Below are 57,671 nucleotides of genomic sequence, written 5' to 3'. Positions count from 1 at the left end.
AACTCACGCTTGGGCGAACGGTAGTAGATTCGTGGAATAGTAGCGGGCGATCGCCAAACACTAAAGTCACTCAAACTGCTGATTCTGAAAGATTCTATCAACTGTTAACTGAGCGTTTAGCAAAACTATAAATCCACTTTCACCGTTCCGTAAATTTGCCCCTATACTTTTCAAAGTCACGTTAAAAACATCACATACTACTTTTAATAACTTGAAACTTAAAGAAATTTTTGATTTTAGAAGTATTTACTCAGCTTAATTCTGTATCGTGAGATACTAAATTTGTGTTAATGCTACTGCACGATACATCAGTACTCAGCACTAAATTTCGAATTCAAGCATTGTATAGATCTTAGAAATATTTCGGATGAAATTCAATGTTTCACCTAAAAATATTTCTATCGAACGATGCCAAATTCAGCAATAGCAACCGAGCAAATAATCATGATGAAAAGACTCAAGTTTTTGTTTACTGTTTTACTAACTGCAGTTTTGACAATTGCAATTGTCACTGGCTGTAACTCTCAGAATGAAGCACCTAGTGATCCCGCTGCCTCAGGTGAGTCAGGCGGTGGTGGTGAAACGCTTGTTATGGCAACTTCAGCAGACTATCCACCTTACGAATTCATTGATACAACCAGCGGACAGCAAGAAATTCAAGGTTTTGATGTAGATATTGCCAACTACATCACGAGTGAATTGGGCTATGAACTGGAAATCACTAATATTGATTTCAACGGACTGATTCCAGCGTTGCAGGCTGACCGGGCTGACTTCGTTATGGCAGGCATGACCCCTACTGAAGAACGCAAGCAAAACGTCGATTTCTCCCAAATTTATTACGAAGCTAAAAATACAATTGTGGCTCCCGAAGGCAGCAATCTAATTGATCCGGCAAGTCTGTCTGGTTTACAGGTTGGCGTTCAACTTGGCACCATTCAAGAAAAAGCCGCAAAAGAAATTGAAGGGGCAAATGTAGTTCCTTTGAACCGGATTAATGAAATCATTCAAGAACTCAAAGCGGGACGAATTGACGCGGCAATTGTTGAAGATACAGTTGCCAAAGGCTATGTCGAGAACAACCCTGATTTAGAATTCAACACTATTCCCAATACTGAACAGGCAGGTTCAGCCATTGCGTTTCCTAAGGGTTCAGAGTTAGTCAGTGAGTTCGACCGAGTGATTGCTGAGATGAAGGAAAACGGAGAGCTAGAAAATCTGGTTGAGAAATGGTTTGGTCAACCGATTCCAGAGCAGCCAGAAGCCGGAACTGAAGCACCCGCCGAGGGAGCTGAATCCCCAGAGGCAACTGAGTCCCCAGAAGCAGCTCCCGCAGAGCCAGAAGCTTCTCCTCCTAGCTGATCTGCTGCTTTATATCAGGAGAAGGGGCGATCGCAGAAATTTGATTCTATGCAGATCTGAAGGAATCTTTCTATACCAACTCAACCTTCTCCTGCCCTGTATTCTACTGGGTAGATCAATTTTGGAATCCCAACGCGTGTAGAAGACAGTGTAGAGACGAGTTATTCAAGCAATGGTTCTTGCTGTATTGATGGCGATCGCCATTCAGCTTAAAACAAAGGGGCTTGTAGCGATTAAGAATTCAGTTGGGAAATTTTAATAGAGGGCGAACGATCGTTCGCCCCCGTAGATTGGTCAAACAATAGCTGAATTCTTTTCTTAAACTCCATAAACCCTTGTTTACAGATACTTTCATTCCTTTGCAAAGAGTTGCATTGTAATATTTTCAAAGGCAAGCATTCGGGCATGAATTTAGATTTCTTAGATTTCACACAGATCTTGCCCTCTATTCCTTACATTTTGCAAGGAATCAGGGTAACGCTTATGTTTACCCTATTGTCAGCCCTGTTTGGGTTTACTCTAGGCACACTTTTATCCCTGTTCAAAATTTCAAGCATCAAACCGCTTAATTGGTTTGCAGTAGCCTACACGTCTATTTTTAGAGGTACTCCATTAATCTTGCAGCTATCGCTGATTTATTTTGCAACCCCACAAATCACAGGGTACGCAATTAAACCACTTGAAGCAGGGGTAATTACCTTTGCGCTGAACTCTGCTGCCTACAGTTCAGAAACAATTAGGGGCGGCATTATGGCAGTTGATAAAGGGCAGAGAGAGGCTTCTCTGTCTTTGGGAGTTCCCTATCGTCAAATGATGTGGGATATCATTTTGCCACAGGCCTTTAAGAACATTTTGCCTGCCCTGGTCAATGAGAGCATTGCCCTGCTAAAAGACTCTGCTCTAGTTTCTACCATTGGCGCACTAGACTTAATGCGACGCGGCGTGATCGTGGCAGCCGAAAAATTTATTTACTTTGAACCTTTGCTTTTTGTTGGACTGATTTACTACGTCATGGTGATGGGTTTGACCTGGGTAGCACAGAAACTAGAAGTAAGGATGAGGCGCAGTGATTAGAGTTGAATTTCTTTGCAAATCTTTTGGTGAATTGAATGTCTTAAAAGACATTTCAACTGAAGTTAAAAAAGGCGAGGTTGTTGCCATTATTGGTCCTTCTGGATCAGGCAAATCAACCCTGCTGCGCTGCATGAATTTGCTGGAGGTACCGACTCGCGGCAGGGTTTATGTAGATGGCAAGGATATTACGCTGCCAAAAACCGACATCCTCAGAGTGCGGCAAAACGTAGGCATGGTATTTCAGCACTTTCATCTATTTCCTCACAAGACGGTGTTGCAAAATATTACCTATGCGCCCATGACTGTGAAAAAGATGTCAAAGGAAAATGCTCATAAGGTTGCGATGGATCTGCTGTCAAAGGTAGGACTGTCGGAAAAGGCGAACGTCTATCCGTCGAAGCTGTCTGGCGGTCAAAAGCAGCGGGTAGCGATCGCCCGTGCCTTGGCAATGGAGCCAGAAGTGATGCTGTTTGATGAACCAACCTCCGCGCTTGACCCAGAGATGGTAAAAGAGGTGCTTGAAGTTATCAAATCTCTGGCTAACACGGGCATTACAATGGCGATTGTCACCCATGAAATGGGCTTTGCTCGTGAAGTTGCTAACCGGATCTTATTCCTGGATGAAGGGCGACTGGTGGAAGACTCCCCACCGAGTGAGTTTTTCACCAATCCTAAGAGCGATCGCGCCTGTCAATTCTTAGAAAAGATGCTGTAGCCAGACTCACTTCAACAGCCAGACTCACTTCAACGGTTTGTGAATGGCAGCGTAGCTTTGTTGCGCTGCCATTTACGCTTTAAATAGTGACTCATGAAGCAGTGACTCATAAAGCATTAACTCATGCAGGAGGTCGCATGTCAGTTGTTGTATTTGGCAGCGTCAATATGGACCTGGTGACCCGTGTGCCTCGGCTACCCGTTCCAGGAGAAACGCTAAAGGGCTACCAGTTTGATACTATTCCCGGTGGCAAAGGCGCAAATCAGGCGGTTGCGGTTGCCCGACTGGGGGTGTCTACCCAGATAGTGGGACGAGTGGGAGGCGATCGCTTTGGGCAAGACCTGATCGCCAGCTTGGAAACGGCGGGTGTGGAGTGCGATCGCCTGCTGCGTGACCAATCCACCACTTCTGGCGTTGCGGTCATTGCAGTCGATGATGCAGGAGAAAACCACATCATCATTATTCCAGGAGCAAATGGACGGGTCGATCAAGCTGATGTAGAACGGTTGCAGCCCATTTTGTCAGCCGCAAAAGTCTTGCTACTTCAGTTAGAAATTCCCCTAGATGCGGTAACTGCTGCTGCCAAAGCCGCGAAAGCCGCAGGTGTGACGGTGATTTTAGATCCGGCTCCTGCACAGGACAATTTGCCCACAGAACTTTATCCTTTGGTGGACGTGATCACGCCTAACCAGGTAGAAGCCAGTCAACTGGTTGGTTTTGCAGTAGAGGATACGGAAACCGCCACCAAAGCAGCCTCAGTTTTGCGACAGCGGGGAGTGCAGACAGCCATCATCAAACTCGGCAAACAGGGCGCACTCTGCCAAACCGCAGCGGAAACTTTCTCAATTCCGGCTTTTCCAGTAGAAGTGGTGGATACAGTTGCTGCCGGAGATGCCTTTAACGGTGGCTTAGCTGCCGCTCTCGCGCAAGATTTCTCCATCCAAAAGGCTGTAACTTGGGGAGCCGCAGTCGCTGCCCTTTCTGTCATCAAAGCTGGGGCACAAACTTCACTCCCTAGTTTGCAGGAGCTTGAGAATTTTTGGGCTTCGACGAATCTCTAAGTCAGCTTAAAAAGCATTCTGCAGAAAAAGTTGATTGAGCAGAACTTCTTGATCGGGAAATGCCAGTGGAGCCAGCATTGTGTTTGCAGAGAGCGTTATTTTTTGCTGATAACCTGCTTGAGTGGGTTCCCGAAAGATATACACTTACCGAGCATTCACGTCCAAAATCCAATAGTCTAAGATTCTGGCTTTGGCGTAAACGAGTACTTTTTGCTGACGGTCATTGAGCAGAGTAGTTTTATACTGAGAATGAGTAGCTAGTTCAAGTAAAAGCTCTTGGGCAAGCTGAATTAGCTTTTTTCTTGTTCTAATACAACCATGGTGTCATTTGACCAAGTAGGGGTGTAAGTATACCCTTGAATATCAGTTTGCTTAATCTCGACCGCTTCATCCTTCGGCTGGACGAAAACAACTGCACAAGGAACAAACTGACTGTAGGGAAGCAGATTAGATTTTTCAGCAGAAATATTTTGAACCTTGACATGCTCTAGGCGAGTCGATCGAGTATTTGTGCTGTTAAAGAGAACCCAAAAAGGATATTCCCAGTAGCGATTTCCCACAGAATCATTGGTTCCTAGCCAAAGCCCAACGTTCTGGCATTGTTGGGCTTTGACAAAATTTACTGCTTCCTCATAGGGAACTTGTAGCTGTTCTCTATTGATAAAGTATTGTTCAATCCTATCCATGTTGAAGATGTTTTGTTCTGCGGCAATAGGACGATACTTATTCTCTAGTGCCCAAGGGGTAGAAGCTATTAGCATAATGACGATTAAAACTGAAACCAAGTAGCGATTTAGTGCTTGAGATAAGACAACTCCTACAAAGGCAGAAAAAAGCACAAATATGGAAAGATGATGGCGACTCTGATAAGGCTGCAATTTTAGTAACAAGCAAATCAAAGCGAACCCGCCTGTAGTTGCTAATAAATACAGTGTTAATGATTTTTGCGATCGCAAACGGCTATACGTTAAAAACAGGGCAATGGATACAAGAATGAAAACTAAATGAAGCGGGTTGCTAGCCGTGTTTTCATCAAATGAGATTCCGGGAACTTGATACCAGCCAGGAGGATGGGTAGTACGTGGGTCATTAATATCTATTCCTAGAATTGAGTGCAAGATACGAATCGCTTTTTCTACTAACCCATTCAGAGGGACAATCAACTTTTCAAGGTTGAGAGATCTAACGATATCAGCATGAAGAGAAGCATTTCTAACTAAGTTAGAAATAAAAGCAGGTAAGCTGATCACTTCAATCTTATATTCCTTAGCAAAATCAGCAGGTGTTCCTAAAAAAGAACCAAACAAATCTAGATTTCGCAGATAATGGTTGAAGTTTAGAGTAAGAAAAAGAGTGCTGATTACTAGCAAGGGTTTCCAACTTTTCCATCCTGTTTGTCGTGCTTTGATTAAGAAAAAAGAAGCGATAAATGGAAAAGCTAAGAGATAGGCTGAGCCTTTTGTCAAAATTGCCAAACCAAGACTTGCTCCAATCGCAATGCTATTTGAAAAATTAAGTTTTTGTTGGACAGATTGAATCACGAAGTAAGCCAGACAAACAATCCAGAAGCAAACGACATAATCATTTTGGGTACTTGAAGCCTGTAAAATTCCCATTGGAATCGTGACTGCAAATACTGAGGCGATAACCTGCCCTTGAAGATTTGCTCTCAACTGTTTGGCAATTAGCGATACCCCGATCGCACTACCAACCATGCAAAACCACTGCACCAAATTGGCAAAGCGATCGCTCCTGCTCAATATTTGTAGATGTAGAATGGCAAACTCAGCAAAAGGTGGGTGAAAGAGTTGCGGCAGGTTATAAGTGGGGTAATGAGCAACGTTGTGGTTTTGTTCCCAGTGGGCAACACGACTCATGTGATAAGTCATAGAGTCCCAGGTGTTTGGAGGGGCTACTATTGCGATTAGACCTATTGTTGTGATGATGAAAATAGTTCCCGTCAGCCAAACCCAACAGATTGCAGGCATCTTAAAATTCCGAATTAAATCAGAAGTTGAAGCTAAGCCACTACTCACCTGATGCTGTTTTAACTCTAAAACATATAGCCCTATTAAAGCGATATTAATCGCACTCCAAGATAATGCTAAACCGCTGAAGGATAAAAGGCTGAACCAACTCAGACTTTCAGTAATTGCGGTTAAAGTATATCCCCATGCGATCGCTCCTAACAGAATTGACCTACGCCAATCAAGCACCTTTCTATTAAAAAGCAGAACTAGTAAAACCAAGCTCAAGATTGGAAGTAAGATAAAAGTGTGCATGACTATGAGGGATAGTTTCACCATCCGTTCTAAGGTTTTAATGACTTGTCCTATCTACTTGTCCGATCTAATGGATTGAAACTGAGTCCAAAAGACTATTTAGGCTCGTTTACATCTACGTGTTCTGAAGAATTCTCTGTTCTGTGTAGTGACTGACGAGTATCCTGACGAGAACGGCGGTACCATGTCGCGCCAGCCACTAACATCCCAATTAAAGTTAACGAAGTCACGAGGGGTAGAATGTCGCCCCCTCTCAAAGCCTTTAAGCCGGAACTTCCCAACATAACAAAGGGCAAAACTCCGGGAACGGTTCCTAGCGTTGTACCCAACAAGTAGTCCTTGAACTTGACAGAGGTTAACCCTGCGGCAAAGTTAACTAAACCATAAGGAATGATAGGCAGCAGCCGGATCGAGAACATGTAAAATAACCCGCTATGCTGAATCTCACTGTCAATGGCTTGCCATTTGCCGGACATCCGATTCTCTATAAACTCACGACCAATGGTGCGGGTAAAGCCAAAGGCGACAATTGCGGCGACGATGGCTCCAACGCTCGTCCAGAACGTTCCGACCCAGGGCCCAAAAATCGCTCCGCCTGTCAGATTGAGCGCTGTTGAAGGCAAGATCAATAAAGTTGCGACGACATACACCAACACATAAATAACGGGTGCCCAGATCCCTGCTTGCTGTAGCCATGTCTGAATCTGTTCTGGGTCAACCCCACCCAGCAAATGCATTGCTAAAGCAGTTGCTACCAGACAAATTAACGTAAGTAAAACAAGACTGCCTTTAACGTTTGACATGACATCACATTTAACTTCACTAGAGTGTTTGCCGCTTGATTCTTGTTTTGATGGAGATCGAACTACTTTGTGGGAGGCGCATCAATGCCATAGGAGTTGCGAACCAAATAGAGCGGCCGTCCTTTTACTTCCTCATACACCCGTCCGAGATATTCGCCAATGATGCCTAAAGTTAAAAGTTGTACTCCACCGATAAACAGAATTGCGACCATGAGTGATGCGTATCCGGGAACATCAATGCCTGATATTAAAGTGCGAATAATCAGAAACATCGCATAAAGGAATGTTGTGATCGCTAGTGAGAAACCCACATAGCTCCAAACCTTTAGAGGTAGCACACTAAAAGAGGTAATACCATCTACTGCAAGATTCCAAAGCCGCCAGTAATTCCATTTAGTTCTACCTTTATAACGTTCGGCTCGATCGTAGAGAATAAAAGTTTGCCGAAATCCAACCCAGGCAAAAAGACCTTTCATAAACCGGGTTCTTTCTGTCATTTGCTTGAGCACTTCCACAACCCGTCGGTCGAGTAAACGAAAATCTCCTGTGTTCCGAGGAATTTCGACTGTACTCATGCGTCCTATCACTCGATAAAAGACGTTAGCGGTAAAGCGTTTGAGCCAGCTTTCTCCCTGCCGCGATTTACGTGTGGCATAAACAACGTCATATCCTTGTTGCCATTGGGCAATCATATCGGCGATTAGCTCTGGCGGGTCTTGAAGGTCTGCATCAATGGGAATGACTGCTGCACCAATTGCATGGTCGATCGCCGCTGTCAAAGCAATTTCTTTGCCAAAATTTCGAGAGAGACTCACGACTTTTATACTCGGATTTCGGTGGTGATGAGCGACGAGCTGTCTGAGCGTATTGTCCTTGCTGCCATCATCCACACACACGATCTCATAAGCTAGTCCAAGACCCTCCAGGACAGATTCTAGTCTTTCAAAGAAATAGTTGATATTGGGTTCTTCATTATGCAAAGGGACGACTACAGAAATTTGAACCGTATCAGGCGTTGAATCTGAGGACGAAACAGTCTGTGGGAGCGAAGTTAGTAAAGGAAGCGAATCAGGGGGGGACTTGATTTCACTAGCTGCGTTATACATTTTCACATTAGGGTGAAAGAACAGTAAGAAAACTCTGTTATTGAAACTTCTACATTCGCTGAGTCAAAAACCTCTGTTGCCTTATTTTGAGGTAAACAGAATATCGTAGCAATTAATACAATTCCACTGATTGGTAGGATGCTGTGCGCCCAGATTTAGATTCTTCTGGATAGAAGCCTTAGTATACGGGATTTCTACATAGAACCAACGTCTTAGCGTATGCATGTAACGCTATAAACGCTTTAAGATTCTCGTTACTCTATGCGTAGATACTATGAGTGCTAGAAGTATAATTCAATGTTCCGACTTTAAGTTCTTCTAATCTTTATAGTTTCTTGAAATCAGTAAACTTTGAATAAAATAGTTCCTGTATGAAATTTGCGAACACTAAATGCATAGATCCGAATTAAAAGTATTAAGTAGTTAAAGTTTTGAGGGCGTAGTATTTTAATCACTAGATTTAAGAGTTTGAGTTACTTTTGCAACGCAGTGAGTGTTTGATCAATCCAGTCACAGTTGAAAATGATGGTGTAGATGCGATTATGAACTTCGAGCCTGTTGGCGTGTTTGACAACAAGTCCTGATAGCAAAAGCTCTGTCTGGTCGGGGTTGTCAGCTGCAGTGACTTCTTCTTGCTGCCAAACTTTACGATAGAGCGTTAGCAGTTCAATGGCGCGGAGAGGGTCTTTGAGCAAGCGATCGCGAATCGTCCTTAAATGTTCTGGTTCGTCATTAAATTCCCAGTTTTCAATAATGTGAGTTCGCACCAATTCCTCAATCCAAATAGCTTCCTGGTTTGTCGGAATTTCAGACTGAGAATTGCGAATCAAACGACAGATTTTTTGAGTTAGGAAAGGCTGTCCATTAGTCCAGCCAATCACTTCTCGTAATACGGCTTGTGGGTTTTTTACTTTTTCTGCTAAACCTTGGAGTAAGGGCTGTGCTTCGTGAAGCTGAAAGTCTTTGAGCGGAATGGCCTGCCCAATATTAAATGGAGTACGAATTTTGTCGTGAGTCAGCTGTGAAGGGGTGGCAACGCCAAATAAGGCAAAGGTGAGACGCGCATAATCAGCATGATCAGCGCGTTTGTTGTAGCAGGCACGAAGCAATACAAAAAAGTCGTCAATCTCAAAGTCGAGATTGATTACGCTGTCAATCTCATCAATGAAAATAACAATTTTTTCGGGAAGGTGAGTCAGTAAGACATCGTAAAGGAAGTCTCCTAAACGCTGTACAGGTGATAGAAAGCTGCGATCGCGCCACCAAGTTCGAATATCAACCCGATCCAGCAAATTAAAGTTGCTGGCAAGAGAATAGATAAATCCTGCATACCACTGCTCATCTGAAAGCCGTCGATTGCCAATTTCAGAAATGTCGATCGCTGCACAGACAAAGCCCTCAGCTTGAAGTCGTCGCATAATCTGTACCCGTAAGCTCGATTTACCCATTTGGCGAGCATTGAATACATAGCAAAACTCACCGCGTTTGAGTCCGGCATAGAGGTAGCGATCGGCTTGTCGAACCACGTAAGTCGGGGCATCCAACGGCAGGCTCCCGCCTACCTGATAATCATAGGTAACTGCGTCTTCTGCACTTCTAAGCAGCGCATTTTCGATCATCAATTCTGCCTGCGTTGCCTTGAGGATTTGCAGCGTTTCGGATAACTCTTGCGTGCGCTCAACGACCTTTTCTTCCAAAATTTCCTTTTGTCGCTTTTGGTCAGTGATATCTTCGATAATGCCTTCGTAATAGAGCAGATGACCATCTTCATTTCGCACTGCCCGGGCATTTTCCTCAACCCAAATGATGCTGCCATCTTTGCGATAGCTTTGATACACCATATTCTTTACTTCGCCGGTGTCTGACATATATTGGCGAAACGCCTCTCGCCCCACCGGATCGACATACATTTGCTGTTCAATGTTAGTCACGCTAGCGATCATTTCATGTGGAGAAGCGTAGCCATACATCCTTGCCATTGCTGGGTTCACGCGAATAAAGATACCGTGTGGCGTGGATTGGTAAATCCCTTCCAGGGCATTCTCAAAAATGCCTCGATAGTTTTCTTCTGCAATTTGGAGTGCTGCTTCTGCGCGCTTTTGCTCCGTGATGTTGCGAATGATCATCAGCACCTCATCCTTGCCCGTGACAACCATTCGCACTTCCTCATATTGCAAATGCCCGTCAATCGAAAGCTGCTGTTCGTAGACCTGCATTGCCCCAGTTTGCAGCGTTCTTTGGATGTAGTGCATCCGTCGCTGAGCTTCTACAGGCGGCAATGATTCATAAACCGTGGTTCCTATCTGAAAATGATCACTGCTATGGATAGCCAGCCGATTTCTACCCTGAATATCTCGATAGGTGCCATCGCGACTGACCCGAATCAGCAAATCTGGCATGGCTGCAATCAAAGCTCGATTATTTGCCTCACTCTGCTGCAGCGCCTGTTCTGATTGCTTGCGCTGCGTCATGTCTCGGACAATGACTAACACTTCGTCTGGGTTGAGCGGAATCAGTCGCGCCTCTTCGTAGTGATGGTTTCCCTCCAGTTCCAGGTCATATTCATAAACTTGTAGTTCACTGGTGTTGAGTGCTTGTTGGACGTAGTGCATTCGCTCTTGAGCACTGTGGTGGGGCATCAGGTCGTAGATGTTTACGCCAACGTGAAAACTGTCTTCCTTCAGCATCCGGGTCGTTCTGCCGGGGATAGCCCCCAAGTAGGTGCCATCACTGCGAATCCGCATGAGTAAGTCAGGAATAGCGCTAACAATTGCCTGGTTGGTGAGTTGCGCCTGACGCAATTCCTCCTGGGCGCGCTGGCGTTCGGTGATGTCAATGCCGACGACAACGATCGCCGCTCCCTGCTGGTATTTTTGAGCCGCAAACAGGTAATAACGCTCCTCACCATTCACCTGAACCGGAATTTCTTCGGAGGCAGAGTTGGTGGAATTGTTGAGGAAGTTTTGGACAAAGGTAATGTATTTGGGGCTATTGCCAACGGTCCCAATCGGGTTGCCCACAATTGCTTCGGGCGTGAGGTGGAGGCTTTGAGCCAGGTAAGAATTGATGCCTAAATAAATGCCGTCCGAAGCAATCCAGGAAATCGCTCCGGGAACCGCATCCAGCACCGCCTCTAACTGTTCGTTTGCATTGGCTAACTCATCTTTGGTTTTCTGTAGGTCTGCGTTGCGCGTTTCCAGGGCAATAAAGGAGTCCTGAAGTTGACTTGCCATCTGGTTAAAGGATTGGGCTAACTCACCTAACTCATCTGTACGATTGGTTTCAACGGGTTTGTTCCACTCACCTTTGGCAATATCTTTGGCGGCAGCGTTGAGGCGCAAGATAGGTTTGGTTACCCAACGGGCTGTGACAATGCCAACACCAATCGCGGTGATGAGGGAAAGGACATAGAGAATAAACGTGGCGCGAGTGTTTTCGCGAATTTCACCCGTGAAGTCAGCTTCAGGGACTACTACTACAATCAGCCAATCGATGCCGCGCCCATCTTGAAAGGGCAAGACCTGCACCAACTGTTGCTGTCCGTCGAGTTTGTAGTTAAGCTGTTCTGCCTGCTGAATGGCGCTGAAGTTTTGGAAATGTTCTTGTAAGTAAGTAGCAGTGCCGCGAATCAACGGATCGGTACTCTCCCAGGCAAGGCGATATTTTACGTCGTCTCCCTGTTCCTCAATCAGTTTTTCTTCAGTAGAGGTGGCAACGAGAGTGCCTGAACGCTCCATGATAAAAGTTTCCCCCGATCGCCCCACTTTCAAGGTTTTCAGGAAAGCACTCATTTCAGCCGGTAGGATAAAGTCAGTCGCACAGACCCCAATCAGTTGGTTATTGCGATCGTAAACCGGAGAGCTGGCAGTGATAGTGGGCAGTTGGGTATCAAAGTCTAAGTAGATTTCGCTCCAGGAGGCATCCCCACGGGCTTTGGCGGCTCCATACCAGGGACGAACGCGGGCATCAAATCGGTTGCTTCCGACCCCCTGTAAAGTAGTGCGATCGCCCACGCTATTCAAGTTGTAATAATGTCCTAGATGACCCGTCTTCTGGTTATAGGTGATCAGTCGCAGAGAGCGATCGTTCTCGTTGCGACCGACCCCCAGTAGCGAGCCATCCTGTTCACTAGCACAATAAATTAGGTTGGTATTAGGGTAAATTTTGGCTTGTTCCCACAGTTGATTAAATCCTTCAGCTTCGAGAATGTTGATATCCCCTTCTACCAGAGCGCTGGCATTCACCCGATTCAGTGAGTGAGGAATATCGACATAAGATTGAAGCTGTTGTTCAATGCGGGCTGTGATTTCATAGCGAAGTTGAGAAGACAGGTCTTGTACGGTTTCCTGTCCATTGCGGAAGGAGAAATATCCAACGAGTCCGATCGCTCCGGCAAGCTGTAGCACAAAGGGAACGATCAGAATCGCCCGCAATGATGAAGGACGTAATCTCGTCATGAAGGAATTCTCTCTGCGAGGCGATCGCGGAAATATTGAGCATAGAGCGCACAGCTTGGAACAGCCTGATTTCCCTGGAGATGCACTAAACCTAAACTTTGTAGCCGAAATGCTTGAACCAAGCTCAATTCAACGGGCTTTGTCGCCGCAACCACTTGAGCAAAAGCAGTGGCTAACTCTGGGTGCTGTTGCAAATACCAAAGCTGCCGTTGCAGGTGGTCGCTGTAAATTCCAGTGGCGATCGTGGAAGGCTGCAACACCTGCTCTAAAGTGACATCCTGATGCCAGATATGATAGAGCGCCACCTGAATTAAGTAAGGATAACCTCCCACCAAATTCATCAAATGGTCAGTCTGTTCTTCTGCCCAGTTCAGCCCATGTCGCTCTGCTAAATCCTGGACTTGCTTGCTTGTAAAAGCTTTCAGCTCAATCGGTAAACCTACATTAAATGGAGATGAGTTTACATTTAGCGGAATGTAGACTTCTGTCGAGTGAGCAACCACCAGTCGCAACTGCTTCCAAATATCGCGATTTTTGGCTTCTTCGTGCCAGGTTCGCAACAGCCCAAAAAACTCATCTGCCAGATCAGGATACTCAAACAGGCGATCGACATCGTCTAATGCCAGAACCAACGGCTGTGCGATTTGGGGTAATAGATATTGTTCGAAATAAATCTTGCAGCTAATCTTACTGCCAAATAGATCGTCCCAATACTCGTCCAAGCGTTTGGGAATCTCTAACCCTAACCCCACGTTGGCACAAAACCATTGCAGGAACGGATCAAGATCGCGAAAAATATCCTTATCCGCCAACTGAAAACTCAACGATACCGTTTGGCAGCCGCGCTGAGCGGACTGACGCAAAATCCTGCTCATTAGTGAGGTCTTACCCATGCGGCGAGGCGCTTTGATCCGAATTAGCCCACCTGGTTGCAGAACCGTTTTATAGCAGTCCGCTTCGATCGCTGCTCGTTCAACATAAAACGTAGAATCTAAAGGAACTTGCCCTCCCGGCAAATCGGGTAACTGTAGTCCTATCTCCTCCGCCTCTGAGCCTTCAGGCTCCTCCTCCTGGGCATCTGGATGATAATAATCACCCTCTTTTAGAGTCAGCTTAAACGCCCTAAAACCGACCTTTAAAGTTTGCTTGTCTACACCTGCCTCACAAGCTAGCATTTTCATCAGCGTATCTACAGCCAAACCCGTACGCTCACTCAGCGCCTCTAATGTGTAGCGATGTCCGGCATTTTCCTCAAATTCTGCGTCCGATTTGGCCTGTTGAAATCGATCTAATCCCTCTGGAGTGAGGATTACACCGCGTCTGCGTCTGCGTTTTGGTTGCCCAGTTTGTACCATAGCTACACATTCAGTCAGACACACTTGCAACAGTATTTACACTATATACCTTGTATCTCTGCTGCTAAACAGTTTTTCTTCAAAATCGCCTATCGTTGTCTACGTGAAGGTGAAAACTAAGCGGATACCAAGACTGACGTGGGTTTGCGCACGTTCTATTAGGATTAAGCAGAACTAAGCGGAGCAGCGCTAGTGCAAATTGAGTCTACGTGAAATCACTCAATTGAGTGAATTTCTTTCTGAGATAAGCTTATCGGCTCCTGACTTAAGTCGCGTTCATCTGCTGGCAGTGGTTGTGTTGATAGGTCAACCCTTTAAGAATAGGGCGATCGCCTATCTTTCACTCAAAAACGCTTAAGTTCCTGCTTAAAAGCCTAAACCCCGATTGTTGATAGGGGGCATCAAAGCCAAACTAGATTCAGTTGCAGGAACAGCCGGGTTGCACTCCGCTCCTACTAAGCCTCGCTTATTGAGCAAATGGTTTAGCCCCCGCTAGCTCCTTTGCTTAGCAACGCCCCCTAACTAAGTATCTTCAGGAGAACGACCATGTTACTCACTTACCGTGGCTCAAGCTATGACTCGTCTGCTACTCAGGTCAACCTTGATCAGGTCACAACGGGTCATTATCGTGGCAGCGACTATCAGCTTCGTCAATACGCAGCAATGCCACAAATTACACAGGAATTGAAATATCGCGGTATTTCCTATACTCCTGGTGTAACTCGTCGCAGTGCTACAAGAAATGGCGAGACTGGCTGGCAACCTGCAACTGCCTAGTTATACCGTTTCTACATGAAGCCGTATATTTTGGAGCGTGCCCCGCGTACGCGGGGCACGCTCCAAAATATACAGCCTTAAAAAGAACTGGTATTAGATCTGAACTAAAAGATAGGGGACATATCTCATTTGCCCCAACGTCCCCTATTTTCTCTAAAATCGATTGCTCTTAAAGCCTCCCCTGAATTAAGGAGCAAAGTACATGCAACGCCCCTCACGCTATCAAGAAGTATCTAGCACTGCTCAACCTAACGTTGGACAAGTTAGTTTTTACGACAGCCTAATCGGAACCTTGATCATCGTCCTGCCGCTTTTGATCGCAGTCGGAGTTATTTTTCGCAAAAGACATCGAGCTTCTGCCCTGCGAAAGCAGATCGCAGTTCTAGAGCAGCTATGGCAAATCAACTTGACTAGAGATGATTGTCATTAAGAGGTGATTGTCATGAGTCCATCATAAGTTGTGAGTTTGATAACTCGTGATTAATCACAAATGACAATAATCTAGTGTGTCTTCTGAACGGCCCTCACTCTACATCTTTCTCCCACCAGAGAAGGACTTTAATCCGGCTCCCTTTTCTCTTTGGAGAATGCAAGTCTCCAAATTCGCCCTTTAAATCGCCCCACTTATCCAGCCGTGTCAACCCATGAACAACTTACTTCGCGCACAATGGTTTGCTTTAATTGCTCGGTTAGAAACTTTGCCTCTTCTCTGGATTGTGCTAACCCTTACTTTGCTTGAAACCGTTGGAGAAAGCGTGTTAGCTGTGCCGGTGGCGATCGCCAAACTCGGTATTGGGGCAGGCGTTGGAACTGTGCTGTCATTAAGTGTGATAAATGGGTTGATTGTAATGGCGATCGCCAGAGCAGCTCGAAACGGTTCAGTTCACCCTGAAGATGCCTATTTAGGAGTTCTAACGATTCCTCTGTTAGCCAGCTTATTTGTGCATGGAGCTGTAATTTGGCAGTATCCTACGAGTTTTTGGGTGGGTGCCCTCGTCAGCATATTGTTGTTAGCAATACCGCTGATGCTGATTCGTCAGGGTATTCTTACTTCCAGAACTGTATTAGAATTGCGGCAAGATACACGAACAGATCGACAAAGTACTTTTTCTCTTACCTCAAACGGTCAACCTCTCGCTGCTCAGGTTTGTTTGAGTTATGCCAGGGGTGCAATTCATCTACAGACTTCTGCTGGCACGGTTTTTGATGCTCCATTGCTTCACTTCGCCTCTTTTTTGCTGCCCACTCGCTTTACTCGTGAGTTGCGAGTATCGGCCTATCAAATCACCGCAAACGGCAGGTATGAAGGTTTATCTGCATTCCTTGAAGTGAATAACGGTGGTGAAACCAAACAGTACGATTTGAGCCTGACGAATGGACGGTTGCTTCTGCCGCTAACGGGTAAAATGTGCAACCTAAAGGTTATCTTTATCCAGGATGTTGATCTTAATGTTGGTCAACACGCTGATAGAAATCTTGCTCAAGCATCAAACTACTAACTCAGTAACAAATTCACGCTGTCAAATGTTGCTTAAGCCTAGACACAAATTAGAACGCAATTGTTTGATGAGCAGTGCCGATTTTCGTATCACTGGGCTGAACGTGATAGAGGGCGATCGCCAATGTATTGTCCCTAAACTGGTAGATTGGCGTGAGTGCCTTGCCCTGCCGGGTGAGCGTAGACTGAAGGCGATCGCTTGGATTATAGACAAACACGTCGCTAAACTCATGTTCAGTCCACTGCAACTCATCAACTGTAGCTTCAGTTAACAGCAACAGTTTTGTGTTGGAGTGAAGCCGATGTCCAACCGGCATAATTCCTCCAAACGGCATGTCAGAGATCACGAGTGGCTGCTGAGATTGATTAATTTGTTCGGCAACTTTCACATCAAACTCTGACCATCCCCACCAGGTATCCGCCTGCATCGTGACTACATTGGAAAGAATGCTGCCGGAGAGCAATATCACTGTGATCACTTGCCATAATCTCAATTGAACTAGATTTGTGGTGTTGCGGACAAGCTGAGATGCCAGCAGATAAGCAACGGTGAGATGAATTCCTAAGTAGCAGATAAAGAAGTAGCGATCGACCGCAGAACGCCGACCCGCCGTGACTAAGTCAGGCAAAAGAAATGTGGCAGTCGTAACGCCCATTAGGGCAAAAAGCAGTATCCAAACTTGCCTGGTGCGACGTTGAAGGTAATAGACTGCACCTGCAATCAACAGCAAAATGCCTGCACTCAAACCAATCAATATGCCATTTAGAGAAGACGATGGAATAGAAACGAAAGCATGACAGAGATTCAGGCTCCAGCTTTTGACAAGTTCCGTAAAAGGCAGTGGCACTTTTGCCCAATTTGTAGTGAGAACCAACCGTTCTCGGCTCATCCACATCACTCGTAGCCAGGGAAGAAAACTGAGAACGGCAATTGATGCACTCATTAAGTAGGCGATCGCCGCTCCAGTTAACCGAAAACGCTGTATCGCCAACACATACATTCCGTGACTCACCAATACCAGTACGGAAAATACGTGACAGTAAAGAGCAGCGATCATGGCGATCGCATAAACTCCCCAACCTACTGTCGTCTTCTGCCGTATTGCCTTCAACAGGAAAGTAGAAGTAATCAGGATGAGCAAAATCCACATACTGTAAGGTCTTGCCTCCTGTGCATAGCGAATATAAATCGGTGCGGTTGCCATCAGTGCGGTTGCCATCCAACCAACTAGCGGGAGGGCAAATAACTCCACACAAAGCCAATACATGAACGGCAATGACAGAATGCTGAACACGACAGACAAACTTCGCAGCGACACAATAGAACTGCCGAACAGTTTTGCCCAGGCTCTCACAATGACAAAGTACAGGGGAGTATGCTGTGAATCTTCTTCGGCGATACGTTGAATGGTGGCGATCGCCCCATGCTCAGGAGAAACCTGCTGGTAGGGGCGTAATGCCTCCACATCAATAATCTGCCCATTAAAAAGCTGCATCACCTCCTCAATTTTGAACCCCGAAATTCGCAAAGAGGTGTAAGTTTCGTCGTGCCAGTAGGGCTTTTGGTCTAGATTAACTAGGCGAAAGAGAACACCAAAAACTATTACAATTGCCAGTGCCATCTTCAACCCCTGTATCCAGGGTTGTTCGTATTTCATCATTGGAGTACCCTCTCGGGGTTGGTAAAAGAGAGTTTGTTCGCTGAGTTACATTGATGTATTAGCTGCTGTAACGCTTTTCCAGCCAAATCCGAGCTTCTTGTTCAGAATCAAAATAATGGCGTTTTTCTGTCGTCACATCGTAAATTTGCAGGTAACGCTCGCCCTGACAGTTATTCTTCCAGACAACTTTAAGGTCGGTTGAACCGGGTGAATTGTTAGTGAACAGTTGCCAAATTCTGTCGAATCGGCTGTCTTTAACGAAAATCCAACAGGTCTTGATTGCAGTAGTCAACATAATAAGCCTCTTTGTTTTGTCTAATATTGCAGTGGGGCAATGTGTAGTAAGTTACGTTGAGATTTTGTTGTGTCCATAGTTAGGCGATCGCCCCCGTCAGCTTTGGGGTTGAAGTGTTTCTGACTTTGGCTCAACCCGCTTGGGTAATGTCCTCAGGAGAAGCGATCGCCATATTGGTGAGAAATGGCCGCAATGCTTGAGGATGCATAAATGAGAGATATTGAGAGGCGATCGCAGGTGGCAACAGTTCGATCAGCAAGTGGTTTTCGACCCAAAACTCAATCACCTCAAAATAGTCGTCACGATTGCAACGAATCATATGCCAGTCCTCACGTTGGGCGATCGCTCGAATCTCCTCCTCACTCACTGGAACAGAAATTGCAGCGTGAGTTGCCGTGTAGGCAGAGGAATTGAGGTTTTGTGCAAACTGAGCTTCCCTCTCTTCCGTTCTAGGAATCAGTTCAGTTCCTCGTGGCAAAAGTTCAATTAGCGTTCCGTTGATGTCCAACGGGAGCACCATATAGGCACCGTCACAAGGTGGAAAAGGAGCAAATTCCCCTTGCCATAGTTCTGCTAAAACTTGAGCAACATGGCGCGGATTGTCAACTGCAAGTGAAATGTGATGAATCATGATATAACCTGTTTCCTGTAGCTCTACACAAGCGAAAGTGATTGAAGGTGGGCTATTCGTAAACCCAGCACTTCCCAGTTGATCAATGATTAATGACTAATGGTTATTGACTCGTGATCAACATTCACTTAGCATAAAAAAACTCACTCCCTCTGTCGGTCAGAGAAAGTGAGATCAAAGGTCAGAAAAAGTCTGCTAAGAAAGTGGAGGCAGAGTCTCTTATTGTTGAGAGTGTTGGTGCGGTTGCTCTTCGGCTACAGCGGGAAGTCCATCGGCGATCGCCTCTTCCAGATTGGCTCCTTCCAGATTGGTATTGCTCAATCTAGCTCCAACCAACACGGTTTCTCGCAATTTTGCTTGGCTGAGGTTAGCCTCAGTGATGTATGCCTCTGTCAGATCAGTCTGTTCAAGATTCGCTTGACTTAAGTTTGCGCCAACTAAATCAACGCCCTGAAAGTTTGCTCCTTGTAGGTTAGCGCTGGTGAAGTCTGCTCCGGTTAGCGTGGCTCGTTTTACATTAGCTTCCTGAAGCAAAGCGCCGTTCAAGTTTGCCCCGACCAGAATTGCAGCACTCAAGTCTGCCTTTGTCAGAGTGGCATTGCTTAAATCTGCGCCACTTAACTCTGCGGCGTGTAAATAGGTGCTTTGCATATTTGCGCCACTCAAGGTAGCCCCAGTTAGAATGGCTACGGCAAAGTTAGTGCCTTCTAAATTGGCGTTACTCAAGTTTGCTTCACCGAGCTTTGCCCAAAATAAGTTGGCGCTACTTAAGTCAGCCCCAGTTAGGATAGCTCGACTAAAATCTGCTCCTTGCAGCACAACCCCACTGAGATTAGCTTCAGTTAAGTCGGCTTCTTGCATTTTCACCCCAAACAGATCGGCCCGCTCAAAGTTGGCTTGGGTGAGAATTGCCTGACTCAAATCTGCGGCATGGAGAAATGCGCCAGTGAGGTTTGCCTCAGTCAGATCAGCGCCTCGAATGTAAGAAGTGATCAGATCAGCGCCGCTCAGGTCAGCCTGCTGAAGATTGGTTCTGCCGTAGCCTTCAGCCCCTTCACTGTTACCTGACCAACTCATTTGCGCGGCTGTCAGTCTCGCCTGGGTGAGATTTGCCTGAACCAAGTTTGCAGCCCTAAGATCTGCCTGAACTAAGTTTGCGCCACTTAGATTCGCTTGGCTCAGGTTAGCACCTCGCAAATCTGCGCCTTGAAGATTTGCATTCTGTAAATCTGCGCTGCTCAAGTCTGCACTGCTCAAGTTACAACCTTGACATTCCTTAGTGCTCAACAGTTGTTGGACATCTTCCTCATCTGGTGCAGGAATGGAGACTCCTTGTGATTCGGCTGGAACACCATCTGCGCTCTGATTTGAAGCTTGGTTTGGGGTTTGTACTGCTACCTGAGATGAACAGGAGGAGAGAAAGGTGAGCAGTATTGCTCCAGTGGCGATCGCTCTTAATTGCATAATCTTTTGTTTCCAAAGGTGAATGAGTCAATTTTTCTAAAAACAATTTTCAATTCAGCCCCACAACTGAGCTGAAAAGATGACTTGGAGATAGAAGCGGATAAGTTTAAGCAAACGTTTTTATCCTAAAATTCTGCTTCAAGCGTTGTGTCAGCAGGAATTTTTAGGAGAAAGGTTCTCTTGCTAGCGGGTACAAAGCGATAACTACTACAGACTCATGAATGTCCCTAACAGCAGAAATAACAGTTTTGTTTCTGCATCAAACCTGGTTGACTGACAAATCTTCTGATGTAGGTTGGGTGAAAAACGTGAAACTCAACACCCACCTGAGTTCTGTTGGGTTGCACATTCGCTTCACCCAACCTACGAGATACTCACAGTTCTGGGAGTTTTGTCAGTCAACTAGGCATCAAACTCAGTAGAAGAGACAGCACCGATTGTTTGCCGAGAGTTGTGGAACATAGCAGACTTAGGGTGAGTATTTTGGGGTTTTACTTAGAGATGCCTCTGAAGCTTCAGAACCAGTGGGTTTTAGAAGGCACTAACAACTCTGCGTTCCAGTTGGAGCCTTAGAACGAACTGTATTCAGTCAGATTTATTCAATCTTGCAGGGGATTGTAAAGAAATTAAGTCTTGTAAGGTAGAGCTTTTCGATCCCTGTTATTTCTAATACCCTGTGTATCCTAATCTAATGGGTTCATCCCAAATTTTGCGGTAACTTTACGTAAGCTTTAAACCAGAAGATTGAGAATCTACTCATAATCGGTTGGAGGATTAAAGTCGGTTAAAACGGTGAAAAGCTTGTGTCCCATATCTTTTATCCCGCTGAGCTAAGGATAGAACTGACTGTTGGGTTATTCTACCTGGAGAAAGAATCAAAAGAGCCAGACTACCAGCGAATTTCAGTGCCCTTCAGTAAATTTGCGGATACCCTAGGGTGCGCTCATAAAGAAAGCATGAAGTCGCTAGGTTGCTACAATCAGGCAGACTGATTGATTTTTCTGAAGTGCATAGAAGATCATAATCAGTCTCTAAAAGACACGGATTCTGCTTTTTCTGCCTGAATAAGCTAACAAAATGGAAAGCCAATCTAGCTCGTTTTGGAGTTAACTTTTTGTGTCTAGGCTAAAAGCCGTGTTGAGCTTCAATTCTTGAATGTGGCTCTGAAAATCCTACACTCCGGCTCTCCAAAATGGGTTGAACTGTTAAGCTTCTTCAACCTACATTTCCTCTTAATTGAGCTGTTGCTTTCGTTATTTATTTCTAATAGTTTAGATTCCTAAAGCTTAGATAGAGTTCCCGGAATGCCCCCTTCTCAACCGCTTGACACTCGACTCGGTCGCCCAGTTGGCGATCGCCAGCGTTATCTTCTTACCGACCTGATTAGCAATGGGGGTATGGGTGATGTGTTTTTGGCGACCGATTCGCTGTTGGGTCAGCACGTTGCGCTGAAAGTCTTAAATGAGCGGCTTGCGGTTGGAGAGTTGAGAAAGCGGTTTGAGCGAGAGGTGGCAGTGATTGCAGCGTTGCAAAGCGATCACATTGTTCAGGTGATGGATTATGGGGTAACGGCTGAAGGCAATCCCTTTTATGTGATGGAGTATCTACACGGGCAGACATTGGGACAGCTTTTGCGTCAAGAAAAGCGCCTGTCCGTTCCCAGAACTGTGAGCATCATCCATCAGGTTTGTTCTGGATTGTTTCTGGCTCATCAAGGCGTTCAGCTTCGTCAGGAGGTAGGGGTTGAGCGGGTCAAGGTTGTGCATCGTGACCTGAAACCAGACAACATCTTTTTGGTGACTACCACACTGGGAGAATGGGTCAAAATCCTAGATTTTGGCATCGCTAAGATTCGCAGCGATCGCTCTGAGCAAACTCACGTTACAGAGATGTTTTTGGGCACGTTTCGCTATGCGGCTCCAGAGCAGCACGGCATGGAGGAAAATCTAGATGAGCGGGCAGATATTTATAGCCTGGGCATCATTCTCTACGAAATGCTTTCTGGCTCTGACCCCTACAGCTTTGACCCCGAAAGTAAGACACAGCATCGGTTAACTGGAGTAGAGTGGGCAGTGGCTCATTTAACTAAATCGCCATTGCCGCTGCGACAACAGTCTGGCTGCGACGACATTTCACCCGCAGTTGAAGCGGTGGTAATGAAATGTTTGGAAAAAGCTCCGGCAGATCGCTTTGCCTCGGTTATGGAGCTAAACCAAGCGCTTCGTGCGGCCTTCCAAAATGGTGATCGCATTCCTACGGCAGCTAGAAAACCCATCAAACCACGCAAGCCAGCCGAGGCAGAGCCAACGATGGCGGTTAGCCCTCCTCTACCTACGCCCGTCCCTAATGCTGCTGCAAAAGTTAGTTTAATGACTCGGTTTGCCCTGTTGCTAGCCGGATCGGGCATCACAGCGGTGCTGCTCCTTGCAGCAGGAAGTTATGCTGGGTGGTCGCCGTTCCTGGGCACCAGCAAATTCGATGCGCTTGAAGAAGTTTCTAACTCGTCGCTAACCCCGGCGAGTGTCGTCGTCCAGGAGCCTCAATCTGAGGCAGCACAATCATTGTCTGGACACATGGATACCGTTTGGGCAGTTGCCATTAGCCCCGATGGGCAAGCTCTCGCCAGTGCCAGCTTTGACCGCACCGTTAAATTTTGGAATCCGTTAACTGGAGAATTGCTGCAAACGGTGAACGCCCACTCGGATGCGGTACGGGCGATCGCCTACAGTCCAGATGGCAAAACCCTCGCCAGTGGCAGCGGCGACAAAACGATTCGGATTTGGGATCTGCAAACTCAAAAGTTAGTTCGTACCCTTTCTGGACATTCTGGACCCATCTGGTCAATCGCCATCAGCCCTGATGGGCAAACCATTGCCAGCGGCAGCTACGATGGCACCATCAAGTTGTGGAATCCGCAAACGGGAGAGCTGCGGCAAACCCTAACTGACCACTATGACTCGATCTGGTCGGTCGCCATTAGCCCCGATGGTAAAACTCTGGCAAGCTGTAGCTATGACGGCACTATCAAGCTGTGGAACCTCCAGGATGGGAAATTACTCCGTACCCTTTCTGGACACAGCGATGCAGTCCGAGCGATCGCCATTAGCCCTGATGGTAAATATCTGGTGAGCGGCAGTTGGGATAAGACCGCTAGAGTTTGGGATCTACAAACTGGACAGGTGCTTCACGTCCTGGAAGGTCACGAAGACCGGGTGTTGGCAGTCGCCATTAGCCCTGATGGAAATACGATCGCCACAGGCAGCACCGACCACACTCTCAAAACCTGGAATTTGCAAACTGGAAGGCTGTTGCGATCGCTTAACGCACACGCAGACTGGGTGCTGGCACTCACTTTTAGCCCTGATGGAAGAACTCTTGTGAGTGGCAGTAAGGATAAAACTATTAAAATCTGGGACTGGCGCTAGGGATAATTCAAAACTTAAACCTGGCGAACAGCCGTCCATCAATTGCTATAAGCCCTACAAAGATTAGCGCCATACCTGCGAAGGTATTCCACTCTAGACTTTCACCCAGCACAAATACACCCAGCAATAGCGCACTCAGGGGAATCAAAAAAGTCACTAACAACAGGTTTGTTGCACCTGCGATCGCCAGAATGTGAAAGTAAAGCAGATAGGCGATCGCGGTACTGAACAGACCTAATGCCAACAGTGCACTCATGCTTGCCCAATCAGGGTTTGCTGTCCAGGGACGCTCCAGCACCAGTGTGAGTGGAGCCATCATGATTGCGGTTCCACTCACCATTCCAGCGGCGGCGACGGCAGCCGGAAGTTGCCGAAACCGTCGTCCATAAATGCCCGCACAAGCGTAGGAAAAGGCAGCCAGCAACACGGCAAATTGCCCAAGCCCTTTGAGCTGCAATCCGCTAAGAACTTCTGTGCCCACTAAAACTGCTACGCCGAAGAAACCACAAATGACTCCTAACAGTCGATTAACGCTCAGCTGTTCGTCAGCCGTGAGAAAATGCGCTAACACTACGCCAAACACAGGGGTGGTGGCATTGAGAATTGCGGCAAGGCTACTATCAATATGCAGTTGCCCCCAGCTAATCAAGCTAAAAGGAATCAGGTTATTCAAAGCGCCCATGACTAAAAATTCACGCCAAACTTTGGCTGAGGTAGGTATCTGATGTCCCTGAAAATAGGCGAACGTGGTGAGGGCGATCGCTGCCAACACCACTCGTCCCAATACAACCGTGAGAGGCCGTAAATCCTGAAGCGTGAGTTCTATAAAAAAGAAAGAACCTCCCCACAGCACAGATAAGAGAATCAGCAAAAGCCACGCTGTGGTCGTCATCGTAGGAGTCTTAGCAGGTTGTTTCATGGCGATCGCCTCTTTCGGCACGACCACAGCATAAAACTCCTGTCAGCAGAAAGTCTGGCTATTTTCGGACTTGGGTATTGCTCAACCTTTTGATGGGAAAAACCTTGTGCTCCAAAAAATAACCCCGATCGCCTGACCGGGGTTAAAAAGAAGTTTCTAATTCCATACTTCTATCTTCTCTCGAAATGTTTCTCACGGCATTTCCAAATTGCTGAGCGAATCTCCGTCATATTGCGTATTTTTAAGAGTGTTACGTCCTACAAAGGACGTTTATTACTTTTCAAACTCTGCTATTTCCTCTGAGGAGCCGCTGCAAAAACAAACTTTAACAATCAATTAAGAGTCTTACGAAATGTGTGCAGGGAAAACAATTTTTTCTGTGAATTTGTTGCATTGTGGAATAGCTAAAATGCTTTTGAACCAAAGGCTCCAAACTTCAAAGCCACATTTGTTTGTAGAAAATAACCCAATGTGTTGAGAATGATTTCTAACAGCAGAAAGAGGCAATGTTGACTCCCTAGATGAACCTCGATACATTGAGGGGTAGAGAGATAAAACAGCATCAACTAGCTGATAGGGGGAAAGAGGTATGTCTACAGTTGAAGGAGTCTTACAGTCCTTTGAGCAAATGCGTGGAAATCCCATCGCATTAGAGCTCCATGTAACGACGGCTGTTTGCGAAGGGCTCAACATTGTTCTAGCAAGTTTTCAGGCACTATATCTGCAATATCAAAAGCACCATTTTGTCGTTGAAGGGGCTGAGTTCTATTCGCTCCATGAGTTCTTTCAAGATAGCTATGGTGAAGTAGAAGGTCACGTTCACGAAATTGGCGAGCGGCTGAATGGGCTAGGTGGCGTTCCGGCTGCTAGCTTCACCAAATTGGCGGAGCTATGCTGCTTTACTCCCGAATCGGATGGGGTATTTTCTTGCCAGCAAATGGTTGAGCATGATTTAGCGGCTGAGCAGTCCGTTATTCAGGTGATTCGTCGTCAGGCTGGGCAAGCTGAGAGCTTGGGCGATCGCGCTACCCGCTACCTCTACGAAAAAATCTTGATGGAGACAGAAGATCGAGCTTTCCATCTCGATCATTTCCTGGCTCACGATAGCCTCACTCCAGCGTTTGCGCTAGCTAACGGTAGCAACTAGATGCAGCGATTGAGTCGTGATAGAAGCTGAAAGCAGAAACGTGACTGCGGACTGTACTAGAAATAGGGTTGAAGTTAGGGTTGAGTTAATGTCATAACACCCCTATCTTTGGTAAGAATTTGAGCGTGAAGGTGTCGCCTTCGCGCTCAAGTTTATTTTGGGATTGCGGCAGTTTGGCAGAAGTTTAGAAACGGCTGATACAGAAGTTGCTGTTGCTGGCGATACAGTATGATCAATCAGACATTTTTCGTAACAAAGCCCTGTTACGGTTCTATGTCGAGTTGAACAGTTAGTTTGGAACAGTTAAACGGTTGAATTTCTCTACTGCCTACTTATTGGTTTCTCACGGAAGCCGTGATCCTCGCCCTCAAGTTGCTATAGAAGAATTGGCACGCTTGATTCGCGATCGTCTGGCTGCCGAAATTCCTGTCCCAGAGGAGCTACAAACAACTCCCCTCCGGTTGCCCTTTGGTAAAGCTAGACTACAGGCTCCCCGCCGCCCAGCGCAGCGGGTCATGGAATCATCGCCGCTTGTAGGTACTGCCGTTCTAGAGCTAGCTCCTTTGCCGCTGCACCAGCAAATCCAGCGGTTTGGCGATCGCGCCCGGGCCGCAGGTTACGGTCAGGTAAAAATTCTGCCCCTGTTTTTGCTGCCCGGTGTGCATGTGATGGAAGACGTTCCGGCTGAACTGGCGATCGCCCAGGCTGCTCTAGGGGAGAGTATTCGCCTTAGCTTGTGTACCCATCTGGGCAGCCATCCTCGGCTCAGAACTTTGCTCACCCTCTCCGCTGACACGCCACCAGAAGTTGCCAAAGTGATAATTTCTCATGGCAGTCGCCGACCCGGAGGAAACCAGCCTGTAGAGGCGATCGCTCAACACATGGGAGCAGCCCCCGCTTACTGGTCAGTCTCTCCCAGCCTAGATTCTCAGGTCGCAGCACTCGTAGAAACTGGCAACCAGGCGATCGCCATCTTGCCCTACTTTTTGTTTGCCGGAGGCATCACGGATGCGATCGCTCAACACTTGCCCCACCTCGCCCAGCGGTTTCCTCACATTCACCTGTATTTAGAAGACCCGATTGGAGCCAACGCCGAATTAGCTGACATCGCTATAGAACTGCTGCTTGCCTAAAAGTTATAGCTCCTTTCCCTTTTTTTACTGTGTACACGCTCTAACCTTCACTTACCCAACCCTCCCACTTCCATGCATCAAACTCCAGGCAAAGTCTACCTAGTTGGAGCCGGACCAGGCGATCCCGGACTATTTACCCTGAAAGGAAAAACCTTGCTGGAGTGTGCCGATGTTGTTGTTTATGATGCGCTGGTGAGTCCGCAAATTTTGGCGATGATCGGGTCGCAAGCAGAGCAAATCAGCGCAGGCAAAAGGCGGGGGCGACATTCGCTTATTCAAGAGGAAATTACTCAGCTTTTAATCGAAAAGGCACAAACTCACGCAATTGTAGTGCGGCTGAAAGGTGGTGACCCGTTTGTGTTTGGGCGGGGTGGCGAAGAGATGGAAGATCTGATCAAGGCAGGTGTGTCTGTCGAAGTAGTACCGGGAGTGACTTCTGGAATCGCCGCTCCTGCTTACGCTGGAATTCCCCTAACGCATCGGTTACACAGTTCTTCAGTAACGTTTGTGACAGGTCATGAGTCCGCCGGGAAGTATCGTCCGGCAGTCAATTGGGGGGCGATCGCCCACGGCTCTGAAACGATTGTGATCTACATGGGTATTCACAACCTTTCCTACATTGTCGAGCAACTCCACACAGCGGGTTTATCACTCACTACGCCGATCGCTCTAGTGCGCTGGGGTACCCGTCCTGAGCAAGAAGAATTAATTGGCACACTAGAAACTATCGTGCAGCAAATTGAGGAAACGGGCTTTGAGGCTCCGGCGATCGCCGTTATCGGCTCAGTCGTTAATTTACACGCTGTGCTCTCCAAAGTTGAAATTCAAACAGTGGAATCGTGACGCGAAATTTACGCACCTATCTTTCAACTCACCACATCATCAAAAATTTCGTAGCATACAGGTGAGGATCGCGTTGCCTAACGTATCCTACGAAACTCTGAAGCTGCCTACGGGTGATATGGCAAAACGACGAACTTTTCTCTATGGAGCAGCAGGAGCATTAGGCTTTGGTGCCTCTTGGCTTGCTGCTCAACAAGGCTTTAGCTCCACTTCCCAACGGACGTATGATTCGGATCAAGGATTGGCAGCCAGCAAGAATCACCTATCCAATGATGACAATAGCCGAGCTTCTCTAAGCGATCGCGCTGCCTCAAAAGGGTTACTCTACGGAGCAGCCGTTACCGCACATAGAATATCCTCAGATGCAAGCTTTGCAGCTTGCGTTGCACGAGAATGTAATATCTTAGTTGCAGAAATTGATTTGAAATGGAAAGCTCTGCGCCCTGCCCCTGACCAGTTTGATTTTAGTCGGAGCGATCGCCTACTCGACTTCACTCAGCGTCACAATATGCAGTTTTGCGGACATACATTAGTTTGGCACAACGGTTTACCTAATTGGTTTGAAAGCACCGTTACAGCCGACAATGCAGAACAGTTTTTGCGAACTCACATTCAAACCGTAGTGAGTCAGTATGCAGGCAAAATGCACTCCTGGGACGTAGTGAATGAGGCAATTTTGCCTGCTCACGGACGGCAAAACGGATTACGAGGAACGCCCTGGTTAAGCCTACTTGGAGAAAGTTACATCGAGATTGCCTTTGAAACTGCGGCTCAAGCTGACCCAGACGCAATGTTGGTTTACAACGACTTTGGGCTGGATTATGACATCTCTGAAGAAGAACGCAAACGTACAGCCGTTTTGGAACTCCTTTCAAGGTTACAATCTCGTGGTGTTCCTATCCATGCACTAGGCATACAGGCACATCTACATGGTGACTTGACTCACTTTAATCCAGATAAACTTAGGAGTTTTATTCAGGATGCTGCCAGCATGGGTCTAAAGGTTTTAATTACAGAACTGGATGTATCCGATCGCCGCTTACCTCGTGACATTGATACTCGCGATCGCCAAGTCGCCGAAGTGTATGAAGCTTACCTTACTGCCGCCCTCGCAGAACCGTCTGTGATTGCCGTTCTCACTTGGGGACTGAGCGATCGCTACACCTGGCTTACTCACTTCCAACCCCGTTCTGATGGTGCCGCTGTGCGTCCCCTACCACTGGATGATCGGCTTCAACCCAAACGGGCATGGAGGGCAATCGCTGATGCTTTTGATGAAATGTCTGAGCGTGATGGATGAGGGCGAGCGCTTCTACTCCCAATCAGTCATGACTCACAGTGATAATAGAAGGGTTGAGTATAAGCATCCAATTTGTCCCCAAAACTCCCCGAATTTGACTTAGAGGTTGAAGCAACTACAGAACGGCTCGATCGCTACCTAGCTGAGCAGTTGCCCGATTTGTCGCGATCGCGCCTGCAAAAGCTGATTGAGCAGGGACAGGTCTGGGTGAATGGGCAGGTTTGTACGTCTAAGAAGGCAGTGGTGAAAAGGGGCGATCGCATCTCACTCACCATTCCTGAGGCTCAACCCCTGGACTTGCAGGCAGAGGACATTCCCCTGGACATTCTCTACGAAGATGAGCATTTGCTGATTCTGAATAAACCCTCTGGACTGGTGGTGCATCCTGCGCCTGGTCATGAAGCGGGGACGCTAGTCAATGCTTTGCTGGCGCACTGTGGGCAGCTACCGGGAATTGGTGGCGTGCAGCGACCAGGCATTGTGCATCGGTTGGATAAAGACACGAGTGGGGCGATCGCTATTGCAAAGACCGATCAAGCACACCAACATCTGCAGGCGCAATTTAAGGCAAAGACGGCTCGACGAGAGTATCTGGCGATTGTCTTTGGCGCACCTGCGGCTGAGAGCGGCACGGTTGACTTACCGATTGGGCGGCATCCGGTTGACCGCAAAAAGATGGCTATCGTGCCTGAAGAGAAGGGAGGACGGCGAGCCGTCACTCATTGGATTGTCAAAGATCGGCTGGGAAATTACACATTGATGCAGTTTCAGCTTGAAACGGGGCGGACACACCAGATCCGGGTGCATACGGCGCAAATGGGGCATCCGATTGTGGGCGACCCGGTTTATGGGTCTGGGCGATCGGTCGGGGTGAACCTGGAGGGACAGGCACTTCATGCCTGGAAGCTGAGATTGCAGCATCCGGTGTCAGGGGAATGGATCGAGGCGATCGCCCCTCCACCTGAAACATTTACCGTGCTCTTGAGGGTGCTAAAACGGCGGTTTGCTTCACAAATCTAACTTCATCAAATGAAAAGTGTCACAATCTCGCTTTGTATTTCTTAACAATAGCCTCATCTTGCTTCTACCTTTGGGTAGACCTTAACTCGCTTAAATAAAAGCTTTCTGCAAATCTTAAATAAAAATAAAAATTTTTGAAAAACGCTTGATAAGTATAATTACCTCTACTAATTGTAAACAAATGTGTCGAAAAATTCTTTTAAATGAAGGCGAAATGCCTGTCTTTTATGGGTTCACGCCGTTCTTCTGCACAGGGTTATACAATTTCACAACTTGTAACAAATAATGGCTTTACCGCATTGTATAAAGATTACCGGAAGGGTACAAATGACAGGAAAAAGTTAATCAAATCACTAGTTCATCAGTTTTTCCGTTTCTCATAAAAGTTGTGAAATTTTCTCAGATTCAAAACGTTTACGTTAACATTCTCAGCAATGGGGAATTGAGTCTGAGGTCACTGCGAATTCAGTGATTTGAGCAGTATACCTGCTTTACCTTCCACGGGCTGCGCTTTGCAGCTTGAACTGGCTGAACTTAATCCCAGTTTTAATCAAAACCGAACTCAACCAAAAAAGTAGGAGATTGAGTCCATGTTAGATGCATTCGCTAAGGTCGTTTCTCAAGCTGATGCCAAAGGTGAATTCCTGAGCAGCTCTCAGTTTGACGCTCTGTCAAACATGGTGAAAGAGGGCAACAAGCGTTTGGATACCGTTAACCGCATCACCGGTAACGCTTCCACCATCGTTGCAAATGCTGCACGCGCTCTGTTTGAGGAGCAGCCTCAGCTCATCCAGCCCGGCGGAAATGCCTACACCAACCGTCGCATGGCAGCTTGCTTGCGCGACATGGAAATCATCTTGCGCTATGTCACCTACGCTGCTCTGGCTGGAGACGCTAGTGTTCTAGATGATCGCTGCCTCAACGGTTTGCGTGAAACTTATCAAGCACTGGGTGTACCCGGTGGTTCCGTTGCTGCTGGTGTCAGCAAGATGAAGGAAGCTGCTATCGCTATCGTGAACGACCCCAACGGTATCACCAAGGGTGATTGCAGCGCTCTCGTATCTGAGTTAGCAAGCTACTTCGATCGCGCTGCTTCTGCTGTTGGTTAATTCCACCAGTGCTCTCCTTTAAGGAAACGGCTACGGCTTGAGCTTGAGTCTGGCACAACGGGCAACAAGCTAACGCTATAGCTGAATCTAAATAGCCATTTCATCGAAAACTTTGAAGGAACATATCTTAGGGAGATATCTCAACTATGAAGACCCCCATTACCGAAGCGATCGCTGCTGCTGATACTCAGGGACGTTTCCTGAGCAACACTGAGCTGAACCAAGTATACGGTCGCTATGAGCGCGCCGCTGCTTCTATGGAAGCTGCTCGTGCATTGACCAACAATGCTCAGAAGCTAGTTGATGGTGCTGCTAACGCGGTTTACCAGAAATTCCCCTACACCACCCAACAGCAAGGTGCTAACTTCGCCGCTGACTCTCGCGGTAAGTCTAAGTGCGCTCGTGACATCGGTTACTACGTTCGCATCATCAGCTACGCACTCGTTGCTGGTGGTACCGGACCTATCGATGAGTTCCTGTTGGCTGGATTGGATGAGATGCACCGTACCTTTGACCTATCCAACAGCTGGTACGTTGAAGCGCTGAAGTGGATCAAGGCAAACCACGGTGTTACCGGTCAGCCCGCTGTCGAAGCAAATGGTTATATCGACTACGTGATTAACGCCCTGAGCTAGTCTCCAGGTCTATTGCCCGGAAGAATAAGCGAGTGTTGGCAAGTTGGCTGGCAGTTGTTAATTTTTCCGGGCATTGTTTTTCTCATTTTGATGATAAAAATCTTCAAACACGTTGTTCAAATTGTTGCTTCGGGAGAATAGGCATGAGCGGTTTAGTTGCGTCTAATTTGTCAGCCGCAGGAAGACTTGGTCTTTCTGCATTTGATGCTTCCAGGGTAGAACTGCGCCCCGATCGGACAGAGGATGATGTGCGCTCGGTGATCAATGCAGCGTATCGTCAGGTCCTCGGCAATGACTATATTATGGCGTCAGAACGCCTGACCAACGCAGAGTCTCAGCTTCGTCAAGGCAATATCACCGTTCGGGAATTTGTCCGGGCGATCGCCAAATCAGATTTATACAAAAACAAGTTTCTTTTCCGTAATTCCAATACTCGCTTCATTGAGCTGAATTACAAGCATTTGTTGGGTCGTGCGCCTTACACCGAAGATGAGGTGAATTTCCATCTCAATCTTTACAACACCAAAGGCTATGACGCTGAAATCGATTCCTATATTGACAGTGTTGAATATGAGAACAGCTTTGGTAACAATGTTGTTCCCTACTACACTGGTTTTTCAGTTGATGCAGGCGTGAGAACCACTGGTTTTACCCGCATGTTCCGCCTCTACCGGGGATATGCAAATAGCGATCGCTCTCAAGTAAGCGGCAGAAGCCCTCATGTCTTCCGCGAACTCGCTCAAAATCGTGCCTCTACCATCGTCAAGCCTACCGCCAGCGATCACAGCGGTGGGTACCATGGCGCTGGCTCGGCTGACACTCCTTCTAAGGCATTGGGTGGTTCCTTTGGAGAGAGCGGCAGAGTTTATCGGCTAGAAGTTGCCGGAATTGTTCAACCCGGTTATCCCAGAGTGCGTCGCAGCAATGTTGCTTACCTGGTGCCGGTCGAGCAAATGCTGCCCAGAATGCAGCAAATTCACCGCATGGGCGGCAGAATCGTTAGCGTTTCACCTGCTTAAACCGTGCTACCCATCCTGACGGTGATGTGAGGGTGGGTTCTGCTTATCTCATCCCAAGCAATTCAGATGGACTTCGCTCAACAGCGTGTTCCCCGTAGTCATTTGGAGGTATTTCACACGATGTCTAGTAATGCTAGTTTTAGCGCCATTTCTAAGGACGCAACTCCAACCGCGTGTCTGGGTGGTTCCTGGGATGAAAGTGGTCGTATTTATCGGCTTGAAGTGACTAACATTCTTCAGCCTGGATATCCCAGCGTGCGTTATAGCACGACAGCTTTTTTAGTGCCCTTTGAGCAAATGCTACCGAGAATGCAGCAGATTCATCGTATGGGCGGCAAGATCGTCAGCGTTACGCCTGCCTAGTTTGCTGCAATTCGTCTGCATACTTCCCAATAGCACTCAGTTCTTAGTAGAGATACGGTAACGAATAATCTGCGAAGCTGAGTGTTATTGGTATGTGTGGTGAATGGCATTACATAAAGCTTTCTAGTTCTGGATGGGAGACCGATTTGTCGTCTCTCGAACACTTAACATCAGGAGTTTTACTGGTTATGTTTGGTCAAGCAATCCAGGGAAGTAACAGTTTTACAGATAGCGCAGCCCGCATGTTTTTGTTTGAAGTTAAGGGTTTGCGTCAAACTTATCAATCTGACAAGTTGAGCTATCCGATTCGTCGCAGTGGCAACGCGGTTGTTGCAGTCCCTTACACCCGCATGAACGAAGAGATGCAGCGAATTAATCGGTTGGGCGGCACGATTGTCAGCATTAAGCCGTTGAATGGTGCTGAAACCAGTAATGGAGCAAAGCAGCAAGCTACTGCTGCCCATGCTGATGCAAAAGTTGCTCACACCGAAAATTCATCGGAGGGTTAAACCCCCTCGGATTAGGGAGTGATCCCGCCTCTGTCTCTGCCCCTTCGTTTAGATCAATGTCAGAGTTAACTCAATCACATTTTGAATCTGAATTAGAACCGCCCAACGGTGAACCATTAACGGTAGAAACGGCACTTGCCAACCTGACTCACGAAGATGTGAGTCTGCGATATTATGCTGCCTGGTGGTTAGGTAAGTTTGGGGCGGGAAGTCCGGGCGTAGTGGAGGCGCTGATCACGGCTCTTCATGATGAGGACGATCGCACTGAGCTAGGAGGCTATCCTCTGCGGCGCAATGCGGCTCGTGCCTTGGGCAAGTTGGGCGATCGCCGCGCAGTTCCAGAACTTCTTCAGGCTTTAGAGTGTTCTGATTACTATGTTCAAGCGGCAGCGGCTCAATCGTTAGGAATGCTGGGTGACCCAGCCTGCATTCCGGCGATGATGAATCTGCTATCAGGGGGAGTAGAATCGGCTCAATTAATGCCGGGACGACCTCATTTAGCTAAACCTGTTGAAGCTGCCATGGAAGCTCTAGAAGCTCTACGAGCGACTGAGGCAGCTGCTTTGATTGAGCCGTTTTTGCAACACCCCGTTCCACGGGTGCAATATGCTGCGGCACGGTCATTGTACGTGCTGACGCAACACCCCGCTTACGGAGAAAGGTTGGTGCGATCGCTATCCGAAGCAGATCTAAAGCTGCGTCGTAAGCTATTGCTCGACTTAGGTGCAAGTGGTTATTTACCGGGTGCTGAGGCGATCGCCCATGCCAGCGTTGAGAATAGCTTCAAAATGATTGCTTTGAAAAGCCTGCTAGAGAGCAATCTTAAGCAAACAAACCCGGTTGCCTTGTCTCCTGCGGCTACCCAGGTGATGACGCTGATGGATGCGTTGCTATAGATGAGTAAACTGGCGTTTTGACTGGCTGTCTTAATTTCCTGCTTTGACTCTTTTTGTGAAGTTACGGGTGATCTGATGATTGTGACCAAGGCTGTTGATGCTTCTGAACTAATTCGAGCCGTCGAGCAAGCCGATTCTCCCAGTCGGTTGGTGGCAGCTGTGAACACATTGGCAACTTCAGGTCTAGAAGCAGGCATTCCAACCCTAATTGCCGTGTTGGGATACAACAACCCCGAAGCCGCCAGCGTTGCCGTTGAGGGGCTAATTCGGCTGGGCGATGTTGCGGTTCTGCCGCTGATTGAGCAGTTGGATGAGTACAACTATGGGGCACGAGCCTATTCTTTTCGGGCGTTGGCGGCGATCGCTGATCCCCGCGCTCTGGAGGTGTTGCTCAGTACGGCGGAAACCGATTTTGCCCCCAGCGTTCGTCGGGCAGCAGCTAAGGGACTGGGAAACCTGCGGTGGGAGAAGCTGCCAGAGGGCGATCGGGCGATCGCTCAAGACAAAACATTGCAGGCGTTGCTGACGATCTCTCACGACCCGGACTGGGCAATTCGTTATGCCGCGATTGTGGGTTTACAGGCGTTGGCGATCGCCAGTAGAAACCCATCTCAGTCGCCCCAGGCTCAGCTCAGCTCAGCAATTCTAGAGCGATTAACCGCAATGGCAGAGGCCGATCCAGATTTAGCCGTTCAGGCGCGAGTTTGGATGGCTCAACAACAGTTAGAACATCTGACTGCACCCTGACGGCTGTCCGTGTTGCTCTACGGGCGGACTCATTTTTTGTGTATGAATTTTAGTTAAAGGTACCTAACCTTATGCCTCTTCCCCTCCTCGAAATTACCCCCAAAACTCAAAACCAGCGCGTTAACGGCTACAACATTCCCGATGAAGACAATTCACCCATTTATCAGTTAACGGGCACTACCCCGGATACAGGCGTAGATGCAATCATTTGGGCATCATATCGACAAATTTTTAGCGAACATTTGATCCTCGAACAATATCGTCAACCCGCATTGGAGTCGCAATTCAGAAATCGGGTGATTTCAGTGCGAGAGTTTGTTCGCGCTCTGGGTAAAACCGATGTCTATCGGGAATTAGTTGCTGACACCAACAGCAACTATCGCCTAGTCGATATCACCTTTAAGCGGTTTCTAGGTCGGGCAAGCTACGGTAAAGACGAGCAAATCGCCTGGTCGATTGTGATTGCAACTCGTGGACTGCATGGGTTTATCGACGCGGTAGTAGAGAGTGACGAGTACCTGCAAAACTTTGGAGAATATACTGTCCCTTATCAGCGTCGTCGCATGGAAGGTCGTCCCTTCAACCTGGTGACTCCTCGCTACGAGGATTACTGGCGCGGCCGTCTGCTGGATATGGAACTCGCAAGCCGTTCCTACTTCCAGGCACGGAGCTATGGAGCTGGTGCGTTGGATAAGAAAATTATCCGTCAGGCTATCCCAGTTGGCTTCCTCAACATGGCCCAAAGCCTTTTGCCACCCCAACTCGACAGCCAGCGGCACGTTGCTAGAGCATCATCGGTCAAGGTTCCCGATTCGACTCGTGAAGCTGCTCCTTCACAAGTCAGCGTGAAGCGAACCAGTGTTGCTCTGCCTTACCGCTACATTCCTACCTCTCCAAAGGTCTAGTCAGAGGTTAATTTTTCCTGCGCTGTATGCACGAAAAATTAACCTCTGAAACTTGTTTCCCGCACAGTTTTCCAGAGGATCTTTCCATGCCAATTCCCTTGCTTGAGTACAAACCCTCCTCACAAAATCAGCGTGTGGCTGGTTTTGAGGTACCCAACGAAGATACCCCACGGACTTATCGGCTAGACAACGCAACCTCGGATGGCGAATTTCAAGACTTAATTTGGGCAGGCTATCGTCAAGTATTTAGCGAACACGAGACACTGCAAAGCTATCGTCAAAAAACGCTAGAAACGCAGCTCAAAAATCGCTCGATCTCCGTGCGAGACTTTATTCGTGGTCTGGCAAAATCTGAGGTGTATCGCCGCCTAGTGTTTGAAACCAATTCAAACTATCGTGTTGTAGAACTCACCCTGAAGCGTTTGCTCGGTCGGGCACCTTACAACAATGATGAAAAACTTGCCTGGTCAATCAAGATTGCTACGGCTGGGTTTGACGGTTTTGTGGATGCTCTCGTTGACAGCGAGGAATACACTACCTCCTTTGGTGAGAACATCATTCCCTATCAGCGTCGGCGCTACAAAGATCGTCCCTTTAACTTAGTGACTCCTCGCTACAGCGACTACTGGCGAGATAAGCAAGAAGAGGAACGCTACAAGTGGGGAGATGTTAAGAACTTCCTGGAATTGGCACGTTCAATCCAAGTTAAACCCGTTAATTTTGTCCAGGTAAAAACTGACAACATTAGCATCCCTGATACGACTCGCAAAGATACTTCTCCCGTACCCGCTTCGATCAACTCTGCTGCAAGTTTCCCCTTCCGCTAGAGTGCTGTGAGTATTTCGTGTTCCAGCATGAGCCAGATCCTCTAGGTTTTAAAGGTTGATTTTTCGGGCTTTTCACATCCGAAAAATCAACTCTTTCAATCGGCTTTAAAACACGTCCTAGATCAGGTTTGGCGATATCAGAATCCTGTTATAGGAGATTGAAAATGTCTTTACCACTACTTCAATACAAACCGACAACTCAAAACCAGCGAGTTTCTAACTTTGGTGTTGTCGATCGCAACGAAGAAACTTCCTGCATTTATCAGCTTGGAGAATCTCAATCTCCAAGCGACGTTGAAGCGCTGATTTGGGCTGCCTATCGGCAAGTCTTTAATGAACAGGAAACACTGTCATTTAATCGGCAAACTGTTTTAGAAACGCGGCTGAAAAATCACTCGATTACGGTTCGAGATTTCATTCGCGGGTTAGCAAAATCAGAGCGTTTCTACCGGCTCGTAGTAGAACCCAATAATAATTACCGTTTGGTAGAACTTGCTCTAAAGCGACTGTTGGGACGTGCGCCCTACAGCAAAGAAGAGGAAATCACGCTGTCTATTCAGATTGCGACCCAGGGGTGGAATCAATTTGTAGACATGTTGCTAGATGGTGAAGAGTATACCAAAGCCTTTGGCGACAACATTGTGCCTTATCAGCGCAAGCGGATGACAGAGCGTCCTTTTAGCTTTACGCCGCGTTATGGTGCTTACTATCGCGATCAATTGCCTCCAGCCAAACCTTACACACCTCCAACTCAATTCAATCTCGACTTTGACCGTCCGTTCAACCTTCAGACATTTCTCAAGTCCACCAATTGGGGTCGGGTTTCTGGTTTGTTGATCGTTCTGACGTTGGGATGTGTATTTTTGCTGGCGCTGAGTGCCTTCTCGAACTCGGCAAGTTAGGAATTTTCTCGATTGACCTGCTTGAAGCTGAGCAAAATGTTGAGAACTGCACTATTTGATTGAAATTTGCTTACAAAAAATGCAGTTCATCACATAACAGGTCAGCAAAACACGGGATAATAAGCCCAAAGAAGTGTTGGTCTGAATCAAGCCTTAGCCCAGACTTTCCAGCATTAGGTGCTGCTTCGCAGTTGATATTTCAGACAACTTTTACACCGCACAATACAGAAGGGAGACATTAGCATGGCATTGCCGTTGCTCGACTATAAACCATCGAGTCAGAACCAAAGGGTTCGCAGCTTTGGCATATCCGATCAAAATGAAGATACCCCTTACGTGTACCGAATTGAGGACGTAAGTTCTCCAACAGAGCTACAAGCCCTCATTCGGGAAGCGTATCGGCAAGTGTATAATGAGCAGCTCCTGCTTAGATTCAACCGCCAGATCACACTAGAAACCCGCTTGGCAAATGGCTCTATTACCGTTCGTGATTTCATTCGTGAGTTGGTAAAGTCAGAGCGGTTCTACACGTTGGTAGTTGGCGTTAACGATAACTACCGCTTAGTAGAAATTTGCGTCAAGCGGCTGTTGGGTCGCGCTCCTTACAATCAGGAGGAGAAGATTGCCTGGTCGATCAAGATTGGAACTTTGGGTTTCCACGGGTTTGTCGATGCGCTCCTCGATAGCGATGAGTACATCCAGGCGTTTGGTGATTCGATTGTTCCTTATCAGCGCAAGCGGATGGAGAAGCGTCCGTTCACCTTCGTGCCTCGCTATGGTGAAGACTATCGCGAAGTTGCAGGAACTGCTAAAACCGACTGGCGGATTACCCTGGAGAAATTCTACACGCTCAAATTCCAAGAGCGCAGCCTTCCCGAAGGAGATCCTCGCAAGTTCCGTGCTGTGGCAGCAGCGATCGCACCCAAAGTCAACTATGCCCAGCGCACCTCTGCGTTTGACATCGATTATCTCAACAAAGTCCCAGTTCGGGGTCGCCGTTAGGTCTTCAGCAGCCTAGCTGCACTTTGAAGTAGGGGCAAAGTGTTTGTGTCGAAGATGGGTGGTGACAGCCATTCATCCTCATCACAAATGTTTTGCCCCTACTGTGTGATTGTTCCTATTAAGGTTGATGACGTAGTCGTTGCAGAAAAATTCCGGTGACGATGCCATAGGCTAACCAACCCGACCCGTAGGATAGTGCAGTTACGAATGCTCCTGACAATACTCCTGGCTGTATGACATACGCGACAGCCGAACCGCTTGCGCCTTGCAACGCACCACCCAAAGCGCTAACAGGAATCCACCAATACGCTTTGCGAACAAATCGCCACAAAATTGGTAACTGGGCTGCTCCCAAAATTGCCAGCACAACAGACTCACCAACCAAATTCATCCAAAAAACTTGCCACGCGCCTAGCCTAGTTAAGAATTGAATGATTGGATCAAGGACTACATCCAAACTCACCATCAGCATCAGTCCAAAAAACCACCCTAACGTACTAGCCGCTATCCACCAGAAGAACTTGGGAATGTAGTGGCGCAAGATCAACCATTGAGCTATGCCAATAAACAAACCCGTAAAAAACACAGTTGCTAGAAACTGAAACCCCGATGCTTCCAATGCCCCAACGATCGCTCCAGCAATTGCAGTTGCCACTGTCCACCAGAGCCAAAGGCGAGGAACTGCCAACTGTAGTGTTTTACCCTGCTGTTCATACTGCCCCATAATGCTTACCTCAGAGTTGCAACTTCAACTCCACGACTGTATTGTTTAGCCCAATCCAGTTTGAAGGCAGCTGTTCTTAACAGAAGTCTGAATAGAATGCTTCGGCCTTTCAAACTGGTCGGTCTATCAGCATTTAGGGATCAGAACGAAGCAAGTGGTGAGCAAAAGACCCGGTTTATGATTAGGCACATCGTTTATTTCGGTGTGCAGGAGTTATGCGTCATCCACCAACAGAGAACACTGCCATCACCAAAATCGACAGCAGTAAGCCGGGGGTCAGCAGCATAATCAATGTCAACAGTTCACCTTGTTCCATAATTAACTCCTCTTTCAGTGTGCAGTTTGAGCAGTGGCTGTTTGAGTTTCCCTCAATTTTGGCTTACCCAAGCGAGCGCCACACTGTCTCAACTACCCTGATCATGCCTGATGATTTTGCGAATGTCGGTGGCTAATGCTTAAACAAATCAGGAAACTTGGGCGCAGCGGTGAGATCAAGGGTGAGATCAAAACTGAGCGCACAATTAGGGGCAGGGCAGGCAAAATTAAAACATCTAAGAATCAGCAGGACTGCTAGCCAGGTTGCGATCGCCTCCTGCTAAACCCAACCTACCCACAGACCTCCTATGGAGATCCCGCATAAAATCGGACATATCATTGCCAATCGGTATGAGGTGACAGATACCTTAGGGCGAGGGGGAATTGCCACGACTTACGCTGCCAAAGACCTGACCGCCAATCAACCCGTGGCTCTAAAGGAACTGTCGCTGCGGCGCATGGGCGAATTTAAAGTCCTGGAACTGTTTGAGCGGGAAGCCCGAACGCTAAAGCAGCTTCATCATCCTGCGATTCCCAGCTACCTGGATTATTTCTGCATAGACACGGCTGAAGACCGAGCCTTTTACATCGTGCAGCAGTTAGCAGAGGGCAAGTCGTTGGCAGAACTGGTAAGAGGTTGGCGTACCAATGAAATTGGGGTTCGTCAGATTGCGGCTAAAGTTTTGAATATTCTGATTTATCTGCAAGCTCAAAAGCCATCAATCGTTCATCGCGATATCAAGCCGCAAAACTTGATTTTAAGAGAAGATGGACAGATCTTTCTGGTAGATTTTGGGGCTGTTCAGGATACTTACCGCACTACGGTGGCACGGGGGAGTACTGTAGTGGGAACCTATGGTTACATGGCTCCAGAACAGTTTCGCGGGGAGGCTGTTCCTGCGACAGATCTGTATGGTTTGGGCACAACTTTACTATTTTTGCTAACGCACCGTTGCCCTTCGGAATTGCCTCAAGAAAGGCTGCGGTATAGTTTTCGCGATCGCATTCAGGTCTCTGATCAGTTTGCCGACTGGCTTCAGCAAATGGTAGAGCCAGACGAAGAAGACCGCTTTTCCTCTGCCAAGGAGGCATTGGCTGCGCTGCAAGGTAAAAGAATTAGAAGTAGAGCGCGATCGCCCATTCCTTTAAAAACCGCAGTTGGGCTAGGAGTGGCGATCGTTGTTGCACTGAATACTCCCAAATACTTAAAAGCTCCCTGGATCAGCCTGACAGCCAGGTATCATCCTTCTCCGGAGGAAGCAGCATCTATTGGAGACGTAGATATGCTTAGTAGTATTTTGTTCTGGAGAGGATTATTCATGGACAGAGAAAGTAAAGTTTGGTGGACTAGTTATATATTCCGGTACGCCAAGTCAGCAGAAGTTGTTGAATTACTGATAGCACGAGGAGCAGAGCCAAATCTCAGAGATGATCAGAATAAAACACCTCTGCACAATGCAATAGAACTGCCGATATATTATCCCTACGACCCACCCTCTAGAGAGATGGTTGAAGCGTTAGTTGCTGGTGGTGCAAACATTAATGCTGGGGACAACTATGGATACACTCCGCTTCACATTCTGGTTAAATCAGTATCCACGTACAAAGAAAAGATTACAAAAAACGAATTTGAAGAAATGATTGCCCAAACTTGGGTTGCAAATGGAGCAGACATTAATGCTCAGGATCGATACGGGAGAACACCCCTGCATTGGGCCGTAAGTCCTTGGGCAATGGCTTCAAATAATGGAGATCCTTCCATATTGGCAGAATGGATGGCGGCAGCCCTGATCGCAAATGGTGCAGATGTTAATGCTAGAGATCGTCATGGCAGAACACCACTTCACGCAACTGTGGAATACTTCCCTGGAGCCGATAATAAAAGAGTGATTAATACACTGATTACACACGGTGCCCAAATCAACGCCGAGGATAACGACGGCAGAACTCCGCTCCACCTTGTAGTGGCAGGAGGGAATATCAAAGAAAACTCGGATGGATTTTCCTCTGGGGACAGCAGCCCCTTTTCTTCTGTCAACGGCCTTAATGCAGGCAAAGGGGAAGATGAAATAGAAATTGAGTCAAGTACTTGCTCAAAAATGCCGCCTTGGTCTGTAGAACATCACGATATATGGTGGACTTCTAGAGTACAGCTAGCTAGCTTGCTGCTGAGTCATGGAGCAACAAATACTAAAGATGATTTAGACCTTACGCCACTGCAACTTGCAGCCTCAATCTGTGATTCTCGTACTACGCTCTCACGTCCACAGACAGAATTAGTTGAGCTGCTGGACTATGGTGCTAAAGACGGGTCGGGAAATTAAACTTGCGGGCTTACATTCTGCCTCAAAAAAGGTTCATTTACTTTCCAACTTCAAACTAGTCCCCAAACTCCGATGACAACACTACATCAGTCAGGGAACCTCGTCGCTGGACGCTACCAGATTTTGAGTAAGTTAGGGCAAGGTGGCATTGGCATTACCTATGCCGCAGAGGATTTAAAGACAGGTCAGCAAGTTGCTCTCAAAGCTATGTCTCTGCGCCAAACCAATGACTTTAAGGCGTTAGAACTGTTTGAGCGAGAAGCTCGAATTTTGCAACAGCTTAATCACCCTGCGATTCCTCAATATGTAGATTATTTTGAGGTAGACTTGCCGCGCGATCGCCTCTTCTACATCGCTCAACAACTTGCAGAAGGGCAATCCTTAGAAACATTGCTTGAAAGAGGTTGGCAACCTAACGAAACAGAGGTTCACAATATTGCAATTCAGATTCTAGAAGTTCTGGTTTACCTGCAACAGTTAACGCCTCCAGTGCTACACCGGGATATCAAACCTCAAAATATTATTCGTCGAAGTGATGGATGGTTATTTTTAGTAGATTTTGGGGCTGTGCAAGACACCTATCACAACACTATGCTTGGCAGCAGTACTGTGGTTGGAACTTACGGCTACATGGCTCCAGAACAGTTTCGTGGACAAGCCGTTTTAGGAACTGACCTGTATGGGCTTGGAGCAACGCTGATTACTTTATTAACAGGCAAAGCACCTGCCGATTTGCCCTATCGAAAACTGCGAATTCATTTTCGCCCTCACGTTACAGTTTCTAAACAATTTGCAGATTGGCTAGAGCGAATGGTGGAGCCTACAGCAGAAGACCGCTTTCCCTCAGCAGCAGAGGCATCGTCTGCTTTGCGCGGAGAGAAAGCTTTTGCCTGTGCCAACCAAAAGCCTGCTCGACCTAGTGATAGTTCTATTAAGTTGGCAATCAGCAAAGAACAGCTAGTAGCGGAGATTCCACCAATCGGGCTAGGAAGCGGTCACAGTCGGTTTTTTGCGCTTCTTTTATTGATCGGGTATCTGAGTCTGTGGCTGATTGGTTGGACTATTAACGCCCGGATTTTTTACGATCTGCTTTTTCACGATGCTTTTAATAGCGCTTCTTATTTAGAGGAATTGTCAAACTTTCTTATATATCAAATACCGTATGGCTCCGTTTTCTTCATCCTTTGGGGAGTAACCAGTGTCTCATTATTAGTTCTCTTCCTACGTGGTGCAGTGTGTCGAACTCGGTTGGAGATTAAATGCCAAAACTTTAGGCTTCAGCAGTGGTTGTGGGGATGGCGCTATAGCGACGCACGAGGACAACTTACTCAGATCAAGCAGGCAAGATTAAAAAGTTTAGGTTTGTCGATCAGGAGAACACCCATAACAGCTTGCACAGTTATCGCTCGAAATAGGAGCCAGCCACAGTTTGGTTCACTGCTACCGGAAGCGGAAAAAGTATGGCTTGTGGCAGAAATCGAAGATTTTTTAGAGAAGCAGCGGGCGATCGCTGCTTCAAAATCTGCTTAGTAAAAGCTAGCAGAAGTTAATCTTGCTCCGTTGGAATTTGCTTATCCTAGGTATTAGAGTCAGCCTCTAAAACGCTTAAAAGTTGAGCTAGATTAGCATTCGCGTAACCTACTCCTGTCAGAATTTGATCCTTCAACGGTTGAAGCATCATTCGTAGTTGATGTTTAAGTTCCTCGCCCTCAAACATAGGTTGGAGGCTATTCCTCAATCGTTTAAGCATGTGAGTTGATGTATTATCCCCATCTTCACAAGATTGAGGTGGAATTAGAGAATAGTGTTTCAAAAGCTTCAAGTGTTTAATGTCCTGTGTTTCGATCGCCGTATAGAGTTCATCGATTGCTTGTTCAACAAACTCATCAGTGACACATTTCATCACCAAAAGTGACAAGGTAAACAAGGATTCATCAGTTGCGGATTCCTGCTCATCAGTTTGAGTTGCATGTTCCAACATGCATCTGCGTTCTAGTGAAGCTAATGCTTCTAAAAGCACCGATTGGGTTGGTGGGGAAAGCATGTTGGCTTGCAGTCTCGATAACGCAATGGGATGCCGCTCAATTGCAAGCCAGTACACAAGCTCTTTTTCTAAATTGGAAAGGCGATCGCACTGTTGTTTTAGCAACATGCGGAGGCGATCGCCCACCACTAACGTATTTTGACTCAAAAACTGAATGATGCTTCCTCTAAAAACTTCTTGAATGAGAGTTGTAATCACTTTTAGCGCTAGAGGACTGCCCCCATAGAGCAAAATTAGCTCCGTCAAACCTTCTTCAGCGCCAGAAACCCCTTTGGCTTTAAATAGTTCTTTAGCGTCCTCAGTTTGCAAGCCCTTTAGTTGAAACGATCGAACTGGCAAAGTTTTCCCTTCAAAGGCAGCGATTTCTTCTGGCTTTTCTCGACTGGTGAGGATAATACAGCTCTGGTGGCGATCGCTCTCAATGCGGCGCAGCAATTCTCCGTATCCTTCATAACCTTCCCGATACTGTCCGATATACGGACGAAATCGTCCACTACTGCTGCGAAAGATACCCTCCATCTCATCCAAAATCACCAGACAACGGTTTTGACGTAAGAGCAGCGTCAATTGAGAAAAGCTATGTTGCAGATCTTCTAGATCAGCGGTTTGTTTCCCCTGAGAAAGAAACTGAATGAGCTGATTCAGTAAAGACGAAACGGAGGGTGAAGAACGGAGCGATCGCCAAATTACACATTCAAATTGGTTTTGAATTCGATCTGCCAGTGTTACAGTAAGAGCCGTTTTGCCGATGCCACCCATGCCTAGAACGGTGATTAATTTGCAGCGATCGCGTTCGATCCAGTGCTCTAATTCCCCTAATTCCTGAGTGCGTCCATAAAAGCCAGCAATGTCGGGTGCTTCTCCCCAATCTTGCAGCAAAATCTGTGGCGATCGCTCAAAATCAGTGGATTCAGCAGAATCAGAAACAATTCGCCAGTCCTTGATTCCAACAACTTCACAGATTGCGATAAAGGTTTCGCTTTGCACCGCTGCCCCTTGCCAAAATCGCCGCAGTGTTGCTTGGGAGGTGTGAGCAGACTGCCACCAAAGGGGGGTGCGAGTTTTAGTCCACCCCTTCCTCAGTCTTGCTTGATTGACTATCGCAAGTCCGCGTTCTGATGCTTTGAGACTTGTCATGGGCAGCGGTCGCCAGCGGTTTCCCTTAATTTTGCCTCAGTTTCAAAAAATTAGTAGGAGCTAAACCCCGCAGTCCTAATTTCTAAAGCGCGCATTGTTCGGTGAGCATTCCCTGAAAAATAAGGCTTCAAAATCCTGGTGTCACATTATCAGTTCTGAGGGTATGGAGACGTGCCTGACAGAGTACGCTTCTCATAACTCACTTGTCTTGCAATGGATCTAGGGCTGCTACATATATCTACGTAAATTCCGGCTTAATATCTTTTGCTGTAAAGAATTTCCTGATTGCTTCGCAAACTGATAGAAGATTCGAGTAAATTGTCTCGATCACCAGAACGGATATCTGCATTCTGACGGTTGAGTTGCATTCACTCTTATTCTTCAGGTCAGGGCATCCTTGAAAAAACGTCACTGGTTAGAACTAGTTGAGTCGTTATCGCTGGTCGGCTTGGGGGTTGGATCGGTTGTCTCCCTCATGTCCAAGCAGGTTTTGTTTGCATCCACGCCGCTGTCTGTGCTGGTGCTGCTAAACCTGATTAACCGTCGGCGGTTTGAAGACCAGAGCGAACAGAATACGGCGATCGCCCTCTCCAAACTCGATCGCCGTGTGTCAAAGCACATTGAGTTGCTCAACCAGCAGATGATGTCGCTGCCCACCCCAGAAGCGATTGGCAGCCTGAAGAAAACAGTTACTCGCAACAACCGCGAAATTTTAGACAAGCTGGCTAGCGAAGTTGCAGAAATTCGGCAAGAGATTCAGGATCGGCTTGACCCCATTGAGCAGCAGGGCATTCAACCGCTGCGGCAAGAAATTTACCAGATTCATGAGCAGTACGCTCAGCTTTCAGATACCTTGGCGGGGGTTACTAACTACCTGCAAAAGGCTTCTCCTGCCAATCGGATGGAGGAAGTAGAAGGGGCGATCGCCCAATTTAAAACAGAACTGGTGCAAATTCGGGTGAATTTGCAAAACCTGACCAATTTGACCAAACCCAGCATTGTTTCCCTGCGGGATCAGGTGTCTCACCTCAATCGGCAGTTTCAAAAACTACCGCCACCTGTTGACTCCACCTCTCTAAAGCAGGAAGTCGCAGAACTGATCAAAATGGTTTCTACCCTGGTGCCCAAACGGGATTGGTCAGTACTTATGGCTGAAATGAAAGAGATGCAGCAGCAGCAAGAAGCGCTCAAGCAATCTCTCTCTGCGGTGGAAGCCACTGCGCTTAACCTGAGACGGCAAGTTGAGAAACCCATCCAGATTGCCGACCCAACCGCAACGCTTGAGCTAAGATATCCGCCGCCGTTTACCCCACCTGCCCAGGCAGAAGATCCGGCCGCGACCCTGGAGCTGAGCTACAATCCCCTGTTTGACAGCTTGCCCCGATTTGACCAAACGGTCTACAACAATTCGGTTGATGACCCCGCAGCAACTCTGGAGTTGGGTTACATTCCCCCAGATCCGACGAGCGACCTGGAGGAAAGTCTGGCTCGCATCGGGCCGTCGATGAATGGGCTGATGCCCTCTTTAACCTTTTCTGATTTGTTTTCAGAGGCTCAGGTGGCAATGACTGCCTATCTAAATGGCTTACAGAATTCTGATCTAGCCTCTTCAGAACTCTACATGCAAGCTGAAGGCGCAATGACTGCTTACTTGAGCAGCATCCAAGAACAGTTTGCCTCGCTGCAACAGTTTACGCAAACCCTAGCAGAACAGCACAAACAGCTTCAGGAACAGGTGAGTCATTTGCCTCCCGCTGAAGATGCGGAGATGATGCGTCATCATTTGGAAGATCTGACGGTTGGCTTGGCGGCGCTTAAAAACAACTCAAAAAGTTTTCAGACGCGAGTGGAAGCTACATTGCATCAGGAGTTGGAGGGGGTGAATCGTCACCTTCAGGCTTTGCCAACGGGGCTTCAGTATGAGTTGATTTTTGATCTAAAGTCTCACCAGTCCGGCATGAATGGAAAGAGTGTTTCTAAGAGCCGTGCCATTCTGGAAGAGGCGCTGACTCAGACTCAAGAGCGACTGATTTTAGTCTGGCAATGGTCGGCGCAGTCGGGTTTGGATGACGGGCTGATGCAAAAGTTAGAAACCTTGCTCAGTCAGAAGCGCCAGCTTGATGTGGGCTGGTGTCACGTGGCTGACCGCAACGAAGTCCAGTTTCTCAGCAGCATTAATCAGCAGTGGTCGATCGACCCAATTCAGCGAGGGGCAATTCAGGAAACGCTGCACAAGCTCTTGCAGCTTAAGCGCAACTACCCAGATTACTTTCGCTTTAAGGTTTTGGGAGCGCGGGAGAATTTTTTGGTTTCAGATCAATCGTTTGCTTTGTTGGGAGTAGATGAGTCTCTGACGACGACAACCGTGTTGTCAAATCTGGAGCTAAAGCTGCGAACGACTGATCCTGAGGTGATCCAGAAGCTGACTGAAAGTTTCGATAGTCCAACACTTGACCCTGAAGATGTCGCAGCTCACTGGAATCGAGCGGTAACGCGCTATAGGCTGGGTGACAAGGCTGGGGCGATCGCCGACTTCGACAGTTTGATTGCCCTTACCCCACGCGATGCAGCAGCCTACAATGGTCGGGCGTTGGTGCGCTATGACCAGGGCAACAAGTCGGGCGCGCTGGCTGACCTGAGCGAAGCAATTGTGCTAGATCCTCGTTACCTTGCTGCCTACTGCAACCGTGGCTTTATTCGGGTGGAAATGGGCGATCCCTATGGGGCGATCGCTGATTATAGTTTGGCGATCCAGATTCAACCCAACCCAATTGTCTACTTCTATCGCGGCATGGCTTGCCAGAAGTTGGGCAATCCTCAAGCTGCTGTTGCAGACTATTCAGAGGCGATCGCTCTGTCACCCAACAATGCGATTGTTCACTATTATCGGGGCATTGCCTATCAGCGATTGGGCAATCGAGGAGGGGCGATCGCTGACCTAGAAATTGCCGCCAAGCTATTTACCGAACGGGGCAGCAAAGCCAATGCCCAAAAAGCCCTCAGCAATATTGCCAAACTGCGCCAAGCTCCAACTTCCAGTCCTGTCCGCACTACCGCTATCAATCACAGCATGGTGCCAGAAGCGTTGAAACGTTAGATCAGTAACTTTAAACGTAGAACGAGTAATCATCATTACTCAAAGCAAGTTTTCAGGCTTTGCTCTAAACGAGATCAAATACCCGATTGATACTTAGAGAAACGTTGCGATGCTGACATCTGAAAAATTGAAAGTAATTGACCTTAAACTTGAAGAAACTAATGGAAAGATGCGGCAGCTTGAAGAGGTAAAGAATTACCTATTTGCTAAACGTAATCGTGTTACTCAAACAACTTCAAGCTGAACGCTATCCTTACAGCAAAATCAAGAGCAGCAAAAAGCCTAAAATAGGCAAACCAGATTCAACAAAAACTTCAGTTGTGAAATTCTCTGTAGCGGAAGTTTGCGATTTCATTAGTCAGTTCTCCTTCCATTCCCGTAAAATTTGACGGATAGCTATGCCGTTTAGGGCATTAACTTGGAAAGCAAGAGAACAATTAATTTATGAACCTTCTCTTTGAGCTTTCCTGCTTATCTGGAACTGACTACATCACCAATTTTGCTAGCTCCGGATCGTACATAAATTGCAATACAAATAGCCTCATTGCCCCATAACAAAATCCGTTCCTGCCAACGGCAATTTGGACATTGCCGAAGCTTCTAAGGTGAGTGCAACTAAATCTTCTCGCTCCAAATTGTGAACGTCAGACTTGCCGCAGGAACGCGCCAGACTTTGAGCCTCCATCACCATTGCCTGAAGGTAATTTGCAACGTGAGTTGCGGCTTCTTCAACGGGTAGACGCGCCATCAGGTCTTCATCCTGGGTAGTAATGCCGACCGGACACAATCCTGTGTGACAGTGGTGACAGTGATAAGGTTCTGTGCCGAGTTTGTGATAGCTTTCCACGTAAATGGGTTTGTTGCAGCCCATTGCGATCAGGCTAGCTGTGCCAATGCTGACGGCATCTGCTCCTAAAGCCAAGGCTTTGGCGACATCGGGACCAGAACGAATGCCGCCCGAGATCACAAGCTGAACTTCTCCATACATACCGCTTTCCTTCAGCGCCTCGACTGCCTGCACCAGAGCAGGAAGCGTAGGAATTCCAGAGTGTTCCTGAAAAATGCTTTGGGTGGCTGCGGTGCCGCCTTCCATGCCGTCTAGTACGATTACGTCTGCGCCAGATTTGATTGCCAGTTTGACATCATCTTTGACGCGGGTTGCGCCAATTTTGACGTAAATGGGAATCTCCCAGTCGGTGGCTTCGCGCAGTTCTTCGATTTTAATTCGCAGGTCGTCGGGCCCGATCCAGTCGGGGTGGCGAGAGGGCGATCGCTGATCCACTCCTTCTGGCAAGGTTCGCATTCCAGCTACGACCTGATTCACCTTTTGCCCTAGTAGCAAGCCGCCACCACCCGGTTTAGCGCCCTGTCCTACCACAATTTCGATCGCATCTGCTTTCTTCAAATCCTTAGGGTTGAAGCCATAGCGCGACGGTAAACACTGATAGACCAGCTTAGATGAGGCTTCTCGCTCGTCGGGCAACATGCCGCCATCGCCTGTGGTGGTAGAGGTTCCCAGCCAGGTTGCAGCTCGACCTAAGGCAACTTTGGCGTTGCGGGACAGTGCTCCAAAGCTCATTCCGGCGATCGTAATCGGAATTTCTAACTCCATCGGGCGCTTGGCGTGACGAGTTCCCAACACCGTTTTAGTGCTGCACTTCTCCCGATATCCTTCTAGTGGCAGGCGAGTCAGAGAGGCAGTGAGAAAAACCAGATCGTCCAATCGGGGCACGTTGCGGAATGCACCAAATCCGCGAATCATGTAGCGTCCCAGTTCTGCTCGTTCCTGGATAGCTTGAATGACTTCAGGGTTAAAAGTACTGCTGGTGTTGAGAACAGGTTCCATTAGAAGTTCTAAGTTAAAAATTCAAAAGGATTAACGAGAGGTCACGTAGGTTGGGTGAAGCAAGGCGAAACCCAACAGCAATGTTTGGCAAGTGTAAGGTTTATCGATTTGCTTAAGCCGGTAGGGGCTGACCATCGCGAAGATTTAAATTTGTTGGGTTTCACTGCGCTCTACCAACCTACAGAATGCGATCGCTTTAATATGCGTCTTTCCACTTGCTGAAATCTTTGGCTTTGAAGTGATATAGCTCCTGAGCGCAAACTATCTTTTTGAACTCATAAGCTTTGGCATCCAGACCCAGAGGGTGAAGTTCTTGGGTGAGCAGTTCCCAGTCCTGAGCGGTCATGGGTTCAAGTCGAGCATCCGCACCTAGGGATTTGATTGTGCCGCCGACAAAGATTTGACCGTCATAAATAGAGTCACCCAGATTTTCGCCTGCATCACCGCAAATGATAAATCGTCCCTGCTGCATCATGAAGGCGCTGCTATGTCCGACATTGCCGCTGACGATCAGGGTGGCTCCTTTGAGTGAGATGGCGGCGCGAGGTCCAGCATTTCCCAGGATGCAAATTTTGCCACCGTGCGCCGAGGCTCCAGCGTTGGCGGAGGCATTTCCCTGGACGGTAATTTGCCCAGACATCAAATTTTCACCGACTGACCAGCCACAGGAACCGTTGATTTCAATCGTTGCTCTATCACACAAGCCGCCGCAGTAGTAGCCGACCGAACCTTGAAAACTAATAGTGATCGGATGTTCCAGGGCGATCGCCAGATTATGTCGTCCTGCCGGATTCACCACTTCCACCTGCTCAATTCCCTCAGATGCCAGCGCTTTTAGCTGCTGGTTAATTTCACGGGTGGTTAACTTTGCACAATCCAAAACTGTCTTAGAAAGAATCGTCTCAGGCATCTCAGCAAAAGAATGAAGATAAAACAACCTAATCCCTAATCCTTAATCCCCCAGCCCTTCCTAGCTCCTAGCCTCTAAAAGCTCACGAGTCACTGCAACAGTTGACCAGATGTTAATTTCACCTGCATCTGGTTCACGGAGGGGCACGGTTGGGTCAAAGTGGGGCAATGTGAGCAGGGCGCGATATTCGGAGGCGATCGCCACCATCTCAGCTGTTTCGTAAACTACGGCAGGTTTGGCGGCGTACTTATCGCGCACTAGTGCAACTTTGTTGGGTGTTGCAACTAAAAAAGTGTAGGTTCCATCGATGTCACGCAGAAGCTTTTCCAAAGCAGCTTCTAGCGGTTCGCCTAGGGAAAGCTGGTGGTGAATGTAGTGGGCGATCGCCTCTGAGTCATTGTGAGTTTCAAATACTACGCCTGCCTGCTCTAACTTAAACCGCAGCTTGTAGTAGTTAGAAATCTGACCATTATGGACAATCGATAGCCCAGAGCCAGGGGTAAAGGGGTGGCAATGATTGGTATCTACGACAGATTCCGTTGCCATGCGCGTATGTCCGATACCATGACTGCCGCTGACATCGTAAAGTCCATACTTTTTCGCCAGATTATTAACCGCACCTACTTCCTTGTAAATCCCTGGTTCCTGGGTGTCTGTGTCACTGTATAGGGCAACCCCACAGGAATCTGGGCCTCGGCTCTCTAAGGGTTGAATCAGGGACAGCAAATCCCGTCCAAGGTTTTGGTAAGAAGCTGGATTATGGTAGATGATGCCTGCAATGCCGCACAAAGCTGCCTCCTGATTGGTTTTCGCTGCAATCTATTTGAGTAATGGGCAACGATGGAAAAACGAGGCGGACAAGCTTCAGCAAAGGGCACATGTTTAAATGAACCGATTACTTGAATGCCCGCCTCGCAATGACCAACATGTTATGAGAATGAGGAACGTCTCAACTCGTTATAACAAGTACGGTGGGGGAGGAATTGTGTAGTCTGTGACTGTTTTTATCTTTTAGTTTTTTGGGGAAATATTTCTCAATCCAAATCCCTTTTGGGGGCTAGCCCCCAAACCCCCACTGAGGGACGAAGCGCGTCCCCCATCCACCATCCCTTGCGGAGGGTGGATGGGTGGCGTGGCGCTTCGCATTGGTGGGTGGCAGGGTTTTTTTAAGTGCTGGGCAGTGCAAATCGTGGCTCAAATTTCTTTGAGGGATGCGCCGAGCCAGCCGGAGAAGTTTTTCTGCTGTGTTTTTGAGGGATTTTCGCTCGCCTTGATCTGATAGCGCGAGGGGCGCGGGGCTACAAGCTGAATGGGGTGTGTGAGCAGTTGGTCCTGGTGGAAGAAGGTGAGGTGAATTACCTGGTTGGGCTGATAGTCTTTGAGGCGATCGCTCAGTTGCTCTGCTGTGACCCGCAGTCCATCGATCGCTAACAGTTCGTCACCGGGGTCGATACCTACCTGATGGGCTGGGGAGCCAGCTTCGACGAATTTGATCATTTCCCGTCCGGCTTCTGTCTTTACGGTGATTCCCAGGAAGGGGGGCTGTTCGTCTTCGCCTTCGGACTGAAGCTGGAGTCCAAAGGGTTCTAGATACTGGTTGAACGGTAGCTCTTCGGTGGTGTTGAGGAAGCGATGGAAGAAGTCTAACAGGTCGGTTTCGGCGACTGATTCGATCACAGATTGAAGCTGTTCGGGGGTGAAGCCGGTCTCGGATTTGCCGAACTGATTCCACATTTGGCGCATCACTTGGTCGAGCGATCGCCCATTCCCATGCTTGGCTCGAATCAGCAAATCTAGCAGCAGCGACACCATCTCACCTTTGAGGTAATAGGAAATTTGCACGTTATCGCTATTGGCATCGCGGCGGTAGAGCTTAATCCAGGCGTCAAAGCTCGATTCGTCCAGGGGTTGCACTTGGCGACCCGGAGTTTGCAAGAAGCGGGTAATGCCTTTGCTCAGTTCTTTGATGAAGAATGAGATATCGTAAATGCCAGCTCGCAATGGTATGAGGCGATCGTAGTAGCTGGTGGTGCCTTCGCTAAACCAGAGGGAAGGCGTGTAGTTTTCTGCTTCGTAGTCAAACACTTCTAGCGCTTTCGGGCGAATTCGCTTGACGTTCCACAGGTGAAAGAATTCGTGAGCAACAAGCTGCATGAAGCGGTTATACCGTTCTGGCGATCGGAAGCCCAAACGTGGATAGTTGAGTGAGCAGGAGTCTTTGTGTTCCAATCCGCCGAAGCCTTGAGCGGAAAGGTGCAGCAGGAAGAGGTAGCGATCGTAAGGTAATCCTTCAAACAGATCTGCCTCGACCTGAATGATCTTGCGGGTGTCTTCGATGATTTGCTCTGGCTTTGCGTTTCCTTGTCCCCAAATGGCTAGCGCGTGGGGTTTATCCAACACTTCAAACTCGTACACCTGCTGTTTACCGACTTCAAATGGGCTGTCTACCAGCGTGTCAAAGTCAGCCGCGACAAATGTATTTGCTCCTGACGCTGCCGGTAGGGGTGTGGAAACCTGCCAGTCTGGGTTGGGTGGAATGATCGTGACTTGAATCGGTTTATGCTCAAATCCTGGCAAATAAAAGCAGGTCGCCGCTGGATTAAAGTAACCGTGCGTTGCATCCAGATGGTTCGTCCGCACGGATAGCTCATTCGCAAAAATGCGATAGCGCACAGTGATTTCTGACGTGCCTGCCGTTTCGACCTGCCAGTGGTTTTTGCTCTGCTTTTGCCAAGCTAACGGTTTGGCGGAATCGGCTGTCTCAGCGGTGAAATCCTGAAGGTGTCTGGCATATTCTCGCACCAGATATGATCCCGGTGTCCAGACGGGCATCTTCAAATCCAGCACGTCTGTCTGCCAGCCTTTGATCTGGAGCGTGATTTGAAACAGGTGAGTTTCAGGCTGCGGCATCGCTACCTGATAGTGAATTGTCAGGTCAGCGGCGGGCTTGGCAGCAGGGCGGATTTGAGTAGCTTCTGTCATGTCGCGTCTTCAGGATTCTGCAAGATATTGTCGATAGCCTATCTCATCTAACCTAGCTTGTTTGTCCAGAACCAGGTTGTTCAAATCCTGGCGATAGCGCTGCACTTTTTCTAGCAGTTCGGGTTGATGGCTAGCGAGGATTTGCACGGCCAGCAGTCCGGCGTTTTTGGCATTGCCGATCGCCACGGTTGCCACGGGAATTCCGGCAGGCATTTGCACAATCGAGTAGAGCGAATCTACGCCCTGAAGATGGCGACTGGCAACGGGTACGCCAATCACGGGTAGTGGAGTTAGAGCGGCAACCATTCCTGGTAAGTGGGCGGCACCACCTGCTCCAGCGATGATCACTTTGAGTCCACGCAGATGTGCCTGTTTTGCGTAGTCCACCATGCGTTCTGGGGTGCGATGGGCAGAAACGATCGCCACTTCACAAGGAATCTCAAATTCTTCGCAGATGGCGATCGCTGCTTGCATGGTTGGCAGGTCGGAGTCGCTGCCCATGATGATACCAATAGGGGATGGGGTCATAGGATGAGGGGGTGGGGGATGGGAATAAGACAGGGGGTGTGCGAGGATCTGAAAGAGGTTTCAAGAACTAGTCCCTACAGCTAATCTCCCATGCCTGACTATTCTCTGGATATTATCAATGCTCGATTGGTTGGCTACCAAGAGCTTTACCGAATTTGCATTCGTCAGAGCAAGATTAGCACTGCTGCACCGATGGCTACGGGTGTTAAGCAGTTCCCGCCGTCTGATTTGCGGGTGCTGGATGTAAAAGGAGACTGGATTTCGCAAGGTGGCATTGATTTACAAATTAATGGCGCGTTGGGGTTGGCATTCCCCGACCTAAATTTGAATCATCTCGACCAGCTTGCAGAAATCTGCCGTTTCCTCTGGACGCAAGGCGTAGATGGGTTCCTGCCAACCCTGGTAACGACCTCGATTGAGAATATTGGGCGATCGCTCCACACTATCGCTACTTTTCTAGAACAGTCCCAGCCCGATCCACAATCTGCCCGAATTTTAGGGGTTCACTTAGAAGGTCCTTTTCTTAATCTAGAGAAGCGAGGTGCCCATCCTAAGGAATATTTGCTGCCGTTGCAGCTAGATCAGGTCAAGCGAGTGCTGGGCGATTATGCATCCCTTGTGAAGGTGATCACGCTGGCTCCAGAACTTGACCCTACTGAGACGGTGATTCCTTTCCTCAAATCTTTGGGAATGACGGTTAGCTTGGGACATTCTCAGGCAACCGCGGCTCAGGCTCAGGCTGCGTTCGAGCAGGGAGCCTCTATGGTGACTCATGCCTTTAACGCCATGCCTGGATTGCATCACCGTGAACCAGGACTGTTGGGGGCAGCATTGCTGCATCCGACCGTTTATTGCGGCTTGATTGCAGACAGCCAGCACGTTTCTCCACTTATGGTCGATTTGCTGCTGCGGGTTGGACGAGGGACGCGATCGCCCATTCCCCACGATTTGGGCATCTTTCTGGTTAGCGATGCGCTTGCACCGCTGGGTTTGCCTGACGGCACTTATCCCTGGGACAACCGCCAAATTGAGGTGCAAGACGGTACAGCACGGTTAAAAAACGGCACCTTAGCAGGTACAACGCTGCCCTTGCTGGTAGGAGTGCAGAATTTGGTGAAGTGGGGCGTTTGTGAAGTGGGAGAGGCGATCGCCCTGGCAACGACAGCCCCTCGACGGGCGATCGGTCTGCCAACATTACCACCATTAATCGCAGGTCAGTCCGCTGATCTGCTGCGCTGGCACCTGAAGCAACCCGAAGAATTAGTCTGGGAGCGAATGAGTTTCTAATCCCCACAAAGCAAAGAGGGGGGCACCAACGGTGCCCCCCTCTTTGCTTTAAAGCGGACTTTTCGAGGTGAAAATTAGAGCTGTGGCACGTATTGCTCTTTCTCAGGAACCTCAGCGTATTCTGCGACGATTTGGCGGAATTCTTCACCGTCAATGGTTTCCTTCTCGATCAGCAGGTCTACCAGGCGATCGATCACGGCGCGGTTGTCGCGGATGATCCGGCGGGAATCGTCATAGCAATGCTCGACGATGGTGCGAACTTGAGCGTCAATCCGGGCGGCAATCTCATCAGAATATTCTGAGCGAGACATCCAGTCACGGCCAAGGAAGACCTCTCCCTGCTGGCTTTCTAGGGAAAGTGGTCCAAGGTCAGACATGCCGAAGCGAGTCACCATTTGCCGCGCCATGTTGGTCACCTGCTGCAAGTCGTTGCCTGCACCTGTGGTAACTTCAGCATCGCCAAAGATTACATGCTCGGCGGCTCTTCCACCCAATGCTCCAGTGATTCGAGCCATCAGTTGAGAGCGAGAAATCAAGCCCTGCTCTTCATTAGGTGTGAACCAGGTCAAACCTTGAGCTTGACCGCGAGGAATCAGCGTTACTTTCTGCACCGGATCGTGTGCTTTCAGCAAGGTGCCAACGATCGCATGTCCTAACTCGTGATAGGCAATCAGGCGCTTGCTCTTGCTGTCTACCAGCGGCGTACCTTCCATGCCTGCGACAACGCGGTCTACCGCATCGTCGATTTCCAGCATGGTGATTGCTTCTTTGCGGCGACGGGCAGTTAAAATTGCTGCCTCGTTCAACAAGTTAGCAAGGTCGGCTCCGGTGAATCCAGGGGTGCGACGGGCGATCGCCTCCAGAGAAACTTCCTGAGCAATCTTCTTGTTGCGTGCGTGGACTTCCAGCACTTCCAGACGACCCTTGATGTCCGGCGGATCGACGGAAACCTGACGGTCAAAGCGACCGGGACGTAACAGGGCAGAGTCAAGGACATCAGGACGGTTGGTTGCCGCGATGATGATGATGCCGGTGTTTCCTTCAAACCCGTCCATCTCGGTGAGCAACTGGTTGAGGGTTTGCTCCCGCTCATCGTTACCACCCCCGATTCCGGCTCCCCGCTGCCGTCCGACTGCGTCAATCTCATCAATGAAGATGATGCAAGGGGCGTTTTCCTTTGCCTTCTTAAACAGGTCACGCACTCGTGAAGCACCAACTCCAACAAACATCTCGAC

The 57,671-nt window shown here is 48.0% G+C and carries 46 protein-coding genes and 2 pseudogenes (1 of these 48 running past the window's edge); 30 read left to right on the top strand and 18 right to left on the bottom strand.

Features of this window, described 5'->3' with window-relative positions; all coding sequences use genetic code 11:
* The 5 genes and pseudogenes from H6G00_RS26075 to rbsK form a co-directional block, all read left to right on the top strand.
* A protein-coding gene (locus tag H6G00_RS26075; protein ID WP_190798948.1) for a nucleoside hydrolase crosses the window boundary here: on the top strand, positions 1-131 show its 3' end. It extends 802 nt beyond the left edge of the window; the window shows 131 of its 933 coding nt (coding positions 803-933); its start codon lies beyond the left edge, outside the window; the stop codon is at positions 129-131.
* 361 nt (positions 132-492) lie between these two features.
* Positions 493-1,362 (top strand): transporter substrate-binding domain-containing protein, encoded by an 870-nt coding sequence (locus H6G00_RS26070; protein WP_242042508.1) that lies wholly within the window; start codon positions 493-495, stop codon positions 1,360-1,362.
* Positions 1,363-1,782: 420 nt separating this feature from the next.
* Positions 1,783-2,436 (top strand): annotated as a pseudogene (locus H6G00_RS26065) (amino acid ABC transporter permease); the annotation flags it as partial.
* A complete protein-coding gene (locus H6G00_RS26060) occupies positions 2,429-3,151 on the top strand; it encodes an ATP-binding cassette domain-containing protein (RefSeq protein ID WP_190643960.1) in 723 nt (240 codons plus the stop codon). The pseudogene H6G00_RS26065 and the gene H6G00_RS26060, both read left to right, overlap by 8 nt.
* 137 nt (positions 3,152-3,288) lie before the next feature.
* Positions 3,289-4,212, top strand: coding sequence for a ribokinase (gene rbsK, locus H6G00_RS26055; RefSeq protein WP_190644124.1), 924 nt, complete (start codon positions 3,289-3,291; stop codon positions 4,210-4,212).
* A gap of 290 nt (positions 4,213-4,502) precedes the next feature.
* Here the strand turns inward: rbsK and H6G00_RS26050 are convergent, their stop codons facing one another.
* The 5 genes from H6G00_RS26050 to H6G00_RS26030 form a co-directional block, all read right to left on the bottom strand.
* A complete protein-coding gene (locus H6G00_RS26050) occupies positions 4,503-6,494 on the bottom strand; it encodes a glycosyltransferase family 39 protein (protein WP_190798947.1) in 1,992 nt (663 codons plus the stop codon).
* Positions 6,495-6,589: 95 nt separating this feature from the next.
* Positions 6,590-7,297, bottom strand: coding sequence for a TVP38/TMEM64 family protein (locus H6G00_RS26045; protein ID WP_190643958.1), 708 nt, complete (start codon positions 7,295-7,297; stop codon positions 6,590-6,592).
* 62 nt (positions 7,298-7,359) lie between these two features.
* The gene (locus tag H6G00_RS26040) at positions 7,360-8,403 is read right to left on the bottom strand and encodes a glycosyltransferase family 2 protein (protein WP_190798946.1); all 1,044 of its coding nucleotides are present in this window, start codon (positions 8,401-8,403) and stop codon (positions 7,360-7,362) included.
* Between the two features lie 473 nt (positions 8,404-8,876).
* Positions 8,877-12,860: an AAA-like domain-containing protein gene (locus H6G00_RS26035; RefSeq protein WP_190798945.1), complete on the bottom strand. Its 3,984-nt coding sequence runs from the start codon at positions 12,858-12,860 to the stop codon at positions 8,877-8,879.
* The gene (locus H6G00_RS26030) at positions 12,857-14,215 is read right to left on the bottom strand and encodes an AAA-like domain-containing protein (RefSeq protein WP_190798944.1); all 1,359 of its coding nucleotides are present in this window, start codon (positions 14,213-14,215) and stop codon (positions 12,857-12,859) included. The genes H6G00_RS26035 and H6G00_RS26030 overlap by 4 nt, the downstream gene beginning before the upstream one ends.
* A gap of 223 nt (positions 14,216-14,438) precedes the next feature.
* On the opposite strand from H6G00_RS26030, the gene H6G00_RS36290 reads away from it, so the two are divergent.
* The 4 genes from H6G00_RS36290 (at position 14,439) to H6G00_RS26015 (ending at position 16,491) form a co-directional block, all read left to right on the top strand.
* Positions 14,439-14,573 (top strand): hypothetical protein, encoded by a 135-nt coding sequence (locus H6G00_RS36290; protein WP_277881971.1) that lies wholly within the window; start codon positions 14,439-14,441, stop codon positions 14,571-14,573.
* A gap of 188 nt (positions 14,574-14,761) precedes the next feature.
* The gene (locus H6G00_RS26025) at positions 14,762-14,992 is read left to right on the top strand and encodes a DUF4278 domain-containing protein (protein ID WP_190643955.1); all 231 of its coding nucleotides are present in this window, start codon (positions 14,762-14,764) and stop codon (positions 14,990-14,992) included.
* A gap of 202 nt (positions 14,993-15,194) precedes the next feature.
* Positions 15,195-15,422, top strand: coding sequence for a hypothetical protein (locus H6G00_RS26020; protein WP_190643954.1), 228 nt, complete (start codon positions 15,195-15,197; stop codon positions 15,420-15,422).
* 214 nt (positions 15,423-15,636) lie between these two features.
* Complete coding sequence (locus H6G00_RS26015) at positions 15,637-16,491, top strand: hypothetical protein (protein WP_190798943.1); 855 nt, start codon at positions 15,637-15,639, stop codon at positions 16,489-16,491.
* A gap of 49 nt (positions 16,492-16,540) precedes the next feature.
* On the opposite strand, the gene H6G00_RS26010 is transcribed toward H6G00_RS26015, so the two are convergent.
* From H6G00_RS26010 to H6G00_RS25995, 4 genes are all read right to left on the bottom strand, one after another.
* Positions 16,541-18,151, bottom strand: a complete 1,611-nt coding sequence (locus tag H6G00_RS26010) for a glycosyltransferase family 39 protein (RefSeq protein ID WP_190798942.1) — start codon at positions 18,149-18,151, stop codon at positions 16,541-16,543.
* A 58-nt stretch (positions 18,152-18,209) separates the two neighbouring features.
* The gene (locus H6G00_RS26005; protein ID WP_190798941.1) at positions 18,210-18,446 is read right to left on the bottom strand and encodes a hypothetical protein; all 237 of its coding nucleotides are present in this window, start codon (positions 18,444-18,446) and stop codon (positions 18,210-18,212) included.
* A 130-nt stretch (positions 18,447-18,576) separates the two neighbouring features.
* Positions 18,577-19,077, bottom strand: coding sequence for a hypothetical protein (locus tag H6G00_RS26000; protein WP_190798940.1), 501 nt, complete (start codon positions 19,075-19,077; stop codon positions 18,577-18,579).
* Between the two features lie 219 nt (positions 19,078-19,296).
* The gene (locus H6G00_RS25995) at positions 19,297-20,541 is read right to left on the bottom strand and encodes a pentapeptide repeat-containing protein (RefSeq protein ID WP_190798939.1); all 1,245 of its coding nucleotides are present in this window, start codon (positions 20,539-20,541) and stop codon (positions 19,297-19,299) included.
* 1,304 nt (positions 20,542-21,845) lie between these two features.
* Here H6G00_RS25995 and H6G00_RS25990 point away from each other — a divergent pair.
* A complete protein-coding gene (locus H6G00_RS25990; protein ID WP_190798938.1) occupies positions 21,846-23,966 on the top strand; it encodes a serine/threonine-protein kinase in 2,121 nt (706 codons plus the stop codon).
* 7 nt (positions 23,967-23,973) lie between these two features.
* Here the strand turns inward: H6G00_RS25990 and H6G00_RS25985 are convergent, their stop codons facing one another.
* On the bottom strand, positions 23,974-24,858 hold the full coding sequence (locus H6G00_RS25985; protein WP_190798952.1) for a DMT family transporter: 885 nt from the start codon (positions 24,856-24,858) through the stop codon (positions 23,974-23,976).
* Positions 24,859-25,474: 616 nt separating this feature from the next.
* Between H6G00_RS25985 and H6G00_RS25980 the strand changes: the two genes are divergently transcribed.
* From H6G00_RS25980 to H6G00_RS25905, 16 genes are all read left to right on the top strand, one after another.
* A complete protein-coding gene (locus H6G00_RS25980; RefSeq protein WP_190798937.1) occupies positions 25,475-26,032 on the top strand; it encodes a Dps family protein in 558 nt (185 codons plus the stop codon).
* 311 nt (positions 26,033-26,343) lie between these two features.
* Positions 26,344-27,165: a sirohydrochlorin chelatase gene (locus H6G00_RS25975; RefSeq protein ID WP_190689091.1), complete on the top strand. Its 822-nt coding sequence runs from the start codon at positions 26,344-26,346 to the stop codon at positions 27,163-27,165.
* Positions 27,166-27,237: 72 nt separating this feature from the next.
* Positions 27,238-28,008, top strand: a complete 771-nt coding sequence (gene cobA, locus H6G00_RS25970) for a uroporphyrinogen-III C-methyltransferase (protein ID WP_190643945.1) — start codon at positions 27,238-27,240, stop codon at positions 28,006-28,008.
* A gap of 73 nt (positions 28,009-28,081) precedes the next feature.
* A complete protein-coding gene (locus H6G00_RS25965) occupies positions 28,082-29,308 on the top strand; it encodes an endo-1,4-beta-xylanase (RefSeq protein ID WP_242042505.1) in 1,227 nt (408 codons plus the stop codon).
* A 72-nt stretch (positions 29,309-29,380) separates the two neighbouring features.
* Positions 29,381-30,328: an RluA family pseudouridine synthase gene (locus H6G00_RS25960; protein WP_190798936.1), complete on the top strand. Its 948-nt coding sequence runs from the start codon at positions 29,381-29,383 to the stop codon at positions 30,326-30,328.
* A gap of 590 nt (positions 30,329-30,918) precedes the next feature.
* Entirely contained in the window at positions 30,919-31,437 is a 519-nt protein-coding gene (locus tag H6G00_RS25955) for a phycocyanin subunit beta (protein WP_190643941.1), read from the top strand.
* A gap of 146 nt (positions 31,438-31,583) precedes the next feature.
* Complete coding sequence (gene cpcA / locus H6G00_RS25950; RefSeq protein ID WP_190689100.1) at positions 31,584-32,072, top strand: phycocyanin subunit alpha; 489 nt, start codon at positions 31,584-31,586, stop codon at positions 32,070-32,072.
* A gap of 143 nt (positions 32,073-32,215) precedes the next feature.
* Entirely contained in the window at positions 32,216-33,091 is an 876-nt protein-coding gene (locus H6G00_RS25945) for a phycobilisome linker polypeptide (protein ID WP_190643939.1), read from the top strand.
* A 66-nt stretch (positions 33,092-33,157) separates the two neighbouring features.
* Positions 33,158-33,454 (top strand): phycobilisome linker polypeptide, encoded by a 297-nt coding sequence (locus tag H6G00_RS25940; RefSeq protein ID WP_190798935.1) that lies wholly within the window; start codon positions 33,158-33,160, stop codon positions 33,452-33,454.
* Positions 33,455-33,642: 188 nt separating this feature from the next.
* On the top strand, positions 33,643-33,963 hold the full coding sequence (locus H6G00_RS25935; protein WP_190798934.1) for a phycobilisome linker polypeptide: 321 nt from the start codon (positions 33,643-33,645) through the stop codon (positions 33,961-33,963).
* A 56-nt stretch (positions 33,964-34,019) separates the two neighbouring features.
* On the top strand, positions 34,020-34,859 hold the full coding sequence (locus H6G00_RS25930; RefSeq protein ID WP_190798933.1) for a HEAT repeat domain-containing protein: 840 nt from the start codon (positions 34,020-34,022) through the stop codon (positions 34,857-34,859).
* Between the two features lie 75 nt (positions 34,860-34,934).
* The gene (locus H6G00_RS25925) at positions 34,935-35,606 is read left to right on the top strand and encodes a HEAT repeat domain-containing protein (RefSeq protein ID WP_190798932.1); all 672 of its coding nucleotides are present in this window, start codon (positions 34,935-34,937) and stop codon (positions 35,604-35,606) included.
* Positions 35,607-35,677: 71 nt separating this feature from the next.
* Entirely contained in the window at positions 35,678-36,511 is an 834-nt protein-coding gene (locus H6G00_RS25920; RefSeq protein ID WP_190798931.1) for a phycobilisome rod-core linker polypeptide, read from the top strand.
* Between the two features lie 86 nt (positions 36,512-36,597).
* Positions 36,598-37,338, top strand: coding sequence for a phycobilisome rod-core linker polypeptide (locus H6G00_RS25915; protein ID WP_190798930.1), 741 nt, complete (start codon positions 36,598-36,600; stop codon positions 37,336-37,338).
* A 164-nt stretch (positions 37,339-37,502) separates the two neighbouring features.
* Positions 37,503-38,240: a phycobilisome rod-core linker polypeptide gene (locus H6G00_RS25910; RefSeq protein WP_190798929.1), complete on the top strand. Its 738-nt coding sequence runs from the start codon at positions 37,503-37,505 to the stop codon at positions 38,238-38,240.
* 243 nt (positions 38,241-38,483) lie between these two features.
* On the top strand, positions 38,484-39,242 hold the full coding sequence (locus H6G00_RS25905; protein WP_190798928.1) for a phycobilisome rod-core linker polypeptide: 759 nt from the start codon (positions 38,484-38,486) through the stop codon (positions 39,240-39,242).
* 118 nt (positions 39,243-39,360) lie between these two features.
* On the opposite strand, the gene H6G00_RS25900 is transcribed toward H6G00_RS25905, so the two are convergent.
* Complete coding sequence (locus H6G00_RS25900; RefSeq protein ID WP_190798927.1) at positions 39,361-39,966, bottom strand: hypothetical protein; 606 nt, start codon at positions 39,964-39,966, stop codon at positions 39,361-39,363.
* Between the two features lie 623 nt (positions 39,967-40,589).
* Between H6G00_RS25900 and H6G00_RS25895 the strand changes: the two genes are divergently transcribed.
* Together H6G00_RS25895 and H6G00_RS25890 are read left to right on the top strand one after the other, a co-directional pair.
* Positions 40,590-42,605, top strand: a complete 2,016-nt coding sequence (locus H6G00_RS25895) for an ankyrin repeat domain-containing protein (RefSeq protein WP_190798926.1) — start codon at positions 40,590-40,592, stop codon at positions 42,603-42,605.
* Between the two features lie 72 nt (positions 42,606-42,677).
* Entirely contained in the window at positions 42,678-44,135 is a 1,458-nt protein-coding gene (locus tag H6G00_RS25890) for a serine/threonine-protein kinase (protein ID WP_190798925.1), read from the top strand.
* Between the two features lie 46 nt (positions 44,136-44,181).
* Here H6G00_RS25890 and H6G00_RS25885 read toward each other — a convergent pair whose 3' ends face one another.
* A complete protein-coding gene (locus H6G00_RS25885) occupies positions 44,182-45,786 on the bottom strand; it encodes an NB-ARC domain-containing protein (protein ID WP_190798924.1) in 1,605 nt (534 codons plus the stop codon).
* 397 nt (positions 45,787-46,183) lie between these two features.
* Here H6G00_RS25885 and H6G00_RS25880 point away from each other — a divergent pair, with 397 nt between their 5' ends.
* The gene (locus H6G00_RS25880; RefSeq protein WP_190798923.1) at positions 46,184-48,883 is read left to right on the top strand and encodes a tetratricopeptide repeat protein; all 2,700 of its coding nucleotides are present in this window, start codon (positions 46,184-46,186) and stop codon (positions 48,881-48,883) included.
* 541 nt (positions 48,884-49,424) lie between these two features.
* Here the strand turns inward: H6G00_RS25880 and H6G00_RS25875 are convergent.
* The 5 genes from H6G00_RS25875 to purE form a co-directional block, all read right to left on the bottom strand.
* Entirely contained in the window at positions 49,425-50,729 is a 1,305-nt protein-coding gene (locus H6G00_RS25875) for an FMN-binding glutamate synthase family protein (RefSeq protein WP_190689123.1), read from the bottom strand.
* A 196-nt stretch (positions 50,730-50,925) separates the two neighbouring features.
* Positions 50,926-51,639, bottom strand: a complete 714-nt coding sequence (locus H6G00_RS25870) for a protein glxC (RefSeq protein ID WP_190689126.1) — start codon at positions 51,637-51,639, stop codon at positions 50,926-50,928.
* Positions 51,640-51,699: 60 nt separating this feature from the next.
* A complete protein-coding gene (locus tag H6G00_RS25865; protein WP_190689129.1) occupies positions 51,700-52,428 on the bottom strand; it encodes a glutamine amidotransferase in 729 nt (242 codons plus the stop codon).
* A 405-nt stretch (positions 52,429-52,833) separates the two neighbouring features.
* Positions 52,834-54,621, bottom strand: a complete 1,788-nt coding sequence (locus H6G00_RS25860) for a M61 family metallopeptidase (protein WP_190798922.1) — start codon at positions 54,619-54,621, stop codon at positions 52,834-52,836.
* A 9-nt stretch (positions 54,622-54,630) separates the two neighbouring features.
* Positions 54,631-55,149: a 5-(carboxyamino)imidazole ribonucleotide mutase gene (purE, locus tag H6G00_RS25855; RefSeq protein ID WP_190643921.1), complete on the bottom strand. Its 519-nt coding sequence runs from the start codon at positions 55,147-55,149 to the stop codon at positions 54,631-54,633.
* 90 nt (positions 55,150-55,239) lie between these two features.
* Between purE and nagA the strand changes: the two genes are divergently transcribed.
* The gene (nagA, locus tag H6G00_RS25850) at positions 55,240-56,436 is read left to right on the top strand and encodes an N-acetylglucosamine-6-phosphate deacetylase (RefSeq protein WP_190798921.1); all 1,197 of its coding nucleotides are present in this window, start codon (positions 55,240-55,242) and stop codon (positions 56,434-56,436) included.
* 74 nt (positions 56,437-56,510) lie between these two features.
* On the opposite strand, the pseudogene ftsH2 reads toward nagA, so the two are convergent.
* Positions 56,511-57,671 (bottom strand): annotated as a pseudogene (ftsH2, locus tag H6G00_RS25845) (ATP-dependent zinc metalloprotease FtsH2); the annotation flags it as partial.

This window comes from Leptolyngbya sp. FACHB-541 (assembly GCF_014695875.1).
GTDB lineage: Bacteria > Cyanobacteriota > Cyanobacteriia > Elainellales > Elainellaceae > JAAUTN01.
The sequence above is the reverse complement of the archived record's forward strand: the minus strand, read 5'-3'. Positions and strand labels throughout refer to the sequence as shown.

What these genes read in the sequence shown, in the direction of transcription:
- nagA (WP_190798921.1), top strand. Translation starts at nt 55,240, where the DNA reads ATGCCTGACTATTCTCTGGATATTATCAATGCTCGATTGGTTGGCTAC.
- H6G00_RS25945 (WP_190643939.1), top strand. Translation starts at nt 32,216, where the DNA reads ATGAGCGGTTTAGTTGCGTCTAATTTGTCAGCCGCAGGAAGACTTGGT.
- H6G00_RS25870 (WP_190689126.1), bottom strand. Translation starts at nt 51,639, where the DNA reads ATGCCTGAGACGATTCTTTCTAAGACAGTTTTGGATTGTGCAAAGTTA.
- rbsK (WP_190644124.1), top strand. Translation starts at nt 3,289, where the DNA reads ATGTCAGTTGTTGTATTTGGCAGCGTCAATATGGACCTGGTGACCCGT.
- purE (WP_190643921.1), bottom strand. Translation starts at nt 55,149, where the DNA reads ATGACCCCATCCCCTATTGGTATCATCATGGGCAGCGACTCCGACCTG.
- H6G00_RS25915 (WP_190798930.1), top strand. Translation starts at nt 36,598, where the DNA reads ATGCCAATTCCCTTGCTTGAGTACAAACCCTCCTCACAAAATCAGCGT.
- H6G00_RS26025 (WP_190643955.1), top strand. Translation starts at nt 14,762, where the DNA reads ATGTTACTCACTTACCGTGGCTCAAGCTATGACTCGTCTGCTACTCAG.
- H6G00_RS25910 (WP_190798929.1), top strand. Translation starts at nt 37,503, where the DNA reads ATGTCTTTACCACTACTTCAATACAAACCGACAACTCAAAACCAGCGA.
- H6G00_RS25940 (WP_190798935.1), top strand. Translation starts at nt 33,158, where the DNA reads ATGGACTTCGCTCAACAGCGTGTTCCCCGTAGTCATTTGGAGGTATTT.
- H6G00_RS26035 (WP_190798945.1), bottom strand. Translation starts at nt 12,860, where the DNA reads ATGACGAGATTACGTCCTTCATCATTGCGGGCGATTCTGATCGTTCCC.
- cobA (WP_190643945.1), top strand. Translation starts at nt 27,238, where the DNA reads ATGCATCAAACTCCAGGCAAAGTCTACCTAGTTGGAGCCGGACCAGGC.
- H6G00_RS25925 (WP_190798932.1), top strand. Translation starts at nt 34,935, where the DNA reads ATGATTGTGACCAAGGCTGTTGATGCTTCTGAACTAATTCGAGCCGTC.
- H6G00_RS26005 (WP_190798941.1), bottom strand. Translation starts at nt 18,446, where the DNA reads ATGTTGACTACTGCAATCAAGACCTGTTGGATTTTCGTTAAAGACAGC.
- H6G00_RS25875 (WP_190689123.1), bottom strand. Translation starts at nt 50,729, where the DNA reads ATGGAACCTGTTCTCAACACCAGCAGTACTTTTAACCCTGAAGTCATT.
- H6G00_RS26020 (WP_190643954.1), top strand. Translation starts at nt 15,195, where the DNA reads ATGCAACGCCCCTCACGCTATCAAGAAGTATCTAGCACTGCTCAACCT.
- H6G00_RS25920 (WP_190798931.1), top strand. Translation starts at nt 35,678, where the DNA reads ATGCCTCTTCCCCTCCTCGAAATTACCCCCAAAACTCAAAACCAGCGC.
- H6G00_RS25955 (WP_190643941.1), top strand. Translation starts at nt 30,919, where the DNA reads ATGTTAGATGCATTCGCTAAGGTCGTTTCTCAAGCTGATGCCAAAGGT.
- H6G00_RS25995 (WP_190798939.1), bottom strand. Translation starts at nt 20,541, where the DNA reads ATGCAATTAAGAGCGATCGCCACTGGAGCAATACTGCTCACCTTTCTC.
- H6G00_RS25990 (WP_190798938.1), top strand. Translation starts at nt 21,846, where the DNA reads ATGCCCCCTTCTCAACCGCTTGACACTCGACTCGGTCGCCCAGTTGGC.
- H6G00_RS26045 (WP_190643958.1), bottom strand. Translation starts at nt 7,297, where the DNA reads ATGTCAAACGTTAAAGGCAGTCTTGTTTTACTTACGTTAATTTGTCTG.
- H6G00_RS26050 (WP_190798947.1), bottom strand. Translation starts at nt 6,494, where the DNA reads ATGCACACTTTTATCTTACTTCCAATCTTGAGCTTGGTTTTACTAGTT.
- H6G00_RS25935 (WP_190798934.1), top strand. Translation starts at nt 33,643, where the DNA reads ATGTTTGGTCAAGCAATCCAGGGAAGTAACAGTTTTACAGATAGCGCA.
- cpcA (WP_190689100.1), top strand. Translation starts at nt 31,584, where the DNA reads ATGAAGACCCCCATTACCGAAGCGATCGCTGCTGCTGATACTCAGGGA.
- H6G00_RS26040 (WP_190798946.1), bottom strand. Translation starts at nt 8,403, where the DNA reads ATGTATAACGCAGCTAGTGAAATCAAGTCCCCCCCTGATTCGCTTCCT.
- H6G00_RS26010 (WP_190798942.1), bottom strand. Translation starts at nt 18,151, where the DNA reads ATGATGAAATACGAACAACCCTGGATACAGGGGTTGAAGATGGCACTG.
- H6G00_RS25890 (WP_190798925.1), top strand. Translation starts at nt 42,678, where the DNA reads ATGACAACACTACATCAGTCAGGGAACCTCGTCGCTGGACGCTACCAG.
- H6G00_RS26030 (WP_190798944.1), bottom strand. Translation starts at nt 14,215, where the DNA reads ATGGTACAAACTGGGCAACCAAAACGCAGACGCAGACGCGGTGTAATC.
- H6G00_RS25985 (WP_190798952.1), bottom strand. Translation starts at nt 24,858, where the DNA reads ATGACGACCACAGCGTGGCTTTTGCTGATTCTCTTATCTGTGCTGTGG.
- H6G00_RS25895 (WP_190798926.1), top strand. Translation starts at nt 40,590, where the DNA reads ATGGAGATCCCGCATAAAATCGGACATATCATTGCCAATCGGTATGAG.
- H6G00_RS25885 (WP_190798924.1), bottom strand. Translation starts at nt 45,786, where the DNA reads ATGACAAGTCTCAAAGCATCAGAACGCGGACTTGCGATAGTCAATCAA.
- H6G00_RS26000 (WP_190798940.1), bottom strand. Translation starts at nt 19,077, where the DNA reads ATGATTCATCACATTTCACTTGCAGTTGACAATCCGCGCCATGTTGCT.
- H6G00_RS25860 (WP_190798922.1), bottom strand. Translation starts at nt 54,621, where the DNA reads ATGACAGAAGCTACTCAAATCCGCCCTGCTGCCAAGCCCGCCGCTGAC.
- H6G00_RS25980 (WP_190798937.1), top strand. Translation starts at nt 25,475, where the DNA reads ATGTCTACAGTTGAAGGAGTCTTACAGTCCTTTGAGCAAATGCGTGGA.
- H6G00_RS26015 (WP_190798943.1), top strand. Translation starts at nt 15,637, where the DNA reads ATGAACAACTTACTTCGCGCACAATGGTTTGCTTTAATTGCTCGGTTA.
- H6G00_RS25900 (WP_190798927.1), bottom strand. Translation starts at nt 39,966, where the DNA reads ATGGGGCAGTATGAACAGCAGGGTAAAACACTACAGTTGGCAGTTCCT.
- H6G00_RS25905 (WP_190798928.1), top strand. Translation starts at nt 38,484, where the DNA reads ATGGCATTGCCGTTGCTCGACTATAAACCATCGAGTCAGAACCAAAGG.
- H6G00_RS25930 (WP_190798933.1), top strand. Translation starts at nt 34,020, where the DNA reads ATGTCAGAGTTAACTCAATCACATTTTGAATCTGAATTAGAACCGCCC.